The sequence below is a fragment of the Natronomonas salinimetallica genome, from assembly GCF_013839515.1.
Taxonomy (GTDB): domain Archaea; phylum Halobacteriota; class Halobacteria; order Halobacteriales; family Haloarculaceae; genus Natronomonas.
Window position 1 is genome coordinate 1 of the sequence record NZ_JACDNQ010000019.1, and the last position, 55657, is coordinate 55657.

Annotated in this window: 52 protein-coding genes, 1 tRNA gene and 3 pseudogenes; 36 read left to right on the forward strand and 20 right to left on the reverse strand. The window is 64.8% G+C overall.

Going from position 1 to position 55657, the window contains the following annotated elements; translation table 11 throughout:
• Positions 1-105 precede the first annotated feature (105 nt).
• A pseudogene (locus tag HZR14_RS13055) lies at positions 106-1221 on the reverse strand (RNA-guided endonuclease InsQ/TnpB family protein); the annotation flags it as partial.
• A 221-nt stretch (positions 1222-1442) separates the two neighbouring features.
• On the opposite strand from HZR14_RS13055, the gene HZR14_RS13060 reads away from it, so the two are divergent.
• Positions 1443-2573, forward strand: a complete 1131-nt coding sequence (locus HZR14_RS13060) for an acyl-CoA dehydrogenase family protein (protein WP_181693318.1) — start codon at positions 1443-1445, stop codon at positions 2571-2573.
• 139 nt (positions 2574-2712) lie between these two features.
• Here HZR14_RS13060 and HZR14_RS13065 read toward each other — a convergent pair whose 3' ends face one another.
• The 3 genes from HZR14_RS13065 to HZR14_RS13075 all read right to left on the reverse strand — a co-directional run bounded on the left by HZR14_RS13065 (position 2713) and on the right by HZR14_RS13075 (position 6053).
• Positions 2713-4392 carry an aldehyde ferredoxin oxidoreductase family protein gene (locus HZR14_RS13065; RefSeq protein ID WP_181693319.1) on the reverse strand — a complete coding sequence of 560 codons (1680 nt, stop codon included), beginning with the start codon at positions 4390-4392 and terminating at the stop codon, positions 2713-2715.
• 116 nt (positions 4393-4508) lie between these two features.
• Positions 4509-4928: a universal stress protein gene (locus tag HZR14_RS13070; protein WP_181693320.1), complete on the reverse strand. Its 420-nt coding sequence runs from the start codon at positions 4926-4928 to the stop codon at positions 4509-4511.
• 228 nt (positions 4929-5156) lie between these two features.
• Positions 5157-6053 (reverse strand): ketopantoate reductase family protein, encoded by an 897-nt coding sequence (locus tag HZR14_RS13075; protein WP_181693321.1) that lies wholly within the window; start codon positions 6051-6053, stop codon positions 5157-5159.
• 192 nt (positions 6054-6245) lie between these two features.
• Between HZR14_RS13075 and HZR14_RS13080 the strand changes: the two genes are divergently transcribed.
• The 4 genes from HZR14_RS13080 (at position 6246) to HZR14_RS13095 (ending at position 12434) form a co-directional block, all read left to right on the forward strand.
• Positions 6246-8420 carry a type II/IV secretion system ATPase subunit gene (locus HZR14_RS13080; protein WP_181693322.1) on the forward strand — a complete coding sequence of 725 codons (2175 nt, stop codon included), beginning with the start codon at positions 6246-6248 and terminating at the stop codon, positions 8418-8420.
• Positions 8413-10287, forward strand: a complete 1875-nt coding sequence (locus HZR14_RS13085) for a type II secretion system F family protein (protein ID WP_181693323.1) — start codon at positions 8413-8415, stop codon at positions 10285-10287. Before HZR14_RS13080 ends, HZR14_RS13085 begins: the two co-directional genes overlap by 8 nt.
• A 278-nt stretch (positions 10288-10565) precedes the next feature.
• Positions 10566-12008, forward strand: a complete 1443-nt coding sequence (locus tag HZR14_RS13090; protein ID WP_181693368.1) for a sulfatase — start codon at positions 10566-10568, stop codon at positions 12006-12008.
• Positions 12009-12434, forward strand: a complete 426-nt coding sequence (locus HZR14_RS13095) for a GtrA family protein (protein ID WP_181693324.1) — start codon at positions 12009-12011, stop codon at positions 12432-12434.
• A 113-nt stretch (positions 12435-12547) separates the two neighbouring features.
• On the opposite strand, the gene HZR14_RS13100 is transcribed toward HZR14_RS13095, so the two are convergent.
• The gene (locus HZR14_RS13100) at positions 12548-12901 is read right to left on the reverse strand and encodes an ArsR/SmtB family transcription factor (RefSeq protein ID WP_181693325.1); all 354 of its coding nucleotides are present in this window, start codon (positions 12899-12901) and stop codon (positions 12548-12550) included.
• A gap of 175 nt (positions 12902-13076) precedes the next feature.
• Between HZR14_RS13100 and HZR14_RS13105 the strand changes: the two genes are divergently transcribed.
• Entirely contained in the window at positions 13077-13583 is a 507-nt protein-coding gene (locus HZR14_RS13105) for a GbsR/MarR family transcriptional regulator (RefSeq protein ID WP_181693326.1), read from the forward strand.
• A gap of 77 nt (positions 13584-13660) precedes the next feature.
• Here the strand turns inward: HZR14_RS13105 and HZR14_RS13110 are convergent, their stop codons facing one another.
• From HZR14_RS13110 to HZR14_RS13125, 4 genes are all read right to left on the reverse strand, one after another.
• Positions 13661-14212 carry a hypothetical protein gene (locus tag HZR14_RS13110; RefSeq protein WP_181693327.1) on the reverse strand — a complete coding sequence of 184 codons (552 nt, stop codon included), beginning with the start codon at positions 14210-14212 and terminating at the stop codon, positions 13661-13663.
• A gap of 116 nt (positions 14213-14328) precedes the next feature.
• Positions 14329-15618 (reverse strand): hypothetical protein, encoded by a 1290-nt coding sequence (locus tag HZR14_RS13115; RefSeq protein WP_181693328.1) that lies wholly within the window; start codon positions 15616-15618, stop codon positions 14329-14331.
• A complete protein-coding gene (locus HZR14_RS13120) occupies positions 15618-16325 on the reverse strand; it encodes a hypothetical protein (RefSeq protein ID WP_181693329.1) in 708 nt (235 codons plus the stop codon). The genes HZR14_RS13115 and HZR14_RS13120 overlap by 1 nt, the downstream gene beginning before the upstream one ends.
• 82 nt (positions 16326-16407) lie before the next feature.
• A complete protein-coding gene (locus HZR14_RS13125) occupies positions 16408-16791 on the reverse strand; it encodes a DUF7994 family protein (protein WP_181693330.1) in 384 nt (127 codons plus the stop codon).
• A 397-nt stretch (positions 16792-17188) separates the two neighbouring features.
• Between HZR14_RS13125 and HZR14_RS13130 the strand changes: the two genes are divergently transcribed.
• From HZR14_RS13130 to HZR14_RS13145, 4 genes are all read left to right on the forward strand, one after another.
• Positions 17189-17638, forward strand: a complete 450-nt coding sequence (locus HZR14_RS13130; protein ID WP_181693331.1) for a universal stress protein — start codon at positions 17189-17191, stop codon at positions 17636-17638.
• A 228-nt stretch (positions 17639-17866) separates the two neighbouring features.
• The gene (locus HZR14_RS13135; protein ID WP_181693332.1) at positions 17867-18292 is read left to right on the forward strand and encodes a CBS domain-containing protein; all 426 of its coding nucleotides are present in this window, start codon (positions 17867-17869) and stop codon (positions 18290-18292) included.
• 295 nt (positions 18293-18587) lie between these two features.
• A complete protein-coding gene (locus tag HZR14_RS13140) occupies positions 18588-18926 on the forward strand; it encodes a helix-turn-helix transcriptional regulator (protein ID WP_181693333.1) in 339 nt (112 codons plus the stop codon).
• A gap of 266 nt (positions 18927-19192) precedes the next feature.
• On the forward strand, positions 19193-19987 hold the full coding sequence (locus HZR14_RS13145; RefSeq protein WP_181693334.1) for a PHP domain-containing protein: 795 nt from the start codon (positions 19193-19195) through the stop codon (positions 19985-19987).
• A 13-nt stretch (positions 19988-20000) separates the two neighbouring features.
• Here HZR14_RS13145 and HZR14_RS13150 read toward each other — a convergent pair whose 3' ends face one another.
• Together HZR14_RS13150 and HZR14_RS13155 are read right to left on the reverse strand one after the other, a co-directional pair.
• Positions 20001-21029, reverse strand: a complete 1029-nt coding sequence (locus HZR14_RS13150; protein ID WP_181693335.1) for a sensor histidine kinase — start codon at positions 21027-21029, stop codon at positions 20001-20003.
• Positions 21030-21094: 65 nt separating this feature from the next.
• Positions 21095-23338: a PAS domain S-box protein gene (locus tag HZR14_RS13155; RefSeq protein ID WP_181693336.1), complete on the reverse strand. Its 2244-nt coding sequence runs from the start codon at positions 23336-23338 to the stop codon at positions 21095-21097.
• Positions 23339-23849: 511 nt separating this feature from the next.
• Between HZR14_RS13155 and HZR14_RS13160 the strand changes: the two genes are divergently transcribed.
• Entirely contained in the window at positions 23850-24314 is a 465-nt protein-coding gene (locus HZR14_RS13160; RefSeq protein WP_181693337.1) for a metal-dependent transcriptional regulator, read from the forward strand.
• Positions 24315-24480: 166 nt separating this feature from the next.
• On the opposite strand, the gene HZR14_RS13165 is transcribed toward HZR14_RS13160, so the two are convergent.
• A complete protein-coding gene (locus HZR14_RS13165; protein WP_181693338.1) occupies positions 24481-24765 on the reverse strand; it encodes a hypothetical protein in 285 nt (94 codons plus the stop codon).
• A 291-nt stretch (positions 24766-25056) separates the two neighbouring features.
• Here HZR14_RS13165 and HZR14_RS14675 point away from each other — a divergent pair, with 291 nt between their 5' ends.
• Both HZR14_RS14675 and HZR14_RS13175 read left to right on the forward strand, forming a co-directional pair.
• Positions 25057-25800, forward strand: a complete 744-nt coding sequence (locus HZR14_RS14675) for a high-potential iron-sulfur protein (RefSeq protein ID WP_181693339.1) — start codon at positions 25057-25059, stop codon at positions 25798-25800.
• A gap of 108 nt (positions 25801-25908) precedes the next feature.
• Entirely contained in the window at positions 25909-26421 is a 513-nt protein-coding gene (locus HZR14_RS13175; RefSeq protein ID WP_181693340.1) for a plastocyanin/azurin family copper-binding protein, read from the forward strand.
• A gap of 150 nt (positions 26422-26571) precedes the next feature.
• Here HZR14_RS13175 and HZR14_RS13180 read toward each other — a convergent pair whose 3' ends face one another.
• Positions 26572-27006, reverse strand: coding sequence for a hypothetical protein (locus HZR14_RS13180; RefSeq protein WP_220132574.1), 435 nt, complete (start codon positions 27004-27006; stop codon positions 26572-26574).
• 109 nt (positions 27007-27115) lie between these two features.
• Between HZR14_RS13180 and HZR14_RS13185 the strand changes: the two genes are divergently transcribed.
• Positions 27116-28687, forward strand: a complete 1572-nt coding sequence (locus tag HZR14_RS13185) for a rhomboid family intramembrane serine protease (protein ID WP_181693341.1) — start codon at positions 27116-27118, stop codon at positions 28685-28687.
• 33 nt (positions 28688-28720) lie between these two features.
• On the opposite strand, the gene HZR14_RS13190 is transcribed toward HZR14_RS13185, so the two are convergent.
• The 3 genes from HZR14_RS13190 to HZR14_RS13200 all read right to left on the reverse strand — a co-directional run bounded on the left by HZR14_RS13190 (position 28721) and on the right by HZR14_RS13200 (position 33178).
• Complete coding sequence (locus HZR14_RS13190; RefSeq protein WP_181693342.1) at positions 28721-30748, reverse strand: DEAD/DEAH box helicase; 2028 nt, start codon at positions 30746-30748, stop codon at positions 28721-28723.
• 196 nt (positions 30749-30944) lie between these two features.
• Positions 30945-32750 (reverse strand): nitrite/sulfite reductase, encoded by a 1806-nt coding sequence (locus HZR14_RS13195; protein WP_181693343.1) that lies wholly within the window; start codon positions 32748-32750, stop codon positions 30945-30947.
• A gap of 86 nt (positions 32751-32836) precedes the next feature.
• Positions 32837-33178 carry a DUF8134 family protein gene (locus tag HZR14_RS13200; protein WP_181693344.1) on the reverse strand — a complete coding sequence of 114 codons (342 nt, stop codon included), beginning with the start codon at positions 33176-33178 and terminating at the stop codon, positions 32837-32839.
• Positions 33179-33484: 306 nt separating this feature from the next.
• On the opposite strand from HZR14_RS13200, the gene HZR14_RS14750 reads away from it, so the two are divergent.
• The 17 genes from HZR14_RS14750 (at position 33485) to HZR14_RS13280 (ending at position 47722) form a co-directional block, all read left to right on the forward strand.
• Positions 33485-33604, forward strand: coding sequence for a hypothetical protein (locus tag HZR14_RS14750; protein WP_489675785.1), 120 nt, complete (start codon positions 33485-33487; stop codon positions 33602-33604).
• Between the two features lie 65 nt (positions 33605-33669).
• Positions 33670-34323 carry a DUF7119 family protein gene (locus HZR14_RS13205; RefSeq protein ID WP_181693345.1) on the forward strand — a complete coding sequence of 218 codons (654 nt, stop codon included), beginning with the start codon at positions 33670-33672 and terminating at the stop codon, positions 34321-34323.
• Positions 34324-34537: 214 nt separating this feature from the next.
• Positions 34538-34611 (forward strand) — tRNA-Lys (locus HZR14_RS13210).
• A gap of 382 nt (positions 34612-34993) precedes the next feature.
• Entirely contained in the window at positions 34994-35572 is a 579-nt protein-coding gene (locus HZR14_RS13215; RefSeq protein ID WP_181693346.1) for a DUF7090 family protein, read from the forward strand.
• 77 nt (positions 35573-35649) lie between these two features.
• Positions 35650-36879 carry a translation initiation factor IF-2 subunit gamma gene (locus HZR14_RS13220; RefSeq protein WP_181693347.1) on the forward strand — a complete coding sequence of 410 codons (1230 nt, stop codon included), beginning with the start codon at positions 35650-35652 and terminating at the stop codon, positions 36877-36879.
• Complete coding sequence (locus HZR14_RS13225; protein ID WP_181693348.1) at positions 36879-37259, forward strand: PIN domain-containing protein; 381 nt, start codon at positions 36879-36881, stop codon at positions 37257-37259. Before HZR14_RS13220 ends, HZR14_RS13225 begins: the two co-directional genes overlap by 1 nt.
• 1 nt (position 37260) lies before the next feature.
• On the forward strand, positions 37261-37830 hold the full coding sequence (locus HZR14_RS13230) for a DNA-directed RNA polymerase (RefSeq protein ID WP_181693349.1): 570 nt from the start codon (positions 37261-37263) through the stop codon (positions 37828-37830).
• Positions 37831-38028 (forward strand): transcription elongation factor subunit Spt4, encoded by a 198-nt coding sequence (gene spt4, locus HZR14_RS13235; RefSeq protein WP_181693350.1) that lies wholly within the window; start codon positions 37831-37833, stop codon positions 38026-38028.
• Position 38029: 1 nt separating this feature from the next.
• A complete protein-coding gene (locus tag HZR14_RS13240; protein ID WP_181693351.1) occupies positions 38030-38569 on the forward strand; it encodes a GTP-dependent dephospho-CoA kinase family protein in 540 nt (179 codons plus the stop codon).
• A gap of 168 nt (positions 38570-38737) precedes the next feature.
• Positions 38738-39052, forward strand: coding sequence for a 30S ribosomal protein S24e (locus tag HZR14_RS13245; protein ID WP_181693352.1), 315 nt, complete (start codon positions 38738-38740; stop codon positions 39050-39052).
• Positions 39053-39187, forward strand: a complete 135-nt coding sequence (locus tag HZR14_RS13250) for a 30S ribosomal protein S27ae (RefSeq protein WP_181693353.1) — start codon at positions 39053-39055, stop codon at positions 39185-39187.
• Between the two features lie 3 nt (positions 39188-39190).
• Entirely contained in the window at positions 39191-40834 is a 1644-nt protein-coding gene (locus HZR14_RS13255; protein ID WP_181693354.1) for a bifunctional N(6)-L-threonylcarbamoyladenine synthase/serine/threonine protein kinase, read from the forward strand.
• Between the two features lie 49 nt (positions 40835-40883).
• On the forward strand, positions 40884-41159 hold the full coding sequence (locus HZR14_RS13260) for a DUF5808 domain-containing protein (RefSeq protein ID WP_181693355.1): 276 nt from the start codon (positions 40884-40886) through the stop codon (positions 41157-41159).
• Between the two features lie 213 nt (positions 41160-41372).
• The gene (hisS, locus tag HZR14_RS13265) at positions 41373-42674 is read left to right on the forward strand and encodes a histidine--tRNA ligase (RefSeq protein WP_181693356.1); all 1302 of its coding nucleotides are present in this window, start codon (positions 41373-41375) and stop codon (positions 42672-42674) included.
• Between the two features lie 87 nt (positions 42675-42761).
• Positions 42762-43070 carry a DUF7518 family protein gene (locus HZR14_RS13270; protein ID WP_181693357.1) on the forward strand — a complete coding sequence of 103 codons (309 nt, stop codon included), beginning with the start codon at positions 42762-42764 and terminating at the stop codon, positions 43068-43070.
• A gap of 16 nt (positions 43071-43086) precedes the next feature.
• Positions 43087-46665, forward strand: coding sequence for a chromosome segregation protein SMC (gene smc / locus HZR14_RS13275; protein WP_181693358.1), 3579 nt, complete (start codon positions 43087-43089; stop codon positions 46663-46665).
• Positions 46658-47722, forward strand: a complete 1065-nt coding sequence (locus tag HZR14_RS13280) for a segregation and condensation protein A (protein ID WP_181693359.1) — start codon at positions 46658-46660, stop codon at positions 47720-47722. The genes smc and HZR14_RS13280 overlap by 8 nt, the downstream gene beginning before the upstream one ends.
• Before the next feature lie 43 nt (positions 47723-47765).
• Here HZR14_RS13280 and HZR14_RS13285 read toward each other — a convergent pair whose 3' ends face one another.
• Positions 47766-48458, reverse strand: a complete 693-nt coding sequence (locus HZR14_RS13285; protein WP_181693360.1) for a phosphoribosyltransferase — start codon at positions 48456-48458, stop codon at positions 47766-47768.
• 115 nt (positions 48459-48573) lie between these two features.
• On the opposite strand from HZR14_RS13285, the gene HZR14_RS13290 reads away from it, so the two are divergent.
• Together HZR14_RS13290 and HZR14_RS13295 are read left to right on the forward strand one after the other, a co-directional pair.
• Positions 48574-49488, forward strand: a complete 915-nt coding sequence (locus tag HZR14_RS13290) for a PhzF family phenazine biosynthesis protein (RefSeq protein ID WP_181693361.1) — start codon at positions 48574-48576, stop codon at positions 49486-49488.
• A gap of 225 nt (positions 49489-49713) precedes the next feature.
• Complete coding sequence (locus HZR14_RS13295; protein WP_181693362.1) at positions 49714-50154, forward strand: PaaI family thioesterase; 441 nt, start codon at positions 49714-49716, stop codon at positions 50152-50154.
• A gap of 10 nt (positions 50155-50164) precedes the next feature.
• Here the strand turns inward: HZR14_RS13295 and HZR14_RS13300 are convergent, their stop codons facing one another.
• Both HZR14_RS13300 and HZR14_RS13305 read right to left on the reverse strand, forming a co-directional pair.
• The gene (locus tag HZR14_RS13300) at positions 50165-51310 is read right to left on the reverse strand and encodes a CBS domain-containing protein (RefSeq protein ID WP_181693363.1); all 1146 of its coding nucleotides are present in this window, start codon (positions 51308-51310) and stop codon (positions 50165-50167) included.
• A 41-nt stretch (positions 51311-51351) separates the two neighbouring features.
• A complete protein-coding gene (locus HZR14_RS13305) occupies positions 51352-52575 on the reverse strand; it encodes a CBS domain-containing protein (RefSeq protein WP_181693364.1) in 1224 nt (407 codons plus the stop codon).
• A gap of 222 nt (positions 52576-52797) precedes the next feature.
• Here HZR14_RS13305 and HZR14_RS14680 point away from each other — a divergent pair.
• Both HZR14_RS14680 and HZR14_RS13310 read left to right on the forward strand, forming a co-directional pair.
• Positions 52798-52878: pseudogene (locus HZR14_RS14680) on the forward strand (sulfite exporter TauE/SafE family protein); the annotation flags it as partial.
• A gap of 110 nt (positions 52879-52988) precedes the next feature.
• A pseudogene (locus HZR14_RS13310) lies at positions 52989-53648 on the forward strand (sulfite exporter TauE/SafE family protein); the annotation flags it as partial.
• A gap of 111 nt (positions 53649-53759) precedes the next feature.
• On the opposite strand, the gene HZR14_RS13315 reads toward HZR14_RS13310, so the two are convergent.
• Positions 53760-53942: a hypothetical protein gene (locus HZR14_RS13315; protein WP_181693366.1), complete on the reverse strand. Its 183-nt coding sequence runs from the start codon at positions 53940-53942 to the stop codon at positions 53760-53762.
• A 308-nt stretch (positions 53943-54250) separates the two neighbouring features.
• Here HZR14_RS13315 and HZR14_RS13320 point away from each other — a divergent pair, with 308 nt between their 5' ends.
• Positions 54251-55573, forward strand: a complete 1323-nt coding sequence (locus HZR14_RS13320; RefSeq protein WP_181693367.1) for an RNA-guided endonuclease InsQ/TnpB family protein — start codon at positions 54251-54253, stop codon at positions 55571-55573.
• Positions 55574-55657 lie beyond the last annotated feature (84 nt).

A 55657-nucleotide genomic window follows, 5' to 3' on the forward strand; every position in this document is an offset into this window, starting at 1 on the left:
CTCTTCGAGAAGTTCACGAAGAGACTTGGATTTGCTAAATCTTGGATCGACAAATTCCTGGGTCCCTATTTGCAAAAATTATCTTGACCATTACGCGATTTTGCTGCCCGCCAGACGCAGTCTGGCGACCGCTTTCGCGTCTCTGTCCGTCTCGAACCCACAACTCGGACAGGAGTGTTCTCTGACCCAGATGGGTTTCGCTGCTTCCACACCGCACGATGCACACTCTTTGGTTGTGCCTCGTGCTTCGACCTGCTTGACGTGACAGCCGTGCAGGTCGGCTTTGTATTCGAGGAGGGTGATGAATTGTCGCCACGCCGCATCCTGCTTGTTCCGAGCGTTGTGCGACTGTTCGAGCATCCCCTTCACGTCTAAGTCTTCCACGAATACGGCGTCGTACTCGCGGACGAGCCACGTCGTAATCTTGTGCTGGTAGTCCAGCACCGTCCGCTTGATTTGACGCTTTACCTTCGCCACTTCCCGGCGTTGCTTCTCGTAGTTGCTCGACCCTTCTTCCTTCCGCGACAACTTGCGTTGTTCACGGCGAAGACGCTCGTACTCGTCTTCGAGGTCGAGCCAATCCACGGTCTTCCCGTCGCTGGTGTGGATGTAGTTCTGGATGCCAAGGTCAATCCCAACGCTGTTACTTGCGTCAAGCGAGCTCACGTCGGGGTTCTCGGGCAGATCGGCGTCGTCGGTTTCGAGGCCGAACGAGACGAGCCACTCGCCGGTCGTCTCTTTTTTGAACGTGACTTCCTTGATCGAAGCGGAGTCAGGAATCGGGCGATGGTAACGGATTTTGACCCCGCCGATTTTGCTGAAGCGAACGTAAGCGAACCTGTCACGGCCCCTCTTTTCATCGAGGTCGAAACCGGACTGGTTGTACGTCACGCTTCGGTAGTCGGTGGGTGCTTGCCGTTTGAGCCGACCCACATTGTACCCCTTCTCTTTCTTCTTGCGAAGATTCGAGAGGTTTCGATGGAAGCGAGCGACAGTGGCTTGCGCGGCTTTCGAGTGCAGTTCACCGAACACAGGCCATTTGCGCTTCCACGCGGGGAGTTTGTTGTTCTGGTCGTACTCGGATGGTTTGTCGTCCTCTGGACTGTTCTCGTAGTCCCAGCGAACGTGGTTGTAGAGTTGGCGATGAACGTCAAGATGATGTTCCAGTCGCTCCGCTACCTCTTGTGTCGGGTAGGCGTGGTAGCGGTGACTGTGTTCCATCGCTGTCTCTTGATTACTGATGTGTTCACTTGATGGTTTGTATCCCTGCGTGTCGGCTTCATCCCCGAGGTCAAGCCTCGGGGGATTCGCCTTGTCCGCCGATAACATAACTGCCCGACAGCCGACCCGAGGATCCGCCCCTCGGGTACGAACTGCGGGACCGTGGACGACACGCACCGCCTCGACGATACATTTTTTCCTGACGACGGCGAGTGAGCGGTATGCGATTCGAACCGACCGACGTGCAACGAGCGCTGCGCGAGGAGGTCCGGTCGTTCGCGGCCGACGAACTCGCCCCGATCGCCGGCGAGTGCGACCGGGCCGGAAGGTTTCCCGACGGCGTCCTCGAGGACGCACGTGAGATGGGCCTCACGGGACTGACCGTTCCGGAAACGTACGGCGGCGAGGGCGCGGGGCTCGTCGAACTCGTCATCGCCGTCGAGGAACTATCGGCGGCGATGATGCCGGTCGCGAGCGCGCTCTCGTTGCACCTCGGCGTCGGGAGCGTGATCGAGCGGTTCGGGTCGGCCGAACTGGCGGAGGCGTTCCTGCCGGGGATGGCGGCGTGGGAGACTGTCTGTGCGCTCGGCCTCTCGGAGGACGACGCCGGCAGCGACAAGACGCGAATGGAGACGACAGCCGAGCGCGACGGCGACGGCTGGATCCTGTCGGGCCACAAGCGGTGGGTGACGAACTTCTTCGGGGCGGACTACGTGCTCACCTACGCCAAAACCGGGGCCGAAGCGGACGCGCCCCGGAACGTGAGCGCCTTTCTCGTCCCGACCGATGCCTTCGAGGTGGACCACGTCTGGGATACCCTGGGAGCGAGAGCCCTCAAATCGCCGCGGGTGACGCTCTCGAACGTCCGGATCCCCGACGACCGACGGGTCGGGGAGGTCGGATCGGCCTACGTCGATCGCGGACGGGTCCACAACGGCGTCAACGTCCCGGCTCGTGCGGTCGGGATCGCCCGCGCGGCCGTCGAGGAGACGGTCGAGCACACGGCCGACCGCGAGCAGTTCGATCGGCCGCTGGGCGAGTTTCAGGGGCTCCGATGGCGGGTTGCGGACATGGCTCGGCGGGTCGAGGCGGCGCGCCTGCTCACGCTCCGGGCCGCCGACCGCGCCGACCGCGGCGAGGACCCGACACGCGAACTGGCGGCGGCGAAGATCGATGCGACCGAGATGGCCGTCGACGTGAGCAACGAGGCGCTCCAACTCCACGGCGGCGTCGGCTACACCGCTTCGCGGAACGTCGAGCGATACCTTCGGGACGCCCGCCTGTTGACCATCGCGGGCGGGCCGAACGCGCTCCACCGGAACACGCTCGCAGAGGAGATATACGACGGATAGCGCGGCGTCCCCCGTTCCGGTGCGGGCTGTCGTCGTCGATCGGCGAGCGCTCGCCGGTCGGACATCCACTGATCGGATGCTCGCCGGTCGGACATCCACTGATCGGATGCTCGCCAACCGTTCGCTCCGCCGGTCAGTCTCAGTTCGACGGGTCGACCGCGTCCTCGGGCAGGGCGTCCTCGGGAACGACGCCATCGACCCAACCGCGGGCGTCGTAGTACGCTTCGAGGCCCCGCTCGAAGTCGGGGATCTCGTAGGGGAGGGTGTCGTCGGCGCGGTCGAATCCCCGCTGGTTGTTGAAATGACGCTCGAGCGTGACGGTCCGTGCGCCGACGGCGAGGAGGTCCGCGAACTCGGCCCCGAACAGCGCCTCGTAGCGCTCGGGGGTCATGTAGTCTCGGGAGAACTTACAGACGATCCCGCTGTCGTTGAGCGCCATCAGGTTCTCACGCTCGACGAGTCGCTCGGCTTTTCCGTCCATCCCGGTCGGGTCCATCGCCGCGTCGGGGTCGACGAGGGGGTACTCGACGGAGTAAAACGTCGCGTACATGTGGTCCGCACCGCGGTTCGAGACCGCATACGACAGCGCCTGCCCGTGCAGGAGACGCCCCTCGTGGGCCGCGAAATCCAGGCCCTTGACGGTCCAGTTGTCGACCCCGAGCGTCCCGTGGACACGGTCGATACCCTCCGCGAGCGTGTCGCCGACTCCCTTTCGGCGGGCGATCTTCTCGACGAGTCCATGGATCAACTCGGTGTCGCCGAACGAATCCTCGCTTTCGAGATAGGCGGCGACCGTGTTGCCGGCCGAGATCGCATCGAGACCGTATCGATCGCACAGCTCGTTCGAGATCATCACGTCGACGATGTCGTCGACGCCGCTGTTGGAGCCGAACGCCATCGCGACCTCGAACTCCGGGCCCTCCGTCTCGACGCCGCGGACCGCATCGCGTGTCGGCAATTTACACGCGAACGCACACGCCGAACAGGTCCCCTTCTTGTATTTTTTCGCCTCGACGGCGTCGCCGTCGATCCCGTCGGCCCCCTCGAAGGACCGTTCGGAGAAATAATACGAGGGAAGCCCGTCCATCTCGTTCGCCAGCGACAGCACCGAGACGGTCCCCTGGCGCTTCATGACGTGGTCGTCAGTCGCCGCCTCGCGGTGGATCTCGGCCTGCGTGGCCGGGACGTCGACCGGCGGCGGCGAGTCACCGCCGACGGTGAGCGCCTTGAGGTGTTTCGAACCGAGAACCGCACCGAGGCCGCCGCGGCCGAAGGCGCGCTCCTCGGTCGTCATGATCGAGGCGAACCGGACTTTGTTCTCGCCGGCGGGACCGACGATCGCCGTCCGGTCGCTCTCGATGCCGTGCTCGGATTCGAGATACGCGGCCGTCTCGGGGACAGTCGCCCCTTCGAGGCCGGGGACGGTCTCGAACTCGACGCCCTCGTCGGTGACGTGAACGATCGTGAGTTCCTCGGCGGCCCCGGCGAACTCGATCGCGCCATAGCCCGTGTCCGCGAAGTTCCGCGAGAGAAAGCCGCCGGCGTTCGAGGAGAGCAAGCCGTCAGTCAGCGGCGAGACGGCCGTGCAGTTCGTCCGGCCGGTGAAACTCATGGTCGAGGTCTGCATCGGCCCCGTCGTGAACAACACCCGGTTTTCGGGACCGAGCGGGTCGGCGTCGAAGGGGATCCGGTCGTGGGCGAGTTTCGTCCCGAGTCCGCGGCCGCCGATGTACCGGCGTGAAACGTCCTCGATGTCCGTCTTCGTGGTCGTCGATCCGTCGAGGTCGACGCTCAACAGCGGCCCGGTAGTATGGAGCATACCCAATCGGTAGTCACGGGGAAGAATAAGTTTGATCGCCGCACGTCGGGACAGCGCGCGTACACGGCGGTCGGGACGCCGCCCGGAAAGCGGCGTAGATCGGCCGGGACAGGCAGCTATCGAACGACGGCGACCGGAACGGATGATCGATTAAACACCGTTTCAGCGACGTTTCCGACGATCAGACGGTCGGACATCGACCCCCCGTGGCTCCCGAGGACGACCGTATCGAAACCGTCGGCTCTGTTGACGATCTCGCGGGCAGGATGGCCGAATCCGACGGCGGTATCGATTTCGGTATCGTGCCCGCCGGCGATCTCGTGTGCGCGCTCCAGTATTGGTTCGGCGAGTTCTCTCGTCTTCTCCCGTGGATCGTCGGCTGTCGCGATCGCCGTTGGCCCCCCCATCATCGGTGAGGGTTCACCGACGACGACCAAGACGGTAATGTCCGCCCCCACATGAACGTCCAGAGCGTATCGGAGCGCCGCCTCGGACATCTCCGAGCCGTCCACCGCAACTAGGACTCGTGTAACCATGTCGTATCGAAGCCGACGCGGCCCTGTGAATTATCCGGCCCTGTTTGCGCTGACGCGCCCGCCGAGGGCGGTGGCTCTCGGTTCCACGACACCTTTTTTTCGGGGGATGCGGCGGCACCCATGGGTGATGATACCACGAACATACCATCGACAGCCGAGATAATAAAACCACAGTACGGCGTGCAAGCGGAGGGACGGGGACGCGCTATCGGATCCCTCGTGGACGCGCTATCGGATCCCGTGTCCGACCTCCCACGCGCGAACGAGTCGCGTGAGCGTCCGGTTGGTCGGTACGTCGAGTCCCCGCTCGTCGGCGCGTTCGAGTACGTGTCCGTTGATCGCGTCGATCTCCGTGCGGCGTCCGGCGGCCACGTCCTGGTGCATCGAGGAGGTGTTCTCGGCCGTCGCCGCTGCGACCCGTTCCATCGCCTGCCGGGCCGCCCGGTCGCTCAGTTCGATCCCCTCCGCGCGGGCGACTGCGGCCGTCTCACGCGCCGCGGCCGATGCGAGCGCCGCTGCGTCGCCGTCGAGAATCCCCCCGTTCTCGATCCGGGCGAGCGCGGTCACGGGGTTGATAGCGGCGTTGACGGCCAACTTCTCCCAGAGCCGTCCCGGCATCGTCGCCGTGACCGACGTCCCGATCGACGCCGACCCGAACGCCTCCCCGACGCGGTCGGCGACCGGCGAGACACCACCCTCCGGCGGGCCGAGGACGACGTCGCCGACGCCGGTACACCGAACGACGCCAGGGGCGGGGCGGACAGCGCCGTAGGTGCAGGTTCCCGCGAGGATCGGAGCGTCCAGCCGATCGGCGAGGACGGCCTCGTTGCCCATCCCGTTTTGGACCGAGAGACAGGCGTCGAGATCGCAGTCGGCGAGGTCGGCCGCGGCCGATCCCGTATCGAACGCCTTCACGCAGATGACGGCGAGGTCGGCGGACGCCGGCGGATCGAGGCGGGCCGTCGGACGGACGGTCGCCTCGATGCGGCCCCTGAGTTGGAGTCCGTCCGCGGCGACCGTCCGCATGTGCGGATCACGCCCAACGAGTGTCACGTCGTGTTCACGGGCGAGGAGGCCGCCGAGGAGGCTGCCGAGGCTCCCGGCTCCGAAGACGAGGACGTCCATACCGACGGTTTCGGCCGGCGGGTCAAAACGCTGTCTACGGCATCGTCGCAGGCCCGCGGCCGACCGACGAGAACGGGCCCACGGCCGACCGACGAGAACGGGCCCACGGCCGACCGACGAGAACGGGCCCGCGTGTGGATTCTCGTTATACTACGAGAGTTTATATAAAAATACGCGGACAGATCCAAACGAATGGTCGACGACGTGCAGACGGTGCCGGCCCCGGTGCCGCCGGACAGCCCGCGGGCGTGGTACACCGCTGGCGTCCACGATCAATACGAGGTCGTCCCCGGCGTCGTGGCGACGGTTTCCGACGGCGAGAGCGGGTTCGTATACGAGGTCCGTGAACCGTCGCTTGCGGCCGACACCGCCGCCGACCTCCGGGCCGTCCGAGAGCACTTCGAGGACGCCCGATCGAGCCGTCCCCGAACGCGGGAGGGAGCGGCCGAGCGGTTCAACGCGGGGTTCGACGAGAAGTACGAACGGGTCATCGATCGGATCGTCTCGCGTCCGCCGGCCGCCCGTCGCCGCCTCGAATACTACGCGTTGGCCGAGTTACGGTGTCTGGGGGAGCTGACACCGCACGCACTCGACGATACCATCGAGGTGGCCGACGCGACCGGCAGGGAGCTATCGGTCCATTTGACCGATTACGCCCCCGCCGCGACCGGCATCGAGGCCCCCGAGTTCGTCGAGCGGTTCAGCGCCGAGCGGATCGAGCGCTACACCGTCGGGTTCCTCGGATACGACGTTCCGATCGTACGGTACCGCGAACGGCTGCTCGGGGCCGATCCGTTCGAACGGAAGTATGCGGTCATCGAGCCGGATCGGCTCCCGGGCGACGACCGACTCATCGCCGAGTGCAAAGAGCGGATCTGGCGGGCCGGGCTCGGTGGTCTCGAAGGGGACATGGCGTTCGAGGATCGGGCGGCGGCCGTTCGCGAGCGCAGCGAGTCGCTGCTTTCGAGGCAGCTGACCGCGAAAAACACCCGGGTGTGGGTCGACGCGCTCCGCCACCGGGTCCGCGCTCTGCTCGCCGATCGCGGCCTCGCGCTCCCATCCGTCGGTCGTCGCTTCGCCGACGGCCGGCTGGACGACCTCGTGTACTACGTCCTCCGGGATCTCGTCGGACACGGGCAGTTGACCGTTCCGATCCGCGATCCGAACCTCGAAGACATCGAGGCGAACCGTGTCGGCGAACGGATCAAAGTCGTGCCTCGCGGGAACGGTCGGGAGCCGACGAACCTCGTGTTCGACTCCGAGGAATCGTTCGTCAACGTCGTCACGAAACTCGCCGCTGGCGACGGGATCGAGCTCTCTGCGAGTCGTCCGTCGGCGACGGTCACCCTCGATCCCGAAGGCGTCGAACAGACGATCCGCTGTGCCGTTGCGCTGCCGGCTATCTCCCAGGGCGGTCCGCACGTCTCGATCAGAAAGCAGGCACCGAACGCGCTCACGCCGGTCGATCTCGTCGAATCGGGATCGGTGCCGACCGAGCTCGTAACGCTCCTGTGGATGCTGTACGAACACCGTGGCGTCGTACTGTTTTCGGGGTCGGCCGGGGCGGGGAAGACGACGCTTATGAACGCCCACATGCCGTTTATCGAGTACGACGCCCGCCCGATAAGTATCAACGAGGGGTCGAGCGAGGTGTCTTTCCCCCACGAGACCGGCGTCTCACTGACGACACAGACACACCCGGACGAGGTCAAGAGCGTCTCGATACCGGATCTGATGGGCGAGGCGAGCTATCTGAACCCGGACGTCGAGGTCCTCGCGGAAATCGACTCGGCGGAGTCGTTCCGGACGCTCGGCGAGGTGTTACAGACCGGACACGGGGTTCTCGGGACGACCGACGCCGAGAGCGTCGAGACGCTCGTCAACCGGGCCATCGGAAAAGGACTCCCCTCGTACCTGCTGTCGAAGATCGACCTCGTCGTGTTCCCGAAACACGTCGACGGGGACCGCCACGTCGAGTCGGTCGTCGAAGTGCTGTCCGAACGCGAGGCCGAACGGTTCGAGGGATCGACGCGGACGGTCGAAACCGAGGCCGGGACGGTCCGGTACAATCACGTGTTGAATCGAACGCCCGAGGGGGCGTGGGAGTTCGCCTACGGCCACCCCAAACTGGGCGATCCGACGGTCCGGCGGGGGCTACGGACGTTCGAACGCCTCGCGGAGGGGACGACTCGCGGCCACGACGACGTCGAAGCGGAGTTCCACCGGAAACACGGGTACGTCGAATATCTGGTCCGGAACGGGATCTCCGACGTCCAGGCGTTGTTCGGGTTCTTGAGTGATCTCCGGACGAACGAGGCCGCGACCGTCGAGCGGATCCGGCGGAGACGGGTCGGTTCGGATGGGTGACGGCCCCGTTCGGAGGACGGTACGCCGGGTCGACAGGGGGTTGTACGCGCTGTTTTCGCGTCACGCCGACCGTCCGCGCCACGATATCGACCGGGATCGATACCGTGGCACGACACTCCCCGACGGATTCGACGCGTACCTCTCGCGGGTATACGGTCTCTCGTGGGGGATCGGTGTCCTCGTCGGCGCGTCGGTCTTTCTGCTCGGGGGCGGCCTGTCGGTTCCGGCCTTCGAGGCGGTCGGGAGCGTCGTCTCCGATAGCCTCCCCGATTTCGTGTCCCCCCGATCCGGATCGGTACACTACACCGCGTCGATCCTCGGCACCGTCTCCGGGCTTCTCGCCAAGCGATGCGTCGTTGCCGGAGGGGGGACGTATCTCCGCTGGCGGGCGAGCGCCCGTCGGGCCGCGATCGAGCGTACCCTTCCGGGGGCGGTACGGTATCTCCGGATGCTCGCGGACGGCAACGAGGGGCGGCGCACCATACTGCGAACCGTCGCCGAACGGGAAGCCTACGGCGAGACCAGCGTGTCCTTCCAGCGGGTGCTCGAAACCGCGTCGTTGACCGGAAGCCTCGATTCGGGGCTCAGAACCGTTGCCAGACAGACGCCGTCCCGGGAGCTCCTATCGCCGTTCTTGTTGCAGCTACGCGAACGTGCCAATCAAGGCCCGGAGTCGCTACGGACGTATCTACGGATGGAGTCGCGGATGTTATCGCACCGACAGTCGCGAGCGCGCCAGCGGACCGGCGTGTATCTCACGCTCCTCGCGGAGCTTTTCGTCGTTCTCCTCGCGGTACCGGCGCTGTTCGCCGTCGTCGTTACCGTCGCCAGCGTGCTCGCGCCGGGGCTGTCCCAGGCGGTTCCGCTCCCCGGAGCGCCGACAGTACGCGGGGTACTCGTGTACGGGAGCCTGGCGTTCGTCCTCCTCGTCGGTGCCGGCACGGCGTTTTTGATCGTGGGGCTTCGCCCCCCGAACCACGCACGAACGTACGGGCGCCCGACGGGGATCTCGACCGTCGCCACGGCGACCACCAACCCGGCGAGTGCGGCGTTCGTGTTCGCGTTTCCGGCCGTCGTCGTCGGATGGGGGACGTGGATGCTCGGTGAGCCGGTCGCGAACGTCGTGCTCTTCGGCTATGCGGCGTACGGGTTCCCGGTCGGTGCCGTCGCACTCAAACGTGAACGGCTCGACGACGCGAAGGACCGCGGGGTACGCGATTTCGTTCACGCGGTCGCCGGACACGTGAGCCGGGGGATGCCTTTCGCGACGGCGGTCGAGAACGTTGCCCACGAGGTCGATTTCGGCGTGCTACAGGGCGACGTCGACGACCTCGCCTTCCTGCTTGGGTTGACGGGCGGACCCAGGGAAGCCGATACCCGAACGAAAGCGCTGGACCGGTTCGTCACGCGCATCGGAACGCCGCTCGCCGAGCAGGCGATCGGCCTCGTTACCGGCGCGTTAGACGCCGGAAGCGACGTCGAAACGACGTTCGTGACGCTTCAGACGGAAGTGGGCACCCTCTATCACCGGCGTCGCGAACTGCGCTCGGCGATGTTCGCACACGTTGCTATCGGGTGGGCCGCGGCGTTCGCCCTCATCGGGATCGTCCTCGCGGTCGACGTATACGTCCTCGAAGGCGTCACACGGCTCTCGACGGCGTCTCAAAACGCCGGAATCGACGTCGATCCGTCGCAGGTCGATACCGAACGCGACGCCTGGCGGTTGTATCTTCTCGCGCAGACGACGATGCTCGCATGCGGCTGGTTCGCCGGGGTCGCCTCGCGCGGCCGATACGAGGCGCTACTCCACTCCTCGGCACTCGTCGTGATCTGTTATCTCGTCTTCGCCGGCGCTGGGATCGTCTGATTCTGACGGGGTAACGAAGTACCGACGACGGTCCGGGAACGCCACGGACGGTGGCTCCCGGTGCCGTCGGACGGAGTCCGAGACACCCCGACGTGGGGGAATCGTCCCGGCGGGAGAGCAGTCGGTACTGTCAAGTAGAGTGGATCCGATACGTACGAACGGTAGAATACGCGAGTCGGCGTGTTCGTCGCGTTGGCCCCCGTTCGCGCCGCGGATCGAGCGAGGGGGCACAGCAGGCGACGGAACGGACCGCCTCGCCAAACGTGATACAGACCACTATGGAACACACGTCGACATCGAACGTCGTCCTCATCACAGTCGATTCGCTTCGAGCGGACGCTGTCGGGCCATACGGGTCGGGCCAACACACTCCGGTGATGGATTCGATCGCCGACCGCGGCACCGTCTTCGAACACGCGTTCGCGTCCGGAAACTGGACGCCGTTTTCGTTTCCGTCGATCCTGTCGTCCCGGCCGGTGTTCGCCGACAACGGCCGGATCGGCGTCAACGAAGCGCCGACGCTCCCGAGGGTACTCTCGGATGCCGGCGTCCGGACGGCCGGGTTCAACGCCGCGAACGGATTCCTCACGTCACACTGGGGATACGACGACGGGTTCGACGAGTTCGAGCCGTTCGTCACGAGCCTCGGAGCCGGTCTATACGGCCGGTATCTGGCGAAACATCCGACCGTCGAAGCGTGGCTCCAGTTGGCAACGTCGCCGATCCGACGCATCGGCTCGCTGCTCCGCGGGCGGACCGACGACCGGCCGTTCCTCGACACCTCCCGAATGTTCGACGTCGAACACGCCGCGACGCGGTTCATCGAGGAACGGGGAACGACGGAGGGGGCCGAATCGCCCTTCTTTTTGTGGATCCACTACATGGATACCCACACGCCGTACGTTCCCGCCCCACGGTACATTCGGGAGGTGTCGTCGAATCTCCTCGGCACGCACCGGATGCTACACGCACACACGCGGACCGGCCTCGGATGGGACGTCGGCGAGCGGACGCTTGGCGATCTGCGAACGCTCTATCGGGCGGCGGTCAGACAGGTCGACGCCAGTATCGGCCGGGTGCTGGAGACGCTTTCGGCGACCGGAGCCAGAGACGAGACGGCGGTGATCGTCGCCGGCGACCACGGCGAGGAGTTCCAAGAACACGGCCACCTCGCACACTACCCCAAACTGTACGACGAACTGATCCGGGTTCCGCTCATGATCGACGTTCCCGACGCGGATGGAGACCGGATCGACGGGCACGTCGGCCTCGAGGCGATTCCGCCGACCGTCGCCGACCTCCTGGGCGTCGATCCGCCGAAGGCGTGGGAGGGGACAACGCTCACGCCGAGCGTACTCGCCGGCGACGATCCCGACCGGGATCCGGTCGTGTCGGTCGCTGTTCGGGGCGAGGACGTGACGGCACAGCCGATTCCGCGGTCGCTCGCGGACGGCGACCTCCTCGTTAGCGTCCGAAACGAGGACTGGACGTACATCCGAAACACCGACACCGGGGCGTCCGAACTCTACTACCGCCCCGAGGACCCGGATCAACAGGAGGACCGGTCCGTGGATCCGAGCGCCCTCGATCAGGGAGTGATCGATCGGTTCCGCCCGTTAGCCGAGGCCCACGCCGGTCGGCTCGGGAACACGGAATCATCGACCGCCGACGAGGCTACCGGCGACGTCGAGACGCGGCTGGCGGCGCTCGGATACCGATAGATGCTACGGTCGTTCCTTCGCAACCTCTATATCGGTGCGCTCGCCCCGGAGCTACGACGGTTCGTGGCGGTCGGAACCCTCGCTGCGGGCGTCCAGATGGCGCTTCTCTGGGGCTTCGTCGACGCCGCCGGCCTGGATTACCTGGTCGGCGCGTTGATCGCCATCGAGACCACGATCCTCTTCCAGTACGTCCTCAACAACGCGTGGACGTTCGAGGCGACCCAGAACACGGGCCTTTTGGGATATCTCGGCGGCTTGTTCAGGACGAACGTCGTGCGCGGGACGGCCATACCGATCCAACTCGCCGTTCTCTATTTTTTCGTCGAATGGCAGGGGATCTCGTATCTGATCGCCAACGGGATCGCGATCGTCGTCAGCGGGCTCTATCGATACGTACTCGACGCGCGGTGGACGTGGGGGGAGTGACCTCCCCCGGACGTGAAGACGAAGAACGTCTTTCGGATCCACCGCGGCGTCGGCTCCGAGGGCGGAAGGAAAGGCCGATCACCGCCCATCGGTACGCGATGTGCTGACCCGTCTTACTGTACCGAGCGACCGGTGGCGGCACCGAACTGCACGACGAGTCGCTCGGCGGCGAGCGCGTAGACGGTCATCTCTCTCCCCTTTTTCGAATACCACGTCTCGACGGGTGTGATCAGGTCGGCGTCCCGGAGCCGCGAGAGGTGATACGTGACGTTCTGGATGGACGTATCGACGTTATCGGCGATCTCGGACGCGGTGCTCGGGGTCCCTTCGAGCGCCGCCAGGATCTCCCGGGCGGTCGCCGACGAAAGGACATCGAGCGCGTCGGTTGGATCGTCGTCGACCGCGATGTTCGTCTGTTCACGCGGGGCGTAATCGACCGGCGGTCGGTGGGGGAGGACGCTTGCCATGATTGTATCTGTGTGGGTACCGTGTGTTCCGTTTGTTCGGTTCTACCCGAACAAGCGAATCAAACAATTTAATACTTACGGAACGCATCGGGTACGTATGACCCAACAGCCCACTCGGGACGGACAGGACGGTACTGAGGAGTCACCGGCGGGTCGTCGACGGGGCCGTACATAAATGACCGAGGACGCCCGGGCCGCCGCGCGTGAACGCGTCATCGAATCGATGGAGCAGTCGGCCGAAGTTTACGGGCTGAGCCGGAGCGCCGGGCGGATCTACGGGGTGTTGTATTTCGCAGCGAGGCCCCGCTCGATTCCGGAACTCGTCGAGGAGACCGGCTACGCGAAGTCGACGGTCAGTAACGTCACCCGAACGCTCACCCGGATCGGGCTCATCCACCGTCGGTCCTCGGAAGGCGGCGGCCGGCGGGTACGGTTCGAGGCCGAACCCGAGATCTGGTTCGTCCTCCAGGACGTGTTTCGACAGTACGTCCAGCGCGAACTCCAGGCGACGCTTCGGGACGTCCAGCGCGCCGAAGACCGGCTACCGAACGACGGGAGCCGAGAGCGCGAGCGGATCCGACGGCTCACCGAGACCTACGAGGACCTCCAGGAGATCGTCCAACTGGCGTCGAGTTACTCCGCATCGGAACTCCGTGAGGCGCTCGAGTCCTACGAGCCGTAGCGGACCTACGGAACGGAACACCGAGTTGGGATGGGACTCATCAATACCGAACCGGAACGGGGCTAACAGACGGTGTGTCACCAATAGACGGTGTAGGTACACGCGTCGTCGCCATCGCGGCGACACGTCGATCCGGTCTCCTCGATGAAGACGAACGAGTCCACGGGGGCGTACTGCTGGGCGACACCGCGTACGAGGCCGCGGTCGAACGGGCACGGATAGGGGGTGCGACATCGCACGTCACCGGCCCGGTCGTCGGTACGCTCGAACCGATAGGAGCCGATCTCCCCGCCGCGGTGGTTGTGGCGATACGCCTCGTCGATCGATCGCAGCCCGTCGGGGACGGTCTCGTGGCCGTTCGGCCACTCGGCGACGTGCGGAAGCTGTTCGCCGAGCCGATCCAAAACGTGTGGTTGCAGTTCCTCGGCGATCGTCTCGAAGGCGTGCAACCACGCCTGCTGGGGGTACCACTCTCCGGGTTCCGGGTCGGTAATCCCCTCATCGGCCAACGCCGAGATCGCCCGGTCCCGGTAGGCGTCGGAGAACCGCCCCATCGCCGTCTCGACTATCGTGAGTACCGTCTGACCGTCGACCTCGACGCCCCGATCAAACGCTTCGTAGGCAACCATCCTACCGGCGGTTACGGGGGTAGTAAAATAAAACCGATACATGCAAGCGGTGTCTTCGGGACCGGCATCGGCGGGGTGATCTGCCGTTTTCGACGCCTTCGACCCCGAGCGCCGCCTCAGGTCTCGAAGGCGTCGGCTACCTGCCGACATGCGGCCGGGGCGCTCCGGGCCCGCACGGTCGCGGCGACGTATCGGCGGACGGGCGCGTCGAGTCGGGCCGCCCGGACGCTCCGCCGGTAGCGGGCCAGTTCGTCGTCGGCGTGTGTGACCAGGACCGCCGCGTCGGCGAGCACGCCGCGGGCGAGCGCCGGTTCGGGGCTCTCCTCGAGTGCGGTTCGGATCGCCGAGACCGCCTCCGACCGGACGGTTCGGACGTCCGATCCGCTCGTCGCGCGAAACCGCTCGCCGTCCTCGATGCGGCGTAGGACCCGGTCGTGGGCGAGAAACGCCGTGATGCCGGCCACCGCGTCGACGACCGTCTCGGCCGGAGCGCCCCCGGAGGCGTTTTCGGCGCTCGACTCGGCGTCCCGACGGAGGCGGTGTCGGAGCCGGTCGACCGGGGCACCACCGGCCTCGGTCGGTTCGGGCGGAAGCGCTTCCCGTCGGCGACCGAGGTCGGCGGTCAGCGACTCGGCCGCGGCCCCGAGCGTCGCCGTGACGGTGCCGGCGTTCGGGGGGAGAGCGGTCTCAAACCGGTCATAGAGATACCGGCTGTCGTCGAGGGCGGCCCGCCCCGACTCGGCGTGTTCGCCCCACCTGGCGACGGTCAAGAGCGCACCGGGACGCCCGCCGATCGCTGGGGTGCGGTCCTCTATGATACGCCGGAGCGTCCTCTCGATGTGGGCGTGAGCGACAGCGGCACGGACCGGATCGTCGCCGAGATACTCGTGGGTCGATCGGAACGTTTCGGCCTCGCTTGCGGTCGCCCGCCGCTCCTCGCGCAGCGCCGTCTCGGCCCGGCCGTCCTCGACGAACGCCCACCCTTCGGCGGCGTACCGCGCCTCGGCACGCGCGCGACGGAGCGACAGCATCGCCGACAGCCGGGTCGTCGCCGACCGGGCGTCGTCGAGGTGATCGGTCGCCGCCTCGGACGCCTCCAGGAGCTCGTGTCTGATCGACCCGTTCGGCACGTCGGACGGCCCGAACGGCGTCGGGAGCGTCGCGAGCAGATCGGTGACGCGGGCCGCCGTCCGTCCGAGCCGCTCGCGCTCGATGTCGACCGGGACGGCGTCCTCGACGGCCGGCTTCGACTCCCCCGCACCCGGGACGTCCGGAAGCCGACCGACGGGGATCGGATCGGTATCCCTCCCCGATCGCGACCCGATTTCGCCACAGCCGGCGAGCGCCGTCGCGCCGACACCGGCGGCGAGCAGGAACGTCCGACGTGTCGGTGACGGACCGGTCATCACTCTGTCCCCTCCCTTCGGGCGTCGGTCGGGGATATCCCGGTGGCGGCGTCGGGGCCGGGCCGTCCGACACCGGCGGGGCCGTCCCCGTCACAGCGACCGCGTTCGCTGGTGCTCGATCCGTACGAATCGACGTCGTCTCTCCGGAGACCGTCGGGGATCCGAACGAGGCGGGATTCGAAGACGTCCTCGTCGGCCGAACAGCGCGCGTCGTAGGGGCGACGCTGACGGACGTACGCCGTCCGGACCGCCGTCGGCGTCCAGGAGATGCCGCAGAGCCGCAGTCGAAAACACGCCTCGACCGGCTTGGTCTCGAGGTAGAGCGTCTCGGAACCGAACGCCGTCGCCGAGCGGAACGACGAGACCGCGTCCGCGTCGACGCCATCGGCGACGGTGAGCCGTCTGGCCCGCGATCGCGTATCGATAACGGCGTGGGACGATCGGGTGGGGTGACGCCCCCGGCGGGCCGAGGCGGCCGGCGTCCCGCTCGGATCGCCCAGCCGGATCGGGTGGCCGTCCGTATCGCCCCGAAGCGACACCGTGTCGGGGTCGGTCTCGGTCGTTCCGCCGGGGAGCGTCCCGCCGGAACGTTCGGAGACCGACCTGGAGGAGCTCGATTCGTCGCCGAGCAGCCGACCGCAACCGGCCGTACCGACGGCCGCGGCGGCGACCGTCCGGAGGAGGCGGCGTCGCGTTGGGGGAGTCATCGTGGTGTTGCGGATTGGCACACCGTCGGGTAAATCGCTTGTGGAGGGTCAAACGTGCGTGGTAGCGTTCGGGGCCGTCGGCCTAGTCGAGTCGCGTCCCCCGGCTGTACCGTCCGTGGAAGACGAGCATGTCGAAGCCGAGCGCGGCCAGCGAGAGGCCACCGATGCCGGTCACGGCGAGAAAGAGCGTCCCGTCGCTGCTCCCGGCGGACCCGAGCGGGAGCGACAGGCCGAGGAGAACGGTTCCGAGGCCGTTCCAGCGATACCACGCCCAGCGGTCGGTCAGTTGGCTGTCGGTCGCTGCCACCACGTCACAGACACCGGCCGCCCCCAGAAGCGCCGCTTGAGCGAGAACGACCGGCGTCTCGAGGCGACCGACGCTGAACAGCGCAAGCGCACCCCCGGCGACGACGAGCAAGAACACCCCGAGAACGGCGCTGAGTCGACGGTCGCGTCGTTCGTTCATCCGTGGTCGAACCGCGGCCGCAGATCGGGGCGTCGGGCCGTACTTCCGGCGGGAGGTCGATACCGTGTCCGGACGCTACCGGGATCCGAACCGCTCGCGGTCGGTCCCGCGACTGGTATCAGTTCGTTGGCGGGCATACGTCTCCCCGAGTGACCGCCACACGTATAAGTGCTGTCACGGGCCGGATTCGAAGGGATCACCGACCCGGAGTCCGGAACCGAGCAACACGGACTGGAACCGAGCAACACGGACTGGAACCGAGCAACACGGACTGGAACCGAGCAACACGGACCGGGGGGGGAACTCAGAGACCCCATTGCCGACCCGCTCGCCCCCGGTTCTCGGAATTCGGGAATTCGGCCGGTACGTTTTTATCGTCGAGTACGTTCAGTTTCGCATGGGTCTCGATCACGTACTCGTCCCGATGGACGGCTCTCCGCTCTCGAAACAGGCGCTCCGGATCGCGCTGGAGGAGTACCCGGATACGGCGGTAACCGTTCTCCACGTGATCGATCCGAGCGAGCCGGGCTACAGCTACCCGGCCGAGTTCGATCCGGACGTCGAACCGCTACACGGATCCGAGGAGTGGTACGAACGGGCCGAAGAACTCGAAGACGAGTTGTTATCCGAAGCGGAAGGGACCGCCGAGGACTACGATGCGGAACTCACACTCGAAACCGCCGTCGGAACCCCCGGCCGTGAGATCGTCGATCTCGCCTCGGAGTCCGACATCGATCAGATAATCATTGGCAGCCACGGCCGCAGCGACGAGGAGGAACCGCTGCTCGGGAGCGTCACAGAGACCGTCGTCTTTCGGTCCCCGGTCCGTGTCCTGCTCGTCCGGTAGGGTCGCGTCCCGCCCACCGCCGGGGACCGCTTCGGGGTCACCGCCGGGACGGAATCCCCCGTCGAACGGCGTCGAAGCGAGCGGACCCGTTGTCGTGGGGGAGACGGCGGTGCAGTCGGGAACTGAAGCGGGCGCAACGTATATATACCCCGAACGTTCCAGGTATATGAAAATAGCCCTTTCAACATAAGCCATCCGGCCGGCAGGGTCTACCCGGAGGTACAACATATGCCAGTTCGAGACCTCGCTCGGGACGACGTCGTCGATGCGAGCCCGGAAACGGCCGTTTCGGAGCTTGCCCGAACGATGCGGGACGAATCCGTCGGAAGCATCGTTATCACGGACGACGACGACGTCCCGGTCGGGATCGTCACCGATCGCGATCTGACAACACGGGTATTGGCCGCCGGGGAGAGCCCGGACGACCAAACCGCCGAGGACGTCATGTCGACGGACCTCTGTGCGGTCGGCGAAGATGCGGGGTTCTACGACGCCGCACAGGCGATGAGCGAAAACGGTGTCCGGAGGCTCCCGGTCTGTGCCGAAAACGACGAGATCGCCGGGATCATCACCGCGGACGACTTGACCGAACTCCTCGCCGACGAGAACCAACAGCTCGCGGAGGTCATCCGGGCCCAACGGCCCCCATACTGAGCTGGAGTAGCGTCCCGAGGCCCGGTCATCGTCGAACCGCGCGGTGCTGGACGACAATAGCCCCTTCCGCGTGGGACCGCCGTCCGGAGCGACGTACTCCGCAACCGTAGCGGTGTGAGCGTCACAATACTGCGGCGGTCAGTAGTACGGCCGAAAGCACGAAAAACGAAAATAAAAATCGCCATGTGGGACGCTAAAATCACGAAATGAGTGTTTTCAGGCTGTTTCAAGGTTTGGGACGTCGGGACAACATTTATTTTCTACTTGGGTCTTCGTTCAGATAGGGGTGGTCACAATGCACCAGAATACACAATTCAGAAACGCGGAAGGGGTGTCGGACCCGAGCGAGCGGGAATCCCCGGTCTCGGTTCTCGGTACGCTCGCCGACAGCGAGTCGCGGGCGATTCTCGAAGCCACCGCGACGGAGCCGAAGTCGATCGCCGAACTGGTCGACGAGTGCAGGCTCTCGACCGCGACAGCCTACCGGAAAGTCGACGCACTCGTCGATATCGGGCTGCTCGACGAGCGGGTCCGGATCCGTTCGGACGGACGAAACGCCGCCGAATACGCGATGAAACCGGGGGAGATCACCATCACCCTCGACGATAGTGAGGGCTTACGGATCGAGTATTGAAACCCGAACGGTTGTCGACAACGTGGCGGTATTCGAGTCCCGTATGCCGACTCAGGTATCGAACACGGACGGTGTGCCGCCCTTTCGTGTGTGTTTCATACTGCCGGCGATCCCTGCTCGACGTCACTCGTGTGCCGGTGCCGCGATCGTGTCACGATCTATCGCCGTTCGAAGGCCCCACTCGACGGCGTGGGGTCGGCCCCTCGCCGGTCGATCCGATCGGATCGACCCCGGAGTACTTCACTGCGTGCTCCCTCCTAGACGCTATGTGCGCGCAGTTGATCGCCGACCTCCACGTCCATACGACGGCCTCGGACGGAACGCTCGAAATCGACGATCTCCCGGCGGCGGCGGCGGAGGCGGGCTTGGAGTGGATCGCGGTCACCGATCACGATCTCGCCCATCCCGACCTGTCCGATCCCGTGAGCACCTGCGACGGCGTCAACGTCATCCGGGGTATCGAACTCCGGGTCCAAGACGAGACGCAGCGGATCGATCTCCTGGGCTACGGCGTCGAACCGACCGCCGAGTTACGCGAGGAGATACGCCGACTCCAGACCGACCGTATCGAACGCACCCGTCGGATCGTCGACCGCGTCGAACACAGAGCGGGCGTCGAGATCGACGTCACGTTCGAAGAGGGTGTGGGTCGTCCACACGTCGCGCGGGCGATCGAGGCGAGCGATGCACCGTACGATTACGACGACGCGTTCTCCGAACTCATCGGCGACGGCTGTCCGTGTTACGTACCGCGTGCCGTCACCCCACTGGAGAAGGGGATCAGACTACTCGAGGACGCCTGTCGGGTCGTCGGCCTGGCGCATCCGCTCCGCTACGGTGATCCCGAGGCCGCACTCGAGCGCACGGCAGGACTCGATGCGGTCGAGCGCTACTACCCGTACGAGACCCCGGTCGAAACGGCCATCGTCGACGACGCGGTCGAGCGATACGACCTCCTCCGAACGGGGGGGAGCGACGCGCACGGAACGACACTCGGAGCGTCAGGGCTCTCGGAGACGCCGTTCGAGGCGTTCCAGAGGCGGGTCCTGGACGCGGGGTGATCGCAGGGGTAGTTCACCGCCCGATATCCACGTTCGTGACTTCGAAACGGGCCCCACCATCGGGACGTTCGGAGATATCAATTTCCCAGCCGTGGGCATCCACGATTTCGTTGATAATGCATAGCCCGAGCCCCGTCCCGTCAGTGGCGGTAGAGTATCCGTGATCGAACACCCGCTGGCGTTCGTCCTCGGGAATCCCGGATCCGTTGTCGGAAACGTAAAATCCGTCATCGAGCGCTCCCACCCTGATAGTCACGTCCTCTGTATTGTGTTCGACCGCGTTTCGGACGAGATTCTCCAGTAACTCTTGGAGATGGCTTTCGTTTGCCCGAACGTTCTGTTCGGTATCGATCTCCAGCGTCGATTCAAACGTTTGGACGTTCCGCCAACAGCGGCTGACGGCCGATTCAAGCGCGACGGTCTGGATGTTCTCGACGGAGTTGGCTTTCTGCGTAAGCGAAAGGAGCTCCTCGATCATCGTTTCCATTCGATCGAGGGCCCCCTCGACGTGGCAGAGATGTTCGCTATTGCACTCGTTTTGGGCCAGATCGAGCCGTGCCTCGGCCACGGTCAGCGGGCTTCGGAGGTCGTGGGAGACTATGCTGGCGAAGTTTTCGAGCTGTTCGTTCTTGTCCTTCAATTCCTGTTCGTACTGCTTTCGTTGAGTGATATCCCTAGCGAATCCGGCGACAGCGACGAACTCGTTGTCTTCGTCGTACATCGGTCGTCCCTCCACCCAGACGCACCGTCGATACTCCTCCTCGTCGTTGACGCGAAATTCGGCCTCGATCGGTTCTTCATCGGAGAGTTGCTCCATTTTCGCTTTTACCTCCTCACGGTCAGCGGGATGGATCCCGTTCAGGAAGTCAGTAGGATCGTCTTCAAGCGTACGTATCGACCGGTTCCAGACGTCCTCGTACGCGCCGTCAACGAATCGCAGTTCGTCCCAATCGGGCGAGAACATCCAAATGACGTCCGGACTATACTCTCCCAACTGCAGCAACAATTTTTCCGCCTCTTGGCTCGTTCTGTTCTGGTACATTCAGTTCGATTTACCACGTATATATTCGTAATTAATTGCGGTCGTCTTCCCTGGAATCATTTCAGTCAGTACTCCGTTCCCTCCACGGCGGCGGGAGACGTTTTGTGATCGGCCGTCGGGAGAACGATCGAAACGACACTCCCTCTGGGATCGTTATCCGTGATCGATATCTCGCCGCCGTTCCGGTTGGCGATCAAATAGATCCCCCACAGCCCGACCCCGGTGCTGTGCATGAGTGGCGTCTCGTCACCATTTTCAAGCACCTTACGCTCCAGATCGGGGATACCGGGACCGTTGTCCGCGACAGTGATTTCGGCCCGACCCGGTTCGTTTCTGCGTTGCACTGATACGACGACCTCCGGAGTTGCTCGGTCGTTATGTTCGATCGCATTCTCAATTATCATGTGTAACGCCTCTCCGATCGAGGTATCGGCATAGACCCACACGTCCGATTGGACGTCGGTGGTGATTTCCGCGTCGGGATGGATCTCCCGAATACGGGTGACGCTTTGGTCGACCAACTCGGGGAGCTGTTTCGGGGATCGAACGGTGTCGCGCTGGAGTATCCGGTTGAGCCCCTTGGCCTCTTCGCTCCAGTGTTCGAGGGTTCGTGCCTGTTCGGCGATCGTTTCGGCCTGCCCCTGGAGTGACGTGTCGTCGAGGTCGGTGGCCAGGAGGTTGGCGTGACCACCGATGGCGTTCACCGTGTTTCGGATGTTGTGCCGAAGAACGCGGTTCAGAACCGTCAACTGCTGTTCCCTCCGGATTCGATCGCCGACGCCGGCAAATATTTGAACCACACCTGCGAACCGGTCGTTCCCGTCGAACAACGGTTTTGCCCAGAGGTGGACCGTGATCTGTGATCCGTCCTTTCGTTGCCGCGTCGCCTCGAGGGACTCGAAGTATTGGCCTTCGGAGGGATCACGGAGTCGGTCATAAATCCCGCCAGGCTCGCCGTCCGGGGCGACAGGTGACACTTCCCCGAGAACGTCCTCTTCGCCGTATCCGAAGAGCTCCTCGGCTTCTCGGTTCCACAGTTCGACTTCACCGTCCTCGTCGAGATGGACGATTCCGAGCGGTGCGGCATCGATCACCGCTTGTAACAATTGTGTCGTTTCACGTAGCCGCTGTTCGCGCTGTATCCGTTCGGTGATATCCCGTCCGATACCGACCAGACCGAGAGTGTCCCCGTTGCGGTCGTTTAACGGTTTCGTACGGAACTCGTATGGGATGGTATCGCCCGACTTCGTGACTAACTCGGCTTCCGCCGTACCGACGGCGTCCTCTTCGAGGGTGGCTTGGATGGCCGTATCGATCCGCGAGTGCTCGTCATCGGTGAAGAAATCGAGCGCGGACATGGACGCGAGTTCCTCGTCGCCGTATCCGGTCGCCTTCGTGACCTGGGTGTTCCAGTGATCGAGGTCCCCCGACGGATCGAGCACGTAGAACAGGTCGGGCACCGCATCGAGTGCTGAATCGAGGAAGTCGTACGTCCGCCGGAGTTCGCGTTCTTGCTCTTTGCGCTCGGAGACGTCGGCCGCCGTAATGATCGTTCGGTGGAGCGTCTGTTCGGCATCGAAGACCGGTGCCGTTCCGATACTGACGTCGACGAGCGCTCCGTCTCTCGTCTCCCGTCGGGTTTCTACACCCTCGATCGTTTCGCCGCTGTTTGCGCGGGTGAGGTGCCGTTGAAATTCATCCTCTTTACACTCCGGAACGATGGGGTACGGCTCGCCGATGACTTCCTCTTCGTCCCACCCAAAGATCGTTTCGGCCGCGGTATTCCATCGCTGGACGGTACCGTCCCGGTCGATCGAGATGATCGCGACCGGCGAGGCATCGAGCAGCGTCTGAAGTCGGTGAGCAGTGGCCCGTTCGTCCGCGTGTTTCCGCTGACGCCGGAGGTCGTAGACGCCGGTGAGAAACCCCCCGAACGCCCCGACGCCCGCGACCCACGTGATCACGAGAACAGGACGCGCAAGGGCGACACCGTGGGCCCGCTGAAACACCACAGTCAACACCGCAAGGCCGGTAATCGGAAGAGACCCCCCTACACACCAAGAGACGATCCGCCATATTTGATCGGCAGTGGGGTCGAGTTGAACGAGCCAGTAGCTGCTGAACAGCAGTGGTACTGACAAGAACGTGACGGCGAGAAGGCTGACTAGCCGCCCGATAAATGGAATCTCCGGTCGGAGCAGGTACCGGACGGTGAGACCCCCGAGCAAGAGCCCGGGGGCCAGTATCGCCGTGTGCCCGAGTCGACGTTTCGAGTCCGAATAGATCCCCCACATCGTGCGTGTCTTCAAACGCAATATGACCCCGGCGTGACGGGCTCTATGTTCCCGTCACCGACGAGACGTCCGCCATCCGCCCCGGCGAACGCTCCGATATTCTGGCGTGAACCAAGCGGCCGAAGCCTTGGTCCGCTCGTTCGATTATGAACCCCGGTATCGGGATCGAACGGCGGATTCGATAGCTCTATTATTATAGTTGTGGTACGGCGGTCGAATAACATGGTAACACTAGCCTTTATCAAGTTCGTATATAGTATATCCTATAGGCGTCTCCTATAACGTGGGACAGCTGATCGGATACACATTATATATGTCGTATTTATTATAATCCGCGGTCGTGACATAAACGACGGGTCGGGAAACGGTCGGGCAGCATCCCGTTCATACGGGCTGTCGTCGTCCGAGTGCGGTCACCGCCTGTACCGTGCCGACGGCGACCGTTCCATCGGCACACCGGACCGTATCGAGGCGGGCGAAGGGATTCGGGGCCACGCTTTCAAACGTGGATGAGGGACCATGACGTATGGCTTCGGACCCCCAAACCGGGACGTCGTCGCGCAAGCCGTCGCTGTCGGACGTAGAGCGCAGCGCAGCGCGCTATCTCTTCGCAATCGCGATGCTCTCCGGATCCGGTAGCGACCGGGTCACGACCGGCGAGTTACAAAAGTATCTGGACGTCGCCCCTGCTAGTGTCACGGGGATGATCTCGAAGCTCGCCGACCGGGGACTGATCGAGTACGAGAAGTATCAGGGGGTGACGCTGACGGACCGGGGGGAGACCATCGCAACGCGGGCAGGCTGGCGGTTTTGCGTCGTTTCGACCTTCTTCGATTCGGTGTTGGGTACGACACTCGACGAGGAGATGGCGTTCGATATCGGGATCGTGCTCCCGAAACGCGGGGTGTTCCGCCTCCGGAGCCTCGCCGATTCGGCGTGTCTGGATCTCTGCCCCGAATCGAACGACGATGCCGATCGAGGCGTGGCGTGAGCGAAGCGTTCGGGATCGACGACGGTCGCCGGTTCGCCGGCGGATTCGGGGACAGTGGACACGGCTCCCGCGGAACGCGGACGCGCTCATACTGCCGGCTGTCCGTCGCGACCGCCTGTCGCATCGCGGGGTCGCGACTCGCTCGCACTGGGGACAGCCAGCAGTATCACTCCGAGTCGACCGTAACGAAGTACGGCCCGTCCCAGTCGTTTACCCACGCCGGCGCTTCGGAGTGGTCCCGAAGACGGTTCGCCTCGTACGATTCGTCCTCCAGGACCGCCCCCGAGGGATCGGTTCCGTCGGCCCGCGGGACGGTGAAACCGGCCGCCTCACGGTCCTCGGCCGGGATCAACTGCTTGCGGCCCCACTCGTGGGCCTGGCCGGCCGAATCGACCCATTCTTGGGGATGAAACGTCACCTGGATGCGAGCCTCGGGTTCGGCTTCTGACATACCGTCGAGAACGGCGTCCATCACCATAGTCGCCGTGGCGAACGTCTTCGAGAGACGTCGACGCCGGGGGCGTTCGCTGGGACGCGACGGCAGCCCGTGCGGGACGGACGATTGACCACCGGATCCCCCGTCGAATGCCCGCGCTTCAGCCCGATGGCCGACGTTTTCAGGTCTTGGGAACAAACATCCGTATTATATATGAAAGATTTGAAATACGGAGGGATGTCAAAAAACAAATCATGGCGGAGGCACGGCCCGAACCGCGACACGTGGAGTCGACGGAGCTACCTCGTGGCGACTGTCGGCGTGGCGGCGTTGAGTGGCTGTTCGGGCGATACGGGTAACGGTGACGGAACGGCAGCCCCCGACGAGGGAGACGGCGAGGACGACGAGAACGGCGAGGACGAGGAGGAGGAAGAACGTCCCGAGGGGGTTTCCGCGGAGGAGTTCGAAAGCGGGCCGGTACCCGACGCGTATCTGTCCGCGACGTCGCTCGGGGGCGAACAGCGCGACCCCGACGGACTGCGTACGAAATCGGACGTGAGCTTCTCCGAATACGAGGACGCCCGAGAGATGGAAGCACATCAGCCGGGGACGTGCTGTGCGAACTGTGCGGACTACATCCCTGACAAGGACGGCGACGGGTTCGGTGCGTGTGCGGAGGTCGAGGGGTACGTCGGCCGGGAGGACTGGTGTACGATCTACGAGTCCTTGCCCGAACCGGAGGTCCCCGAGGGGATGTCCGAGGACGAACTGGCGACTGCCGAGGTTCCGGAACCGTACCGGACGGCGAGTTCACAGGTGGGTGAGACGCGCGACCCCGAGAACCTCTCGAGTCACGAGGACGTGGATCTGATGGAGTCCGTGGACGCGATCGAAGAGGGGGTGGCCCGACCGGGCCAGTCCTGCGGGAACTGCGCGGAGTTCGTCCCCGATAAAAACGGCGACACGTGGGGGGCCTGCGCGAAGGTGGAGGGGTATATCGCGGCCGAAGACTGGTGTGCCATCTGGGAGCACGTCAGCGAAGAGCTCTGATCGCGTTCCGGCGAACGGAGCCCCCGACGCCATCCTCGGGCCGTGATCGCAGCGCGCCCGATAGCGGGCCGTGGATTTAACTACGTCTTGCCGTATGTTCGTGACGTGATGGACCGATCAACACGCCGGCGCGTACTGGGTACGCTCGCCGGTACGGTAGCGATGGGGACGCTTGCCGGATGCAGTGGCGAAGGGGACGATTCGACCGATAACGACGGCGAGGACGGCGGAACGGGCGATAGTGAAGGCGGTGGGACGACCGATAGTGAAGACGGCGGAACGGGCGACGGCGAGAACGGCGAGGACGGCGGGACGGAGTCCGCAACGCCACAGGAGGAGACGGTCCTGGTCGGGCCGGACACACAGAACGTGTTCGAACCGGACTCCCTCGAGATTCCGGCGGGAACGCGGGTGCGGTTCGTCTGGGAGTCGTCCGGGCACAGCCTCCTCGTCGACAGCCAACCCGACGGGGCCGAGTGGGAAGGCGTCGAGGAGACCCAAAGCGAGGGGTACGAACACAGCCACACCTTCGATGTGTCCGGGACCTACGAGTACTACTGCGACGTACACCAGGGATTCGGCATGGAGGGCTCGATAACCGTCACGGACGCATCGGGGTGATCGTGAACGTCACGGGACTATCGTGAACGCTACGGAATCGTCGTGAACGTCACCGGACTATCGTGAACGCTACGGAATCGTCGTGAACGTCACGGGACTATCGTGAACGCTACGGAATCGTCGTGAACGTCACGGGGTGACGGTGGACCGTCACTCGGCGGTGGATTCCTCCTCGCGGGCGAGTTCCTGTTTGCCTCCGACGACGGCGTGAAGATGTTCGAGGACGGTTTTGATTCCACCTGCCTGGAACACCGTCGTGACGGCGTCCTCCTCTTTGGCCTCCTCTATCACCCGCTCGGTGTCGCCGACGGGAATCGGTAGTTCGACCGGTTCGTCGAGCAGATCCTCGTTTTCCTCGATCAGGTAGATGACCTCCTCTAGCTCCCGCTTGATGTACTCATACCGGTCGAGCTCCCCGGTGTCGTCGTCGATTATGAGCCGGCGGGTCCGACCGTCGTCGATGTCGAGCCTGAGGACGCCGCTCTCGAGGCGGTCCTCCTCGAGATACGAGGCCAGGACCTTCTCGAAGAAGTCGGTCGTCATCTGGTCGCCGCGCGGCTTCTCTTGGGGCGTGTCGTCCGCCATTGTATGTCGGGATGAATCAGACGCGATAAAAGAGCCCAGCGAAGAATCCCGAGGGCCGGGAACCGTATCCCCCGCGAGATTTATGTCAGGGGGTTCCCACCCACCGGACGTGGTGGATCGAGACGACCCCACCGAGCCGGCGCTGCGGACGGCGTCAGCAACGCGGCCGCCGGCGCTGTCTCACCTCCGAAACCGGCTGCAGTCCCGGTTCGTCCTCGGGGTGCCCTGGGGAACGATCGCGCTCTGTTGTCTCATCGGAACCGTCTATCTCGTCGTCCAGGACGGCCTCGGGGCGTGGGGGGAGCCCCTGACGATTCCATTCACGTCGTGGTCCTACCGTCACCCCCTCGGCGTCCTCCTCGGGCCGGTCGCCCACCAGGGGCCGGATCACCTTCTGGCGAACCTGACGGGGACGCTCGTGTTCGGATCGGTCGCCGAATACGTGTACGGTCACGGGTCCACTGGCGGGGGGCTTCGGAACGCCCCCGCCGTGCGAGCGTTCGTGATCTTTCCGGGGGTAGCGCTTCTCGCGGGCGTGGTATCGATCGCGTTCTCGTGGGGGCCGAGTATCGGCTTTTCGGACGTCGTCTATGCGTTCGCCGGCGTCGCGCTCGTTCGGTATCCCCTGGGCACTGTCGTTGCGATATCGGTCGGGGACGCACTTTCGGTCGTCCTTCGGGCGATCGAAGAACCCCTGTTCGTCGTCAGCCGAACGCCGGCGTCCGACCCGTGGTTCGTCGATACCGCCCTCCAGAGCCACACGTTCGGGCTGTTACTCGGTATCACCGCGGGGGTCGCCCTGCTGGTGGTCCGCGACGCCGATCCGCCGTCGGCGTTCCGGCTGTGGGTCGCGGCCGCGCTGTTCGGCTCCGTCCAGTCGTTGTGGGTGGTCTGGTGGCCTCGGGAGACGGCGTACGTCCTGGCCCGGGGGGCGGGCGTCCTCTTGGTCGGCTGTCTCGCGACGCTTATCACCACCGCGACAGTCGCCGCCACCAGTGGGCTCGGATCCGTCAGCGACGGGCGTGCTCGGCGGATCGGGTTCGCGCTGCTCGTCGTCCCGTTGGTCGTCATGGCCGCGGTAGCAGTGCCGATAAACGCAGCCACGGACGTGCGTGAACCGCCGGAGGCGAGGACGGTCGATGTCGGCGGATACGCGGTTACCTACGCCGAGGACGTCCCGAACGAGCGGCTGGCACCGTTCGCCGCGGTCACCGGCGAGCCAGCGACGACAAGCGGCGTCCTCGTCGTGGATCCGGACCGCGGCATCTGGACACGGCCGGTCTCGGCGGGCCGTCTCGAGAGCGACGGAACGGAGTCCATACGGGTGGGCGGTCTCGGCTGGGATCGGACCGTCTTCGTCGTCCGACGGGGCTGGCGGACGACGGGCGGCAACACGACGTTTCAGGTGTGGATCAACCCCAATCACGGGGGATTCAACCGGGTATACGCGTCGCCGCCGGCGCAAGCCGCGCCGGTCGTCGCCGGGCACAACGTCACGGTCGTTCCGTCGGGGATCCGGTTCCGGGTCCGGGTCACGCGCGCAAACGGGACCGTCGGGACGGCCCCGATCCCGGAGCGCGGCGAGAACGTTACCCTCGGTCCGGTTGAACTCAGACGCGACCGCGATCGGCTCATCGCCGTCACGGACGACACGCGGGTTCCGGTCGCAACTCGGCAATGAACGCCGCCCCTCCGGCGTTCACCGCGGGGGACGTCACCGTTCGCCGCGCAACTCGATCCCGGCGACGAGTTCGTCTGGATCCTCCCCGGACCGGATCGAATCCAGGATGAAAAAGGCCTCCGAGGGTTCGAGGAAGTGCTCGGTGATCGCCCGCCCCAGCGGCGTCGGGGCGAAGCCGTCGATGAACTCGTATTCGAGGAGCTTTCCGAGGGCGTGTTTCGTCGGGATCTCGCCGACCATTCGGTCGTTGAGCCGCTTTGCCCCCTTGCCGGCGACGGTGATGTTCGCGAGCGTCTCCTCGATCGCCGCCGTCTCGTCGTAGCGGGTGATCACCGGTTCCATCTGGCCTTTCAGCAGTTTGAACGCCACCTCGTCCTCGGAGCCGTCCATCGAACTGTGATACGAGCAGTCGGGTTCGACGAGGAGATACACCGTCCCCTGGTCGTGGTAATCGGGCCGGCCCGCCCGCCCGAGCATCTGTTCGAACTCCTGGACGGAGAGCCACTCGATGCCCATTGCGAGCGAATCGAAGATCACCTGCGAGGCGGGGAAGTCGACGCCGGCCGCGAGCGCGGCGGTCGTGACGACGGCGGCGAGATCCTGCTTTCCGAACGCCCGTTCGACGCGCTTTCGTTCGCCGTAATCGAGGCCGGCGTGGTACGGCGCGGAGTCGTATTCGAGGCGTCTGGAGATCTCGTGACAGCGACGACGGGAGTTCGTGAAGACGATCGTCTGGCCGCGATACCCCTTCGAGGACTTCGAGTCGAAGGCCCGCCTGACGAGTTTGTCCTCGATGTCGATCTTCTCGGATCCGCCGGCGAAGGTGACGTGGCGTTCGATCGGGACGGGGCGCTCCTCGAACTCGATCAGTTGGGCCCCGAGAGTGGTCGCGAGATCGGAGGCGTTGCCGACCGTCGCGGAGAGATACACCCACTGGGTGTCACAGGCGTTCGTCTCACAGTAGTGTTTCAGCCGCGAGACGAGGCCGTCGAGGCGGTGGCCGCGCTCCTCCTCGCCGAGGTTGTGGACCTCGTCGATGACGACCGTCCCGATGTCGCCGAGGTCTTTGCCGGTCCGGAGGGCGTGATCGATCCCCTCGTAGGTGCCGACGATCACGTCGGCACCCGGATCGAAGCGGTTGCCGGTATCCTTGATCCGGGAGGCACCGACGCGAATGCTCACGTCGAGGACGTCGCCGTACTCGTCCACGAAGTCCTCGTGTTTCTGGTTTGCGAGCGCGACGAGCGGGACGAGAAACAACAGTTTTCCCTCGCCTTTCAGCGCGCGGTCGATCCCCGCGAGTTCGCCGACGAGGGTCTTACCGGTCGCCGTCGCGCTGACGACGAGTTGGTCACGGCCCCCGAGCAGCCCGTTCCGGACGGCGAGACTCTGGACGGGCAGCAGTTCGTCGAACGTCTGGAGCCGCGATTTCAACTCGCCGTGAACGTCCAGTTCGCCTATGGGGACGAGGTCGATATCGTCGGTCGTCGCGCTGATCTCGTCGAACTTCGTCAGGTCGGGATCGAGTTGGCCGGACAGGAGGTTCGCGACGCGTTCGAGGTCGCCGACCTCGAGCAGAAGCTCCTCCAGCCGATCGCGGGCCCCCGATCGGAGCCCGCGGTAGTTGGCCTCCCGTTCGAGTTCGCGTTTCGCACAGTCCGGACAGATGTGTTCGTCGTCGGCTTTGATCGCGGTCTCGGACGTCAACGGCGAGTAACGCCCCCTTCCGGCGCAGTATCGACACGTCCGGACCTGTTTCGCCCCGAGCTGGTAGCCCCCGAACATCGCTTCGAGTTCCTCACGGCCCGCCCGCGAGGTCTGCTCGGAGATCCGGATACGCGACGCCCGTCGGGCCATCTCAACGAACTGCTCGGGCCGGCGCGGTACCTCGTCGTCGCCGTCCTTGACACGGAACCGGCCGGGGCGTGGGCCGGCATCCGTCTCCTGTAATTCGAGCCGGCCGCGGAACAGCCGGTCGCCGTCGCGGCGGACGACGACGGTGTAGCTGTCCCCGGACTCGTGTACGAACAGCGTTCCCACCTCGGCGACCTGTTTCGACACGTTCCCCCGTAGTCTGTGTGGGTATTTCAGCGGTTCGGCTCCGGGTGGCCCCCGCGTCGTCGTGGCGTGTCCTCGGGGGACGCAGGCGTCCGATACATACCGTCGGACCGCGGCGTTGGCGCTGTCGACGTCGAACGGCTCTCCACCGGGGGAGCGGCCGTCCCGTCCGACGGTACGAACGCGGTAGGAGTCCTCGCTAGTCGTCGGCCGGCGACGGGGCCGGGGAGGCGTCCATCCCCGTCTCCTCGGCGTAGGGATACCACGTCATCTTCGTGTTGCCCAGGTAGGGGTCCTCGTATGAGGTCTCCGCCGGCTCCGCGAGCCCGTTGAGGTCGTCCTCGTCGTGACGGGCGATGAACTCCCGGAAGGACTCCGACCCCCGGCTTTCGGCGTCGTAGACGCGGAGCAGGTTCCGGATGTAGCCGGGCACCTCGTCGGCGGCGACACGCATTTCGACCCAGTCGGCGAACTGGGGGTTCTCCCCGAGGCCGCCGCCGAGGCCGATATCGAAGGCCTCGACGGGTTCGCCGTCCTTGCGCGTTTTCATCCCACGCAGGGAGATGTCGGCGATCTGTGGTTGCGCACAGGAGGCCGTACAGCCCGACAGGTGGACGTGGAAGTCGTCGATCCCGTCCGGGAGTTCGACGTTGTCTTTCAGCCAGCGGGCGTACCGGACCATCCGGTTTTTGGTCTCGACGATCGACAGCGAACAGTACTCGGTGCCGGTACAGGCGATCGAGCCGCGGAGGAACGGGTGGGGGTCGGGCTGGTAGTACTCGAGTAAGTCCTCCGCGAGGAAGTCATCGAGGTCGTCCTCGGCGATGTCGGCGACGATGACGTTCTGTCGCTGCGTCAGTCCGATCATCTCCGACCCGTACGCCTCCGCGAGGTCCGCGAGGTCGATGACGTCTCGGGCACCCATTCGACCGACGAGCACCGAGAGGCCGACGAAATAGTCCCCGTCGTTTTGTTCGTGGACGCCGACGTAGTCGCCGATCTCGTCGGAGCGCCCGGAGTTGTAGGTGTATTGATCGCGGAAATCCTCGCCCGCCGTCCGGAGTTCGAAGTCGACGTAGTCGTCCTGAAGGACGCGTCGGAGCTTCTCCGGGCCCCACTCGTCGACGAGGAACTTGATGCGGGCGTTGAACCGGTCCTCGCGGTCGCCGTGGTCGCGGAACAGCGCCGAGATGCCCCTCGCGACAGCGGGGACCTCGTCCTCGGTGACGAAGACGTCGATGTCGCGGGCAAAGCGGGGCTCCTTGCGGGAGAGGCCGCCGCCGACGGTGACGTTGAAGCCGTTGATCCGCTCGCCGTCTTCGGCCCCCGACGGGGTCCGATCGCCGGACGAGCGTCGCGTATCGGCGTCGACGTCCTTTATCGCGGGCTCGAACCCGAGGTCGTTGATCTCGGCCTGCCCGGAGCCGCGGGTGTCGCCGGTGACCGCGACCTTCCACTTGCGCGGGAGGTTCGAGTGGTCGTCGTTGCCCTTGAACGTCTCGTGGAGGTTCTCGATGACGGGCCAGGCGTTGATGTGCTCTTTTTTGTCCCGACCGGCGACCGGCGATCCGACGATGTTACGCCAGGAGTCCCCACACGCCTGGATCGTCGATAGGCCATGCGCTTCGAGCGTATCGAAGATGTCGGGGATATCCTGAAGCTGAATCCAGTGTAGCTGGATCGACTGTCTGGTCGTCCAATCACAGTAGGCGTTTCCGAACTCGGGGTTCTCAACGGGGCCGCGGGCGTACTCGTCGGCGATTTCGCCGACGACGCGGAGCTGTTCGGGCGTCATCCGACCGTTCGGCGTCCCGATCCGCATCATGAAGTAGCTCTCTTGACCCTTCCGTTGGTGGTACAGCCCCCACCATTTGAACCGCTCGAACCACGCGTCGTGTTCGTCCTCCGGAATGGCGCTCCAGCCCTCCTCGGCGAACCGGTAGAGATGCTCGCGGATCTCCGTGCCGTATACCTCGTCCTTCCAGCCTTCGACCTTGCTCGGCATGGACCTATTTAACATCCCCAAATATAAACCCCCGATCGTGGCGTCAAGCCTCCCCGCGGCTCGCCTTTACCGGAAACTATATCCGGTTACTCGGGCGGCGACGCGAGTCGCCGTCGGCGGTCCGGAACGTGGACGCTTTCGGGGTCGACGGCGAGGAACCGCCCGTCTACGGGGTCGATAACGCGGCCGAGCGTCAGCCAGTCCGTGACGCCGCTCTCGCCGCACTCGATGCACCGGCCGGCGATCCGACCCTCGATGTTCGGGTGATCGACGCCGATCTCGACGAACCCCTCCGCGAGGAAATCAGCCGGCTCGCACGTACAGAACTCGTGGCGTGCGAGCCACCAGAGGTCGCTCACGTTCACTTCGCGGGCGTCGTTGACACTCAGCCACGCGCCGTCGTCGAGTTGATGTACCGATGTCGGCATACGCCGGAACAGACGCCCCGTGGTCCTAAGCCCGTCGGCATCCGCAGGGATTGTCGGACGTCGGGAAATCTGGTGACGGCGGTTTGGGCCCGAACCCAAAGAGGGCAGCCGGATCCGAGCAAACCACTCGTCAGCGAAAGAGGAGGTTTCAGCCGGAATACCGAAGCCCGGGTAGCGTTTACGGGTGCAGCGTCGTTTAAGATGGTACACGGCGTACGGCGGCGTAATGAGAGAGAGACAGCGGGAGACGACTCGGCAGCACGCGTCCGCCGACGTCGCCCCCGAACTGTACGAGGAGGAGACGCGATGACGGGTCGACACGACGACGACGAAGACACGGTCGATACGGGCCATCTCGACGACGTCGAGGACGGGTGCGGCTGTACCGAGATCTGGGAGCACATGTCCGACGAGCGCGACGAGTAAGCCGTGTGCGGAGACGACACGCGCCGGCGGGACGCTTTTCACCCCGGTTGTCCTAACTCGGTTCAATGAACCACGAACCGGACGGAGAGCCCCCGACTGATCGAGCGTCGCCGGTCGGGGAGCCGGTCATCCGCCGCGATCCCCAAGTCGCCGGCGAGCACGCGGTCCGGTTCGATCCGGACGATCCCGAGAGCGTCGCCGAAGCCGCCGACACCGTCCGTCGGTTCGCTTCGAACACCGCCGGAGCCGAGGACAACGTCTACATGCTTCGGGGGGCAGCCGCCTGTGCCGCGTTGGTTCGCGGTACCGGATCGTATAAGACCGCGGCCGAACGGGTCGACGGGGACGCGACCGTCTCGTTCATCCGTAAGTGGGCCCGAGTACACGATCTACCGCGGTCGATCCGTCGGCACGTCGCGCTGGGGGAGATCGCGCCGACCGCGGCGAAACACATCGCCCGCGTCTCGGGCGAGTCGCGCTTTCTGCTGGCGTGGGCCGCCCTCGATCACGGGCTGACCGTCCGGGAGATCCGTTCGATCGCCTCCCGTGTCAACGAGGGGATGAGCGTCGAGAGCGCCCTCGACGCCGAGGGGATCGATCTCGGCCAGCTATCGGTGTCGTTGCCGCCGGAGGCGTACCGCGAACTCCGCCGGCACGCTGCCCTCGAAGCGACCGATCCCGACGAGGTTGTCGCCCGCGCGCTGGAGGAGTACTTGTGAGTGATACTGGTGGACGAAATCAAATGAAACCGACTCACGAGGATCACGCCGTTCGACGGAGCGAACGGCGGATCACTCGTGAGTCGTGTGTACATTCTTTTGTCCGTCAGTATGAGGACCCACGGCCTGTGAGTGAGGACCCACGGCCGAAAGCGTGTGACCGGGGACTCACAATCGAAAGGGTTTATCACCGGCCGCGGCAAGTACTCTCTGAGGGCCGATAGCTCAGTCCGGCAGAGCGTCTGGCTTTTAACCAGACGGTCGGGGGTTCGAATCCCCCTCGGCCCGCTTTTGCGACGAACGGACGTGCGGAGCAAGGCGGCCCGGATTCGAATCCCGGAAGACGCAGCGCGAACGGAGCGAGCACGTCTTCCTCCGGTTCGAATCCCCCTCGGCCCGTGTCCGTTCGGAGCATACCGCCGAGCACCCTGTGTGCTCGGCCCTACCGCGACGAACGACGCGGTGCGGGAATCGAACCCTGGACGTCGCGCACAGCGGAGCGAGCACGTCTTCCTCCGGTTCGAATCCCCCCCGGCCCGTGTCCGTTCGGAGCATACCGCCGAGCACCCTGTGTGCTCGGCCCTACCGCGACGAACGACGCGGTGCGGGATACCGCCGGAGGCGGGGAAGACAAACACAATTTAAGGTACCGCCGCCCCCGACGTTCCCTATGGACTACGACCTCGCGATCGAGAACACGCCAGAGACGATCCCGGGCGGGACCGGGGTGCTTTTGATCCACCCGAGCACCGGCGAGACGGACCGTATCGACACCGATTTTCTGAAGACCGATACGGACCGGATTCTCGTCATTTCGACGCGGACGACCGCCCGCGAAGTCCAACAGAAACTGGAGTACTACGACGTCGACGAGACCAAAGCCGACATCCTCGATACGCTGTCGGTCGAGCGGGGGTACTCGCGGCGCTCCTCCGAGCATGTCTATTACGTCTCCGCGCCCGACGACCTCGAAGGTATCGTCGAGACGACCCGGCAGTTCCTCGAAACCCACGGCGGCAAACGGCGGATCAGCTTCGACTCGGTGACGGAGTTGGCGTACTACGCCGACGACGAGCGGGCGCTCGAAACCGTCGAGGAACTGCTCGGGCTGCTGTCGGAGTACGACGCCGTCGGCCTGTTTCATCTCTCCGAGGAGGTCCACGACGAGGCCGACGTCGAGGCGTTTAAATCGATCTTCGACGGGACCATCTATCTGGACGCCGACGGCACCGTCGAAAGCGATTTCTGATCGGTCGGCGGCGTTCTTTCGACGGACGGAACAGTAGGTTTATCAAGCGCACGGGCAGATATTCACGTCATTACTAAATGACGCAGAAACACCGACAACCGGAGGTGAACATCGGATTGGTCGGCCACGTCGACCACGGGAAGACGACACTCGTCGAGTCGCTCTCCGGTGAGTGGACGGACCAACACTCCGAGGAGATGAAACGCGGCATCTCCATTCGCCTCGGCTACGCCGACGCGACGTTCCGGGAGTGTCCGGACCTCGAAGCCCCCGAGCGATACACGGTCGAAGAGACCTGTCCGGACGGCTCCGAGAGCGAGCATCTTCGGACGGTGTCGTTCGTCGACGCGCCGGGCCACGAGACGCTGATGGCGACGATGCTCTCGGGCGCGGCGATCATGGACGGGGCCGTCCTCGTCATCGCGGCCAACGAACCCGTCCCCCGCGCACAGACCGAAGAGCATCTGATGGCGCTCGACATCATCGGCATCGAGAACATCGTCATCGCCCAGAACAAAATCGACCTCGTCGACCGCGACCAGGCGGTCGAAAACTACGAACAGATCGAAACGTTCGTCGAAGGGACGGTCGCCGAGTCGGCACCGATCGTGCCGATCTCCGCCCAGCGCGACGTCAACGTCGATCTCCTGATGCAGACGATCGAGGAGGAGATTCCGACGCCGGAGCGCGACCCCGACGCGGACGCGCGGATGCAGGTCGCTCGCTCGTTCGACATCAACCGGCCGGGGACGACCTACGAGGATCTCGTCGGCGGCGTCCTCGGCGGATCGCTCACGCAGGGGCGTCTCGAGGCCGACGAGGACATCGAAATCAAGCCCGGCCGCGAGATCGAGGAGGGCGGCCAATCGGAGTACCAGCCGGTCGAGACGACCGTCCGGTCGCTGCAGGCCGGCGGCGAGTTCGTCGACGAGGCGACGCCGGGCGGGCTGCTCGGCGTCGGGACGGGACTCGATCCATCGCTCACGAAGGGCGACGCGTTGGCCGGACAGGTCGCGGGGTCGCCGGGATCGCTACCGCCGACGCGGGAGTCCTTCGTGATGGACGTCGAATTGCTCGAACGCGTCGTCGGCGAGGACGCGGACGAGATCGAGCCGATAAGCACCGGCGAGCCGTTGATGCTGACCGTTGGCACGGCGACGACGGTCGGCTCGGTCACGAGCGCCCGGGAGGAGGAGTGTGAGGTCCGACTAAAACGCCCCGTCTGTGCCCCCGGGGGCGCGAAGATAGCGATCAACCGCCGCGTCGGCGCGCGCTGGCGGCTCATCGGGGTCGGAACGCTGCGGTGATGCGCGTCGTACTCGATTCGAACGCGCTCATGGCACCCGTCGAGGTCGGCGTCCGGACCTTCGAGGAGCTCGACCGGCTCCTCGGGGAGTACGGGGCCGTGGTCCCCGAGGCGGTGCTCGCGGAACTCGATCGGCTCTCGACGGGCGGCGGCGAGGCCGCGAAGGCGGCGAGCGTCGGTGCGGATCTGGCACGGCGGGAGTGTGACCCCGTCGGCCACGACGCCGGCTACGCCGACGACGCGATGGTCGAGGTCGGCGAACGCGCCGGCACCGACTACGCGGTCACGAGCGATATGCCTCTCAGAGGGCGGCTACTGGAAGCGAACGTTCCCGTAATCTGTTTACGCGGGCGAACCAAATTCGAAATCACTCAACCATAACATGTACAAGCGGGTCAGACTCAAAGATACGGTCGAGGTTCCCCCACGATACCTCGCGGACGTGTCGCCCGAGCTCGTCAGGCGGCTACTGCAGGACAAGCTCGAAGGACAGATGGACGAAGACATCGGCAGCGTCGTCTCCGTAACGAAGGTTCACGACATCGGCGACGGTGCCGTCCTCCCGAACCGCCCCGGCGTCTACTACGAGGCCGACTTCGACGTGGTCACCTTCGATCCACAGATGCAGGAGGTCGTCGACGGCGAGGTCGTCGAGGTCGTCAACTTCGGCGCATTCGTCGGGATCGGTCCGGTCGACGGACTCCTCCACGTCTCTCAGATATCCGATGAGTATCTGGCCTACGACGGCGAGAACCAACAGCTCGCCTCTCGGGACTCGAATCGCGTGTTGAGCGTCGGTGACGCCGTTCGCGCGCGAATCGTCACGAAGAGCGTCGACGAGCGGAACCCCCGGGATTCGAAGATCGGGCTGACCGCGAAACAGCCGGGGCTCGGCAAGCACGGCTGGCTCGAAGAAGAGCGCAAGCGCCGCGAGGCGCAGGCGGGTGATTAGATGGCCACCCGTCTAGTGTGTCGGGACTGCCACCGCGTCCTCGACGTCGAGGGCGGCGAGCAGTGTCCGGCCTGCGGATCGAACTCCCTCACCGAGGACTGGGCCGGCTACGTCGTCATCGCCCACCCCGAAGAGAGCGAGATCGCCGAGGCGATGGACGTCACCGAAGCCGGCCGATACGCGCTGAAGGTCCGCTGAGATGTCGACCATACTGGCGAAGCTGCCGGCGGAGATGCGCGAGGAGCTCAAAGAGCCGCTCGGCGGGATCTATACCGACGCCGAGGCCCTGCTCTCGGAGGCGGGGACGCCGGTCGTCGCAGTCGGCGACATCGTCACGTACTATCTTCTCGAAGCCGGGTACCGGCCGAACGTCGCCATCGTCGACGGGAAGACGAAGCGCGAGCGCGTCGAGCGCGAGGTACTGAGCGCGATCGAGGAGTTCGACGAACGGATCGACGTCGCGAACCCACAGTCGACGGTCACCGACGACCTGCTCGAGGCGCTCGCGGCCGCGCTCGATGCTCCCGAACCGACCGTGATCGTCGTCGACGGCGAGGAGGACCTCGCCTCGCTGCCGGCCGTCGTCGCCGCCCCCGAGGGGGGATCGGTCGTCTACGGGCAACCCGACGAGGGGATGGTGCTCGTTCCCGTCGGCGATGACACCCGAGCCCGGTGTCGGAACCTCCTCGAGCGGATGGAAAGCGACTACGCGCGGATCGCCGAGATCCTGTCGGCGTAGCGCGTCCTCGGGCGTCGTCCGACGTCGCCCCGGCACCGGGCGGCGACTCCGGGGGCTGCTCGCGCTGTCTACCGATCGTTCGAGAGATCGGCGGATCGGTAGGTAGCGTCCGTCTGCGGCTTCGAAATCCTTTTACGCGTTTCACCGAAACATCAGGCCAACGTAACCATGGAACTCGACATCATCGACGAGGACGAAAACCCGATGTTACACCGGAGCGACGTCCGGTTTCAGCTGACCCACGAGGAAGCGACTCCCTCGCGGCTCTCGGTCCGGGACTCACTCGCTGCGAAACTAAACAAGGACGCCGGCGAAGTCGTCATCCGCAAACTCGACACCAAATACGGGATGCGAAAAACCGTCGGCTACGCGAAGGTCTACGAGGACGCCGACCACGCCAAGGAAGTCGAGCAGGGCCACGCCCTCGAACGCAACAAGATCGCCGCCGAGGAGGGCGAGGAAGTCGAAGCGGAGGAAGCCTGAATGGCGCGTTATGAACTCTACAACGAGGACGGCACCACCGAGCGCGAACACTGCCCCCGCTGTGGCGACACGTTCCTCGGCGAGTACGGCGACCGCAAACACTGTGGGAAGTGCGGCTACACCGAGTTCGAGTAGGCCGTGACCCGCGTTCTCGGCATCGAGGGAACGGCCTGGTGTGCCAGCGCGGCCGTTTTTGATGGCGACGTCGGCACCGCCGGCGACGTTCGGATCGTTTCGGACCCGTACCAGCCGGACAGCGGCGGTATCCATCCGCGCGAGGCGGCCGAACACATGCGGAGTGCGATCCCCGAGATGGTCGAGAACGCCCTGGCACACCTCGAATCGGCCCACGGCCCGGCACGCGAGACGCTCGACGCCGTCGCCTTCTCTCGGGGGCCCGGCCTCGGCCCGTGTCTGCGGATCGCCGCGACGGCCGCACGAGCGCTCGCGGGATCGCTGGGGGTCCCTCTCGTCGGCGTCAACCACATGCTCGCGCATCTGGAGGTCGGCCGACAGTATTCGGGGTTCGATACCCCGGTATGTCTGAACGCCTCGGGTGCCAACGCCCACGTCCTCGGCTATCACGACGGGCGCTATCGGGTGCTCGGCGAGACGATGGACACGGGGATCGGCAACGCGATCGATAAGTTCACTCGCCACGTCGGGTGGACCCACCCCGGCGGCCCGAAGGTCGAACGGAGCGCGGAGGAAGGCACGTACGTCGAGTTGCCCTACGTCGTCAAGGGGATGGATTTCTCGTTTTCGGGGATTACCTCCGCGGCGAAGGCCGAAGTCGACGGGGGGACGGCGATCGAGGACGTCTGTCGTGGGCTCCAGGAGACGACGTTCGCGATGCTCACCGAGGTGGCCGAGCGCGCGCTCTCGTTGACCGATGCCGACGAGCTCGTGTTGGGCGGTGGCGTCGGACAAAACGACCGGCTCCGTGGGATGTTGGCGACGATGTGCGAGGCCCGCGGGGCATCGTTTTACGCACCCGAGCCGCGGTTCCTCCGGGACAACGCCGGAATGATCGCGATCCTCGGCGCGCGGATGTACGAAGCCGGCGAGACGGTCCCGATCGCCGACTCGCGGGTCCGGCCGGACTTTCGCCCCGACGAGGTCCCGGTGACCTGGCGAACCGGCGGACCCGAGGGCGAGGGGGGACGGACGCGGGCAGCCCCGAAGCCGGACCGAACCCAGGGTGCCGAGGCGGTCGTCGAGATGGACCGAGGCGACGGCCTCGTTTATAAACGGCGGCTCTCGAAGGGGTATCGACACCCCGAACTCGACGAACGGCTCCGCCGACAGCGGACGCGCTCGGAGGCACGCCTCACGAGCGAGGCTCGCCGCGTCGGCGTCCCGACCCCCGTCGTTTTCGACGTCGACCCCGAGGCGGGGCGACTCGAATTCGAGTTCGTCGGCGAAGCCGACCTCACCGGGGCGGTCTCGGAGGGGCGGGTCCGACGCGTCGGACGCCACCTGGCACGGTGTCACAGCGCGGGCTTCGTCCACGGCGATCCGACGCCGCGGAACGTCCGGGTCGACGACGCGGCCGATACCGAGGACGCACGGGTGTATCTCATCGATTTCGGACTCGGCTACTACAGCGACCACGTCGAGGACTACGCGATGGACCTCCACGTCTTCGAGGGTGCCCTCGCCGGGACCGCCGACGATCCGGCAGGACTGACCGACGCCTTCGAGGACGCCTACCGCGCCGCGGGCGACGGGGACGTACTCGTCCGACTTCGCGATATCGAGACCCGCGGTCGGTATCAGTGACCGGCACCGAGGGAGTGCTTATAAGTCACGTCCGGTCGTACGGACGGACATGACCGACAAGCAACAGTCCGGCGAACTGTTCGGTATCCCGTACGACTTCGAGCGTCCGTCGCTCGGACGGATGCTCTCGGCGTACTGGCAACCCGGCAGCGGGATGCTCGTCAAGAAGCCGTTCGGCATCGGCTACACCCTGAACCTGGCGAACTGGCGTTCGTGGCTCGTGTTGGGGGTGGCTGCGGCGCTGTTCTACCACGAGAGCGGATCCATCGGCTCCGCCGACGGCGACGAAGGGAGCGAAGACCCGGTCGAAGTGATCGTCGACTGATGTAGCGGCGATATCGACGTGAAAGGAGCCGACCCCACCGGGCGTCGACAGTGCGCACGGGACGGCGACCGTCACGTCGACAGTGCGCACGGGACGGCGACCGTCACGTCGACAGTGCGCACGGGACGGCGACCGTCAGTGCGAGACGGGCAGACGTCGTCGGGTGCCGGCGAGGATCGTACCTTTTAGGGTCTCGCCACCGAACTCGCGTTCATGTACGACGGCCTGAAGGGGTTCCGCGAGTTCTACCCCGGCGAGATGTCCGCCCGACGGGAGCTGACCGACACGGTCGAAGAGCGCGTCCGGCGGTACGGCTTCCGGGAGATCGGGACGCCGGCGCTCGAGCGCACGCAGATGTATATCGACAAGTCCGGCGAGGAGATAACGGAGGAGCTCTACGCCTTCGAGGACAAAGGCGGCCGGTCCGTCTCGCTCACGCCGGAGCTGACGCCGACGGTCGCGCGGATGGTCGTCGAGAAGGGGGGTGAATTCGCCAAGCCGATCAAGTGGTTCTCGACGCGGCCCTTTTGGCGCTACGAGCAGGTCCAACAGGGCCGGTTCCGGGAGTTTTATCAGACGAACGTTGACATCTTCGGTTCCGAGCGGCCCGAGGCCGACGCCGAGATCCTCGCCGTCGCCGCCGACGCGCTGGGCGATCTCGGGCTCTCCGCCGACGCCTTCGAGTTCCGCGTCTCCCACCGGGACATCCTCGGCGGCCTGCTGGAATCGCTCGAAAGCGACGTCGAGACCGCCGACGCGATCCGGGCGGTCGACAAACGCGAGAAGATCGACGTCGAGGAGTACTACGAATCGCTCGTCGAAGCGGGGCTGACGCGGGCGGAGGCCGAGCGTTTCGATAGGGTGCTCGACTCCGACGACCTCGACGACGTCGTCGCGTTCGCCGGGAGCGAGCGGGTCGAGTCGGCGGTCGAAAACCTGCGTGCGGTACTCGACGCCGCGGCCGATTTCGGGGTCAGAGAGTACTGTACCGTCTCTCTGGAGACCGCCCGCGGGCTCGATTATTACACCGGCGTCGTTTTCGAATGTTTCGATACCGCCGGGGAGGTCTCGCGATCCGTCTTCGGCGGCGGCCGTTACGACGACCTAATAGCGGGCTTCGGCGGACAGCCGACTCCCGCCGTCGGGGTCGGGATCGGCCACGAGACGCTCTCGCTTCTGTGTCAGCGGGCGGGCGTCGCCCCGGAGGAAGCGACCACGACCGACTACTACGTGTTGACGGTCGGAGACACCCGCGAGGTCGCGGCGGACATCGCTCGCGAACTCCGCGAACTCGGACACGTCGTCGAGTCGGACCGCAAGGATCGGGGCTTCGGCGATCAGCTCTCCTATGCGGACGGGATCAACGCGGAGACCGTCGTCGTCGTCGGCGAACAGGACCTTGCCGAGGACTGCGTGACGGTCAAGGACATGGCGTCGGGCGAACAGACGCAGGTCCCGCTCGCGGAGTTCCCGCCCGCGGAGGGCCGACCGACCGACGACGAGAACGAGGCGTGACCCCCAAGAGGCCGGGGCGGCGCGGGGATGGGGGTCGGTGACAATGTCTGACGCAGATTTATACGTCCGGGGGGACGAAACGGATGTATGTCCGGGAACCGAGTCGAGGAGCTCGAGGCGAAGGTGCGCGAACTCGAGGCGACGATCGACGGGCTGACAGACGAACTCGTCGAGACGAAAGAGCGGCTGGGGGCCATCGAGGAGGAAGCCGGGGTCGAACCCGACGCCCTCGAGCGCCGACGCTCGCGGACGTCGCAGGACCGAGACGGGGTCGCCGAGGACGCCGAGACTGATGCCGATGCGGACGACACGGCGCAGCCGGCTGACGCGGCAGACGGGGACGAAGACGGCGACGAGACGGCGGATTCGGCGGGTGACGACATCATCGTCGCCTGAGCGGGCGACACATCAAATGCACATCAAAGCGCTCGTCCTCGACAACTTCAAGAGCTTCGGCCGTAAGACCAGGATCCCGCTGTATGAGGACTTTACCACCATAAGCGGCCCGAACGGATCCGGCAAGTCGAACATCATCGATTCGGTCCTCTTCGCGCTCGGGCTCGCCCGTACGTCCGGCATCCGGGCCGACAAACTGCCAGACCTCATCTACAACCCAGGGCACGACGACGAGGCCGGCGGCTTCGCCGGCGAACGTGAGGCGAGCGTCGAGGTGATTCTCGACAACGACGACGGCACGCTGTCACGCGAGCAGCTCGTCTCCGCGGCCGGGTCCGAAAAGGTCGGCGACGTCGAGGAGATCACCGTCCGACGGCGCGTCAAACAGACCGAGGAGGACACCTACTACTCGTATTATTATCTCAACGGTCGGTCGGTGAACCTCTCGGACATCCGGGACCTGCTCGCGCAGGCGGGCGTGACACCGGAGGGATACAACGTCGTGATGCAGGGCGACGTCACGGAGATCATCACGATGACGGCCGGCTCCCGCCGCGAGATCATCGACGAAATCGCCGGCGTCGCCCAGTTCGACGCGAAAAAGGAGGACGCCTTCGGCGAACTCGAAACGGTCCAAGACCGTGTCGACGAGGCCGAACTCCGGATCGACGAGAAACAGGGGCGGCTCGATCGGCTGGCCGATGAGCGCGAGACCGCGCTCGAATACAAAGACCTCAAAGCGGAGAAAGCGGAGTACGAAGGACATCTGAAGGCCGCAGAACTCGAGGACAAACGGGACGAACTCGGGGACGTCCGGGCGGAGATCGGCGAGCGCGAGACCGAACTCGACGAACGCCGACGCGAACTCGACGAGCGACAGGGTCGGCTCACGCGGCTCGAGGAGGACCTCTCGGATCTCAACGCCGAGATCGAACGGAAAGGGGAGGACGAACAGCTGGAGATCAAACGCGAGATCGAGGGGATCAAAGGCGAGATCTCGCGGCTCGAAGACAGGATCGAGACCGAAACCGAACGCATCGAGGCGGCCGAAGCCGAGCGCAGGCAGGCGTTCGTCCAGATCGACCGCAAGGGCGAGACTGTCGATGACCTCGAGGCCGAGATCCGAAACAAGAAAGTCCAGAAGTCCTCGCTGAAGGCGGACCGCACCGAAAAGGAGGCCGAACTCGAAGAGGTCGAAGCCGAGATCGAGACGGTCGACTCGGCGTACGAGTCCGTCCGAGACGCCCTCGAAGAGCGCCGCGAGACGCTCGATGAACTCAAAGACGAACGGAACGACCTCCAGCGCAAACAGGATCGGCTGCTCGACGAGTCGCGGCGGCGGACGAACGAGGAACGCGAGACGAAAGAACAGATCGAAGCGGCCGAGGCGAAACTCCCCGAACTCGAAGCCGAGCGCTCGGATCTCGAAAACGAACTCGAAAAGGCGCGGACGAACCGTGAGACGATCACCGAGGTCGTCGAGGATCTAAAGGCCGAAAAACACGAGCGAAACGCGGAACTCGAAGAGATCGAAGACGAGATATCGGCGAAACAGGGCGAATACGCCGAGTTGGAGGCCCGTGCGGGCGAAAGCGGTGACGCCTCGTATGGCCGGGCGGTAACGACGGTATTGAACGCCGAAATGGACGGCGTCCACGGGACGGTCGGACAGTTGGGCGGCGTCGCGGCCGAGTACGCCACCGCGTGTGAGACGGCTGCCGGCGGTCGACTCGCGAACATCGTCGTCGACGACGACGGCGTCGGCCAGCGCTGCATCGAATATCTCAAATCGCGAAACGCCGGCCGGGCGACGTTCCTCCCGATGACGGAGATGCACAACCGATCGGTCCCGTCGACGCCGGATCTTCCGGGCGTCGTCGACTTCGCGTACAACCTCATCGACTTCGAGCACGCCTACGCCGAGGTGTTCTCCTACGTCGTCGGTGACACGCTCGTCGTCGAGGACATGGAGACGGCTCGGGATCTGATGGGGGAGTTCCGGCTCGTCACCCTCGACGGTGACCTCGTCGAAAAATCCGGCGCGATGACCGGTGGGTCGAGTTCGGGATCGCGTTACTCCTTCGAAAAGAGCGGCAAGGGCCAACTCCAGCGGGTCGCAGAACGGATCACGGAACTGGAGGACAAAAAGCAGTCGGTCCGAAGCGAGCTTCGGGACGTCGAATCGCGGCTCGACGACGCCCGGGACCGCCAGACCGATACCGCCGAACAGGTACGGGACATCGAAGCCGAAATCGAGTCGATCGAGGGGAGACGCGAGACGGTCAAAGAGCGCATCGAGGCGCTCGAAGCCGATCTCGAAGGGATCGAAGCCGAGCGCGAGTCGGTCAAAGAGCGGATGGACGAGATCGAAGCCGAGATCGGCGAGGTAGACGGGGCGATCGCGTCGGTCGAGGGCGAAATCGAGGAGTTAGAGGCCGAAATCGCGGACTCGGAGATCCCGGAGCTGACGGGACGCGCCGAGGAGCTCCGCGAGGAGATCGCGGACATCGACGGCCGGATGGGCGAGATCGACGGGGATCTCAACGAACTCGAACTCGAAAAGCAGTACGCCGAGGAGGCGATCGAGGATCTCCACGACGACGTCGAGGCGGCCCAAAACAGAAAGGCCGAGGCCGAATCGCGCGTCATCGAACTCGAAGAGGACCTCGAGGCCGAACGCGAGACGCTCGAAGAAAAGAACGCCGACGTCGCCGAACTCGAGGACGAACTAGCCGATCTCAAAGCCGACCGCGAGGCGTTGAAAGACGAGCTCGGAGACGCGAAATCCGCGCGGGACGAACAACAGGAGGCGGTTTCGGAAGTCGAATCGCGCCTCGAAGGACTGCGTGAGAGCGAGTCACGACTCGAGTGGGAGGTCGACGAACTCGACTCGCAGGTCGGCGAGTACGAGCCCGAGGCGATCCCCGATCACGACACGGTGACGGCGGAGATCACGCGGCTCGAAGGCGAGATGAGTGCCCTCGAGCCGGTCAACATGCTCGCCATCGAGGAGTACGAGCAAGTCGAGGCCGAACTCGACGATCTCGAATCAAAGCGGGAGACGCTCGTCGAGGAGGCGGACGGGATCAGAGATCGGATCGAGGCGTACGAATCCCGAAAACGCGAGACGTTCATGGACGCCTACGAGGGGATCAACGAGGAGTTTCGAGACATCTTCGCGCGGCTCTCGAGCGGAAGCGGCGAACTCGTCCTCGAGGACCCCGAGGACCCCTTCGACGGCGGGCTGACGATGAAAGCCCAGCCGGGAGACAAGCCGGTCCAGCGTCTCGATGCGATGTCCGGCGGCGAGAAGTCTCTGACGGCCCTGGCGTTCATTTTCGCCATCCAGCGGTACAATCCGGCACCGTTCTACGCGCTGGACGAGATCGACGCGTTTCTCGATGCGGCCAACGCCGAGATGGTCGGCGAGATGGTCGAGGAACTGGCTGACGAGGCCCAGTTCGTCGTCGTCTCCCACCGAGCGGCGCTGTTGGAGCGGTCCGAGCGGGCGATCGGCGTGACGATGCAAGAGGACAACGTCTCGGCGGTGACGGGGATCGACCTGTCGAGTATGGAGGTGCCGGCGGATGACTAGCGAGGGCGAGCGCAGCGAGCCCTCGGAAACGGCAAGCGGTGAGCGGAGGGAGCCGCGAGAAAGCGAGGGCGAGCGCAGCGAGCCCTCGGAAACGGCAAGCGGTGAGCGGCCTCTGCTCGCCGACGGCGGCGCGGCCGACGAGATCCCGTTGAACATCGCCGGACACGAGGCCGAACGGAGCCGGCGCGAAAGCGGCGAAAAGCCGGGCGGGGACGGCGTCCTCTCGGAGTTCGACGTATCGAACCCCCGCGAGGAGACCGATGGGGAGGTCGAACCGGTCGAGTTGCTCGTCCAGCTCGCGGAAGACGGCGAGATCGACCCCTGGGACATCGACGTGGTGACGGTCACGGACAAGTTCCTCGACCGCCTCGATGGGTCGGACCTCCGGACGGGCGGGCGGGCGCTTTTTTATGCATCGGTGCTGTTGCGCATGAAAAGCGACGCGATGTGGACGGACGACGACCCCGAGGAGGCGGCCGACCTCGACCCCGAGCCGTGGGAACGACCGCCCGGCGGGGAGCCGCCCGGGGGGGCCGAAGCGGACCCCTTCGATCAGCTCGAACGCGAGATGGACCGGCGGATCGAGCGCAAACGCGCCCGGGGGATGCCCGAAACGCTCGACGAACTGGTCAGAGACCTCCGCGAGCGCGAGCGTGATACGTGGTGGAAAGAGTCGCGGACCTACGATACGTCGGGGTCACCGTCGGGGTACAGCCGCGGGACGCGGACGCTCGATTACCATACGGACGACGACGTCCGGATGGACGACGAGCCGACCGCAGCGGAGGTGACCGGCAAAACCCACGACGAGCACATGGAGGACATTATCAACGACGTCTACCGACAGCTGCGAACCCACTACGACCGGGGGCGCGAGGAAGTGCTGTTCGCGGAGGTCCGGACGGCCGGCGGTAGCGTCGTCAACACGTTTCTTGGCCTGCTCTTTTTGGCGAACCGGGGACAGGTTCGGCTCCAACAGGACGACCTCTTCGGTGACCTCTGGGTCCGCGACCCTACGGGGGCGGCCGTCGAGGAGTCGGTCTCGGCAGACGACTGATCCCCACGTCTCGGGTGATCTCGACGCCGTTCGGGCTCGGCGTTCACTCGAGGAGTCGCCACCCGTCGTCGACCCGAACGGCGACGTCCCGGCGTTGCATCTCCGAGAGGACTTCCCCGAGGCGGTCGGGCTGGGCGACCTCCATCTCGATGCGCTCGAGATCGTGGTATGCGGAGAGGTGATTGCGGATCCCGTCCTTCGTGAACGTCTCGGGAGCGGCCTTCCGCATGACGCCCTCGATCAGATCGATCATGTCCTCGAGGAAGTTCCACGGGTAGACGACCCACGTCCACGTCTCGAGGTACTCGCCGACGAACTCCGGTTCGAACTCGCTGGTCCGGAGCAACTGTAGGGTCGCGGTCCGGACCGAGTCGGCCTCGCGGTCGGTGACGTACTCGTGGGCACGGCGGATCGATCCGCCCGTATCGGCGATATCGTCGACCACGAGGACGTCTTTTCCCTCGACGCTTCCGTCGGGCATCGGATATCGAACCTGTGGCTCGTCGGATTTGACGCCGGTGCCGACGTAGTGTTCCATCTTCAGGCTCGTCAGGTCGTCCAGCCCGAGGAAATCACAGAGGCAGCGCCCGGCGAACCAGCCACCGCGGGCCAACGCAACGACGACGTCCGGTTCGAAGTCGGCCGCCTTGATCGCGTCCGCAACGTCCCGACAGAGCCCGTAGATGTACTCCCAGTTGGTGACGGTACAGTTGAACTCCTCCGGGAGGTCGCTCATACGTTCCCATCGGCGGGATCGAAAGTAATACCTATCGGGTCCGACCCGTCGGTGGGGACGGGAGACGACCCGTGCCGACGGGGGTTTTAATTCGTCCCCGGCGAAACGGTCGCCAATGGAGACCCGACGCGTCCTGCTCGTCGACGCATTTAGCACCGATCCGCTCTCCGGCAACCCGGCCGGTCTCGTTCCCGATGCTGACGGACTCGCCGACGAGACGATGGCCGCTATCGCGCGCGAGTTGAACGCCTCGGAGACGGCGTTTCTATCGTCGGTCGAAGATGAGGGCGAGGGCGAGGCCCGTCGGCTCCGCTATTTTACGCCGACGGGCGAGGTCGATCTCTGTGGCCACGCGACGATCGCCACGGGATCGTGGCTGGCCGAGGCGGGGCGACTCGACGACGGGGAGTACACGTTCGAGACGGGCGTCGGCCCCCTCGACGTCGAACTCGACGGCGAGACCGTCTGGATGACAAGCGACGCATCCGACATCGACCGTCTCGATCTCGGGTACGATCGGGTCGCGTCGGCACTCGGAGCCGATCCGGCGACGCTTTCGGACGTCGGTGCCGACCTGCCGATCGCGACTGCTTCGGCCGGCCTCGGGTATCTCGTCGTCCCCGTGAACTTCTTCGAGGCGCTCTCCGGGCTCGACCCCGATTACCGTGCGATCGCCGAGTTGACCGATGAACTCGGCGTGACGGGCGTGTATGCGTTTACGTTCGACGCGCTCGGTGTCGACTCGACGCTGCACGGACGGACGTTCGCTCCGTCGGTCGGCGTCGACGAGGATCCGGTTACCGGGACCGCCGCGGGCGCTGTGGGAGCGTACCTCCGTGAGGTCGGCGCCTTCGACGGTGACCTCCCCGAGGAAATGCGTTTCGAGCAGGGCCACTTCCTGGATCGGCCGGGGACGGTCCGGGTTCGGGCCGGGACGGATCCGGTCTCGATCGGCGGGCGGGCGGTGACGGCGCTGGAGGGAACCATCTCGGTCCCGGCGTCGGAGGGGGGCGAAATCATCGAGATCTGACCCCCCGACAGCCACACCGGGGGGCGTCTGACACCGCCGGCGGTGGATTTGCCGATATGCGCGCGCCGGTGCCGTGGTATCCGCACGGACGTACAGCCAGCGGTATGAGCCGCGGACCGCTGCCCGATGCGTCGAAGCCGTCGCCGAGACGGTGGCCCTCGTGCGTTCCGGCGACGGAGCCGAGCGATCGGATGTGCTTTTGTCGATCGAGCGCCGAACCCGTGTATGGATACCGAGACAGACGTCGAGGAACTGTTCGGCCGGATGCCGTTCAACGACCATCTCGGGGTCGAGATGCTCGAGATCGACGACGGCCACGCCGTCGGGGAACTCGGGCTGTCCGAGAAGCACTCCTCGAGTCCCGATCGGATGATCGTTCACGGCGGCGTCACGTACGCGCTGGCCGACACCGTCGGCGGGGCCGCGGTCATCTCGGCCAACGAGGCCGTAACGCCGACGATCGACATGCGGATCGACTATCTCGCCCCGGCGACCGGCGGCACACTCAGAGCGGAGGCGACAGTCGTCAGAAACGGGAACAACGTCGCGACCGTCGAGGTCGAGATCGACGACGACGGCGGTCGGGAGATCGCCGTCGCGCGTGGGACCTACAAGTCGGGGGGCGGCGAAGGGACTACGGCCTGGCGCGAGGCCAAACGCGAATAGCTCGTCAGTACTACAACTCGTCGAGTTTACGCAGGAGCTGTCCCTCGTACTCCTCGTCGGCGCGGATCCCCTTTAATTCGAGTACGTTCCGCTCGAGTTTGTCCAACGCGACGCGGAAAGCCGTATCGGAGCCGTATCCCTCCCCGGTGCCGGCGAGTTGCCCGCGGTTCGTCCGGAGCCGGATCTGCGCGTGGATCAACGGCGTGCCACGGAGGCGCTCTTTGTGCTCGCTGAGTCGGACGTGGGCGTGGTGGACCTGCATGTCCTGGTATTTGTCCACCACCTGGGTGATCGCCTCCTGGACGTCCGTCCGGGAGACCGTATCGAGGAGGTCGATGTTCGTGATCTGAACGTCCATGTTGCGCTCCTCGGTAAACGTCAGTGCGCGAAGCACGTCGGTCTTCGTGAGGATCCCGGCGACCGTCGTATCGTCGTCCTCCGGCGTCACGACGAGCCCGGCGTAATCGGTCTCGAACATCCGCTCGACGGCGGTTTCGACCGTGGCCTCGGCGGTGATCGTCTCGACGGGGTCGTTCATGATGTCGTAGACCGGGAGATCGAGCATCCGGTCGGTGTCGCCGGAGCGGTCACCGGTCTGTTGGCTCTCCATCGTCCGGACGGCGAAATCGGCGATATCGTGGGTCGTCACCATTCCGGAGAGCTGACCGTTTTCGTTGAGAACGGGGAGTCGGGAGACGTCGTTCTCGCGCAGGTAGTTGATCGCCTTGCCGAGGTGGTCGTCCTCGCGGAGGGTGACGACGTGGTCGGTGTATATCTGCTCGACGGTGAGTACGTCGAGGTTCTCGAGGACGGCTTCGAGGATCGCGTCCTCGCTGACGATACCCCACAGCCCGCCGTTCTCGAAGACGGGGGCGACCTTCGTCCCGCCTTCGACCAGCATGCGGGCGACGTCGCGGACGTCCTCCTCGCGGTCGATGCGTGGGACGTTGTTTCTCGCGAGGACGCTCACTTTCGCGTCGTCCTCGATGTGTGATTGGAGCAACTGCCGTTCCGTGATGATCCCCGCGTACTCGCCGTCGTCGATGACGATGATCCCCTTCGGGTTCTCCCGTTCGAAGACGGAACGGACCTTTCCGAGCCGCTCGTCGGCAGCCACCTGGCTGAATTCCTCGGTGGCGATGTCTGTAATATTCATCTCTGTTCCGGCGCTTCGCCGTCGTGGCTCTTGAAACTACCTTACTCCGCTTCTTCGAGCATCCAGCCGAAGCGCTTCTCCCAGAACGCCTCGCCGCGGGGGTTTTTGTTTCGCCCGTAGGTCTTTTTATCACGGATCTGCCGCTCGAGGACGTCCCGGGCCTCGTTGATCGCCTGGCTCGCGCCGTAGCCCTCCCCGGAAGCGACGTAGATCCCCCGGTCAGTGTGCAGCCGTATACGGGCGAGCAAAAGCGGCGTCCCGCGGCGTTTCTCGTCGTGTTCGTGGAGGTGGACCTTCGTGTCCAGGACGTTCATGTCCTGATCTCTGTCGTCGAACACGTCCACCATCGCCACGATGTCGTCGTAGCTCATGTCGTCGACCAGATCGACGCCGTAGAGCTGGACGGCCCGGTTACCACCCGCCTCCCACGTGAGCGCGTCGAGTACGTCGGTCTTCGTGACGATCCCGTGGGGGCTCCCGTCGTCCGTAACGACGAGCGACGACGCGCCGATCTCGAACATCGCCTCGACGGCCGTATCGAGCGTCGCGCCCGGCTGGATCGTGCGCACCGGAGAGACCATGACGTCCCGAACCGGGAGGTCCAACATTCGCACGGATTCCCCCTCGCGCGCGCCGAACCCGCCTTGGCCCGCCCGGGCGCTGCTCGAGGAGATCTCGCCGCCGAACGAGTCTGTGCCCCCGGCGTCCCCGCCCTGGCTTTGCATCTCGGCTCGGACGGTGAAGTCGGTCACGTCGTACAGGCTGAGGATCCCGACCGCCGCGTCCGCCTCGACAACCGGGAGGTGGGTAATACGGTTCTCCCGAAAGACGTTGAACGCGTCGCCGAGCGTCGTCGCCGGTTCGACCGAGACGAGATCGGAGGAGTAGGCCTCGGCGACGGTCGCCGCATCGAGAAACGGCTCGACCTCACGTAACACCGCGTCCGCGGTGACGACGCCGATGAGCGCTTCTCCCTCGAAGACGGGCAGCAGCCGCGAATCGCTGTCGATCATGAGCTGGGCCACCTTGCGGACGTCCTCGTCGGGCGCGAGTCGAGGGACGTGCCAGACGATCGATCCGAGCGTTTCGTCCGGTTGGCGATGCGAACTCGCGAGTTGTCTTCTCGTGACGATCCCTTCGAACTCGTCGCCACGGACGACGACCCCCTCGAGGTCGGAATCGTCGAACGCTCCGGCAAGCTTCGAAACCGTCGTCTTCGGCGTGAATTCGACGTACTCCTCGGAGATTAGTTCAGAGATGTCCATTGGTATCAGTATGTATCCGCCGGGCCTGTCGTTCTTCGCTCCTGTCGGACCGTACCGGCCACACCTTGTAGGAGGATTTTGCGTCACAAATACCCGCCGGTAATTCTCACCGCGGTTGGGTTCACCGGGAGTACAGCCCGGAGGAAGGGGACGCGGGGAGAGGTAAGCCGAAGGCGTGTGTAATAGCGTTCCACGACCGCATCGGGGCTTAGCCCGTTTTTCATCCTCGCCGTGGGGCTTCCGCCCGCACAGGCGATCGGGGCCGGGCTCCTGACGGAGGTGTTCGGGATGGGCAACGGCCTGCTGATACTGTCGGACGTAACTACTTGAATCGAAAATCTCTGAGCGTCGTGTCACAGTACGGTTTCGTCTATCTGAACGATTCAGGTATTCACGAAATTACGTCCGACAGTATGAACTACGTCCGCCAGGGCGTCGTCGACTACGCGACCGCGAAGTGGCTGCTGCTCGGCGCGATCCCGGCGATCGTCGTCGGCGCGGTCGCTGCCCACGCCGTCCCGACGACGCTGCTCACGCTCGCGTTCGGGGTCGGCCTGCTCGCGCTCGGGGCGTTTCTCGTCCTCCATGACTCCCCCGAGGAGTGCGTCCCCGGCGAGGGCGAGGGGGCGTTCTTGGAGGAAAAAAACGCCGGACGCGGCGAGACGACGATCGAGACGGCCGACGGCGAGTCGTTCACCTACGAGACGTGCTGGCGACCGCCAGGGATCGGCCTCGCGACCGTCGGCGGGTTCATCACCGGCCTCATCAGTGCCGGCCTCCCCGAAATCACGACCACGCAACTGATCGTCCGGTGTCGGCTACCGCCCCGCGTCGCGATCGCAACGAGCGTCTTCGTGCTCGCGGTTGCCGCCCTCGCCGGTGCTGCCGTCCACGCGCTGGCCGCCACGTCCGTGTGGTACGTCGTCGCGTGGTCGATCCCCGGCGTCCTGATCGGCGGGACCGTCGGAACGCGGGTCGGTAAGTACGTCCCAAGCGAGATCATGGAGCCGGTGCTGGGGGTCGTCTTCGGCATCGTCGGCGTGATCGTCCTCGGGAGCGAACTGCTCGTTTGAACGCGGGCGGATCCCCAGGCTACGCGTTCGTCGCCGGGGATCGATCCAGGGGACGGACGCTCTCGCCGTCGAGCGCAGTCCACAGCCCGGACGTGATCGTCCTCTCCCGCGTTACGATCGGGACATCCCGAGCGGCTTCTTGCAGTTCTGACAGAGAAAGAGATCGCGGTTCTCGAAGAGGGAGATCGATCCGTCGTCGTTCGTCTCGATCTCGGGAACCTCCCGACTCGCCCCGAGGTCGTCGGCCGATTCGGTCGTTTCGCCGCACTCCGAGCAGGTGAGTGTGTCAGACATACACGAACGTCCGGACAGGGAGTATATAAATGCGCCCCGACAGTGTGGTCGGGAGACACACCCGGAGTCGGGGACGACCCCATCGGATTCGGATCCGGGTTGCACACCCGCTGTAGTGTTTTAACTTTTGCAGGCTAAGTCCCCGTCCTCAAGGAGCAACGCAGCGAAGCGAGTAGCGTTAACGAGAACGAAGTTCTCGTTCGCACATCAGAACACGAAGTGTTCTGAGGACGCAGTAGGGCGGGGATACAGCCGCACGCTCGCTGCAACCCAAACGTTCAACTCTAGACACGACTAACCCGTCGGTAGTGGTTGAGGAAGCGTTCAAATACGCTGCCGAGCCCGAGAACGCAACCACTGCCGAGAGTGCGTGGCAAGCGATTCAAACCTGTCGTGAAGTGTACAACCACGCACTAACCCAAGAGTACAAACCTGCTCCTGATTATGACAAACCATCGTACACCACGATGCAGAACGAACTGCCACAGTGGAAGCGCGAGTGGTCTGAGTGGAGCAGTGTATACTCGAAATGCCTTCAAATAGCAGTGCGTCGCATCAAGCATTCGGAGACCATCCTCGGCAAACTGAAAGAACGCGGATTCAACGTAGGTGAACTCAGGTGGAAAAGCCCGCGGGAATACCGTAGCATCACATACAACCAGTCTGGCTTCAACGTGGATAGTAACACGGGTCGGACTGACCACGCTACGGTCAAACTCTCTAAAATCGGCACGTTCCACTTGAACTATCACCGACCACTCCCAGACAATTCAGACATCAAAGAGGTCATCCTGAAGAAACAGAAGACAGGTGACTGGACGGTCAGCATCATGGTCGAATATGATGCCGACTATCCAGAGAAACCCGCTGTTGAAGACATTGATGGCGGGGACACAGTGGGTATCGACCTCGGAATCACGAAGTTTATTCACGACTCGGACGGACGAGCGTTCGGACCGTTAGACGAAGAGGAAGGCCGTGAGCGTATCGACAAACGCCACCAAGCCGTTTCTCGCAAGGAACACGAGTCGAACAACTGGAACAAAGCCCGACGACGCTTAGCGCGAGCGTATGAGCGGTTGTCGAACAAGCGCAAAGCGTATCGGGAAGCTCTCGCCAACGATTATACGCAGCGGTATGATGCCGTGTTCCTCGAAGACCTGAACATTGGAAGCATGATGCAGCAGAACGGGAATAGCCGTAACATTGCGTCGATGTCGTGGTACGAGACGCTACAAACGTTCCAACGCTTCGGGGAGAAAAACGGCTGTCACGTTGTCCTTGTTCCGCCAGATGGAACGACGAAGAGATGTGTAAAGTGTGGTGTCGAGTCTGAGAAACCGTTGTGGGTGCGCGAGCACTCGTGCCCGTCGTGTGGATTCGAGACGGACCGCGACATGAACGCTGCGTTGGAGGTACAGCGTCTTGGATTGCTCGAACTGGGAGTGGTTGAGGATGAATCTGGATTAGGTCAGGAACTGGCCGAATCAACGCCTGCTGAGACTGGAACCTCTGCGGGGTCACTTCAGCGAGAAGTGGTTCCTGCAAGTGCCGTCGTTGACACAGGAAGCCCCATCTGCTCACGGGCGCGAAGCGCCCGTTCGCATGGTCAGCGGGACCGTAATGAGTGACGGAAGTTATGGGCATGGAATGAGACTGGAAGGTAATGAGTGGAGATCGTCGGATCGAGATTGTCCGGCATCTGGATGAAGGGG

What these genes read in the sequence shown, in the direction of transcription:
- HZR14_RS13060 (WP_181693318.1), top strand. Translation starts at nt 1,443, where the DNA reads ATGCGATTCGAACCGACCGACGTGCAACGAGCGCTGCGCGAGGAGGTC.
- HZR14_RS13065 (WP_181693319.1), bottom strand. Translation starts at nt 4,392, where the DNA reads ATGCTCCATACTACCGGGCCGCTGTTGAGCGTCGACCTCGACGGATCG.
- HZR14_RS13070 (WP_181693320.1), bottom strand. Translation starts at nt 4,928, where the DNA reads ATGGTTACACGAGTCCTAGTTGCGGTGGACGGCTCGGAGATGTCCGAG.
- HZR14_RS13075 (WP_181693321.1), bottom strand. Translation starts at nt 6,053, where the DNA reads ATGGACGTCCTCGTCTTCGGAGCCGGGAGCCTCGGCAGCCTCCTCGGC.
- HZR14_RS13080 (WP_181693322.1), top strand. Translation starts at nt 6,246, where the DNA reads ATGGTCGACGACGTGCAGACGGTGCCGGCCCCGGTGCCGCCGGACAGC.
- HZR14_RS13085 (WP_181693323.1), top strand. Translation starts at nt 8,413, where the DNA reads ATGGGTGACGGCCCCGTTCGGAGGACGGTACGCCGGGTCGACAGGGGG.
- HZR14_RS13090 (WP_181693368.1), top strand. Translation starts at nt 10,566, where the DNA reads ATGGAACACACGTCGACATCGAACGTCGTCCTCATCACAGTCGATTCG.
- HZR14_RS13095 (WP_181693324.1), top strand. Translation starts at nt 12,009, where the DNA reads ATGCTACGGTCGTTCCTTCGCAACCTCTATATCGGTGCGCTCGCCCCG.
- HZR14_RS13100 (WP_181693325.1), bottom strand. Translation starts at nt 12,901, where the DNA reads ATGGCAAGCGTCCTCCCCCACCGACCGCCGGTCGATTACGCCCCGCGT.
- HZR14_RS13105 (WP_181693326.1), top strand. Translation starts at nt 13,077, where the DNA reads ATGACCGAGGACGCCCGGGCCGCCGCGCGTGAACGCGTCATCGAATCG.
- HZR14_RS13110 (WP_181693327.1), bottom strand. Translation starts at nt 14,212, where the DNA reads ATGGTTGCCTACGAAGCGTTTGATCGGGGCGTCGAGGTCGACGGTCAG.
- HZR14_RS13115 (WP_181693328.1), bottom strand. Translation starts at nt 15,618, where the DNA reads ATGACCGGTCCGTCACCGACACGTCGGACGTTCCTGCTCGCCGCCGGT.
- HZR14_RS13120 (WP_181693329.1), bottom strand. Translation starts at nt 16,325, where the DNA reads ATGACTCCCCCAACGCGACGCCGCCTCCTCCGGACGGTCGCCGCCGCG.
- HZR14_RS13125 (WP_181693330.1), bottom strand. Translation starts at nt 16,791, where the DNA reads ATGAACGAACGACGCGACCGTCGACTCAGCGCCGTTCTCGGGGTGTTC.
- HZR14_RS13130 (WP_181693331.1), top strand. Translation starts at nt 17,189, where the DNA reads ATGGGTCTCGATCACGTACTCGTCCCGATGGACGGCTCTCCGCTCTCG.
- HZR14_RS13135 (WP_181693332.1), top strand. Translation starts at nt 17,867, where the DNA reads ATGCCAGTTCGAGACCTCGCTCGGGACGACGTCGTCGATGCGAGCCCG.
- HZR14_RS13140 (WP_181693333.1), top strand. Translation starts at nt 18,588, where the DNA reads ATGCACCAGAATACACAATTCAGAAACGCGGAAGGGGTGTCGGACCCG.
- HZR14_RS13145 (WP_181693334.1), top strand. Translation starts at nt 19,193, where the DNA reads ATGTGCGCGCAGTTGATCGCCGACCTCCACGTCCATACGACGGCCTCG.
- HZR14_RS13150 (WP_181693335.1), bottom strand. Translation starts at nt 21,029, where the DNA reads ATGTACCAGAACAGAACGAGCCAAGAGGCGGAAAAATTGTTGCTGCAG.
- HZR14_RS13160 (WP_181693337.1), top strand. Translation starts at nt 23,850, where the DNA reads ATGGCTTCGGACCCCCAAACCGGGACGTCGTCGCGCAAGCCGTCGCTG.
- HZR14_RS13165 (WP_181693338.1), bottom strand. Translation starts at nt 24,765, where the DNA reads ATGTCAGAAGCCGAACCCGAGGCTCGCATCCAGGTGACGTTTCATCCC.
- HZR14_RS13175 (WP_181693340.1), top strand. Translation starts at nt 25,909, where the DNA reads ATGGACCGATCAACACGCCGGCGCGTACTGGGTACGCTCGCCGGTACG.
- HZR14_RS13180 (WP_220132574.1), bottom strand. Translation starts at nt 27,006, where the DNA reads ATGGCGGACGACACGCCCCAAGAGAAGCCGCGCGGCGACCAGATGACG.
- HZR14_RS13195 (WP_181693343.1), bottom strand. Translation starts at nt 32,750, where the DNA reads ATGCCGAGCAAGGTCGAAGGCTGGAAGGACGAGGTATACGGCACGGAG.
- HZR14_RS13200 (WP_181693344.1), bottom strand. Translation starts at nt 33,178, where the DNA reads ATGCCGACATCGGTACATCAACTCGACGACGGCGCGTGGCTGAGTGTC.
- HZR14_RS14750 (WP_489675785.1), top strand. Translation starts at nt 33,485, where the DNA reads ATGACGGGTCGACACGACGACGACGAAGACACGGTCGATACGGGCCAT.
- HZR14_RS13205 (WP_181693345.1), top strand. Translation starts at nt 33,670, where the DNA reads ATGAACCACGAACCGGACGGAGAGCCCCCGACTGATCGAGCGTCGCCG.
- HZR14_RS13215 (WP_181693346.1), top strand. Translation starts at nt 34,994, where the DNA reads ATGGACTACGACCTCGCGATCGAGAACACGCCAGAGACGATCCCGGGC.
- HZR14_RS13220 (WP_181693347.1), top strand. Translation starts at nt 35,650, where the DNA reads ATGACGCAGAAACACCGACAACCGGAGGTGAACATCGGATTGGTCGGC.
- HZR14_RS13225 (WP_181693348.1), top strand. Translation starts at nt 36,879, where the DNA reads ATGCGCGTCGTACTCGATTCGAACGCGCTCATGGCACCCGTCGAGGTC.
- HZR14_RS13230 (WP_181693349.1), top strand. Translation starts at nt 37,261, where the DNA reads ATGTACAAGCGGGTCAGACTCAAAGATACGGTCGAGGTTCCCCCACGA.
- spt4 (WP_181693350.1), top strand. Translation starts at nt 37,831, where the DNA reads ATGGCCACCCGTCTAGTGTGTCGGGACTGCCACCGCGTCCTCGACGTC.
- HZR14_RS13240 (WP_181693351.1), top strand. Translation starts at nt 38,030, where the DNA reads ATGTCGACCATACTGGCGAAGCTGCCGGCGGAGATGCGCGAGGAGCTC.
- HZR14_RS13245 (WP_181693352.1), top strand. Translation starts at nt 38,738, where the DNA reads ATGGAACTCGACATCATCGACGAGGACGAAAACCCGATGTTACACCGG.
- HZR14_RS13250 (WP_181693353.1), top strand. Translation starts at nt 39,053, where the DNA reads ATGGCGCGTTATGAACTCTACAACGAGGACGGCACCACCGAGCGCGAA.
- HZR14_RS13260 (WP_181693355.1), top strand. Translation starts at nt 40,884, where the DNA reads ATGACCGACAAGCAACAGTCCGGCGAACTGTTCGGTATCCCGTACGAC.
- hisS (WP_181693356.1), top strand. Translation starts at nt 41,373, where the DNA reads ATGTACGACGGCCTGAAGGGGTTCCGCGAGTTCTACCCCGGCGAGATG.
- HZR14_RS13270 (WP_181693357.1), top strand. Translation starts at nt 42,762, where the DNA reads ATGTCCGGGAACCGAGTCGAGGAGCTCGAGGCGAAGGTGCGCGAACTC.
- smc (WP_181693358.1), top strand. Translation starts at nt 43,087, where the DNA reads ATGCACATCAAAGCGCTCGTCCTCGACAACTTCAAGAGCTTCGGCCGT.
- HZR14_RS13280 (WP_181693359.1), top strand. Translation starts at nt 46,658, where the DNA reads ATGACTAGCGAGGGCGAGCGCAGCGAGCCCTCGGAAACGGCAAGCGGT.
- HZR14_RS13285 (WP_181693360.1), bottom strand. Translation starts at nt 48,458, where the DNA reads ATGAGCGACCTCCCGGAGGAGTTCAACTGTACCGTCACCAACTGGGAG.
- HZR14_RS13290 (WP_181693361.1), top strand. Translation starts at nt 48,574, where the DNA reads ATGGAGACCCGACGCGTCCTGCTCGTCGACGCATTTAGCACCGATCCG.
- HZR14_RS13295 (WP_181693362.1), top strand. Translation starts at nt 49,714, where the DNA reads ATGGATACCGAGACAGACGTCGAGGAACTGTTCGGCCGGATGCCGTTC.
- HZR14_RS13300 (WP_181693363.1), bottom strand. Translation starts at nt 51,310, where the DNA reads ATGAATATTACAGACATCGCCACCGAGGAATTCAGCCAGGTGGCTGCC.
- HZR14_RS13305 (WP_181693364.1), bottom strand. Translation starts at nt 52,575, where the DNA reads ATGGACATCTCTGAACTAATCTCCGAGGAGTACGTCGAATTCACGCCG.
- HZR14_RS13315 (WP_181693366.1), bottom strand. Translation starts at nt 53,942, where the DNA reads ATGTCTGACACACTCACCTGCTCGGAGTGCGGCGAAACGACCGAATCG.